The 57,671-nt window shown below is 71.3% G+C and carries 44 protein-coding genes and 2 tRNA genes (1 of these 46 cut by a window edge); 32 read left to right on the top strand and 14 right to left on the bottom strand.

Translation table 11 applies throughout. The features are described from left to right. The 5 genes from ACFRFC_RS16415 to ACFRFC_RS16395 all read left to right on the top strand — a co-directional run. Positions 1–170 carry the end of a GNAT family N-acetyltransferase gene (locus ACFRFC_RS16415; protein ID WP_382685362.1) on the top strand. 406 nt of this gene lie to the left of the window's left edge, so only the last 170 of its 576 coding nucleotides appear in the window; the start codon falls outside the window, past its left edge; the stop codon is at positions 168–170. Between the two features lie 35 nt (positions 171–205). Continuing rightward, positions 206–859, top strand: a complete 654-nt coding sequence (locus tag ACFRFC_RS16410; protein WP_382685360.1) for a hypothetical protein — start codon at positions 206–208, stop codon at positions 857–859. Positions 860–1,096: 237 nt separating this feature from the next. After that, positions 1,097–1,294, top strand: a complete 198-nt coding sequence (locus ACFRFC_RS16405) for a hypothetical protein (protein WP_382685358.1) — start codon at positions 1,097–1,099, stop codon at positions 1,292–1,294. A 554-nt stretch (positions 1,295–1,848) separates the two neighbouring features. Next, entirely contained in the window at positions 1,849–5,049 is a 3,201-nt protein-coding gene (locus ACFRFC_RS16400) for an AAA family ATPase (protein WP_382685355.1), read from the top strand. Between the two features lie 55 nt (positions 5,050–5,104). Continuing rightward, the gene (locus ACFRFC_RS16395) at positions 5,105–5,434 is read left to right on the top strand and encodes a DUF6191 domain-containing protein (protein ID WP_382685353.1); all 330 of its coding nucleotides are present in this window, start codon (positions 5,105–5,107) and stop codon (positions 5,432–5,434) included. A gap of 58 nt (positions 5,435–5,492) precedes the next feature. Here ACFRFC_RS16395 and ACFRFC_RS16390 read toward each other — a convergent pair whose 3' ends face one another. Both ACFRFC_RS16390 and ACFRFC_RS16385 read right to left on the bottom strand, forming a co-directional pair. Further along, positions 5,493–6,668, bottom strand: a complete 1,176-nt coding sequence (locus ACFRFC_RS16390; RefSeq protein WP_382685351.1) for a PQQ-dependent sugar dehydrogenase — start codon at positions 6,666–6,668, stop codon at positions 5,493–5,495. A gap of 147 nt (positions 6,669–6,815) precedes the next feature. Then, on the bottom strand, positions 6,816–7,814 hold the full coding sequence (locus ACFRFC_RS16385) for an aldo/keto reductase (protein ID WP_382685349.1): 999 nt from the start codon (positions 7,812–7,814) through the stop codon (positions 6,816–6,818). Between the two features lie 129 nt (positions 7,815–7,943). Between ACFRFC_RS16385 and ACFRFC_RS16380 the strand changes: the two genes are divergently transcribed. The 6 genes from ACFRFC_RS16380 to serA all read left to right on the top strand — a co-directional run bounded on the left by ACFRFC_RS16380 (position 7,944) and on the right by serA (position 18,027). Then, positions 7,944–8,897, top strand: coding sequence for a 2-hydroxyacid dehydrogenase (locus ACFRFC_RS16380; protein ID WP_382685347.1), 954 nt, complete (start codon positions 7,944–7,946; stop codon positions 8,895–8,897). A 475-nt stretch (positions 8,898–9,372) separates the two neighbouring features. Continuing rightward, complete coding sequence (locus ACFRFC_RS16375; protein WP_382685345.1) at positions 9,373–12,363, top strand: putative bifunctional diguanylate cyclase/phosphodiesterase; 2,991 nt, start codon at positions 9,373–9,375, stop codon at positions 12,361–12,363. A gap of 243 nt (positions 12,364–12,606) precedes the next feature. Next, the gene (locus ACFRFC_RS16370) at positions 12,607–14,454 is read left to right on the top strand and encodes an acetolactate synthase large subunit (RefSeq protein ID WP_382685342.1); all 1,848 of its coding nucleotides are present in this window, start codon (positions 12,607–12,609) and stop codon (positions 14,452–14,454) included. A gap of 49 nt (positions 14,455–14,503) precedes the next feature. Further along, positions 14,504–15,028, top strand: a complete 525-nt coding sequence (ilvN, locus tag ACFRFC_RS16365; RefSeq protein WP_382685339.1) for an acetolactate synthase small subunit — start codon at positions 14,504–14,506, stop codon at positions 15,026–15,028. A 121-nt stretch (positions 15,029–15,149) separates the two neighbouring features. Next, positions 15,150–16,148: a ketol-acid reductoisomerase gene (gene ilvC, locus ACFRFC_RS16360; RefSeq protein ID WP_382685337.1), complete on the top strand. Its 999-nt coding sequence runs from the start codon at positions 15,150–15,152 to the stop codon at positions 16,146–16,148. A 289-nt stretch (positions 16,149–16,437) separates the two neighbouring features. Continuing rightward, complete coding sequence (serA, locus tag ACFRFC_RS16355) at positions 16,438–18,027, top strand: phosphoglycerate dehydrogenase (protein ID WP_382685334.1); 1,590 nt, start codon at positions 16,438–16,440, stop codon at positions 18,025–18,027. 78 nt (positions 18,028–18,105) lie between these two features. Here the strand turns inward: serA and ACFRFC_RS16350 are convergent, their stop codons facing one another. Next, positions 18,106–19,683, bottom strand: a complete 1,578-nt coding sequence (locus ACFRFC_RS16350) for an MFS transporter (RefSeq protein WP_382685332.1) — start codon at positions 19,681–19,683, stop codon at positions 18,106–18,108. 110 nt (positions 19,684–19,793) lie between these two features. Here ACFRFC_RS16350 and ACFRFC_RS16345 point away from each other — a divergent pair, with 110 nt between their 5' ends. After that, complete coding sequence (locus ACFRFC_RS16345; protein ID WP_382685329.1) at positions 19,794–20,381, top strand: TetR/AcrR family transcriptional regulator; 588 nt, start codon at positions 19,794–19,796, stop codon at positions 20,379–20,381. Between the two features lie 79 nt (positions 20,382–20,460). Here the strand turns inward: ACFRFC_RS16345 and ACFRFC_RS16340 are convergent, their stop codons facing one another. After that, entirely contained in the window at positions 20,461–21,663 is a 1,203-nt protein-coding gene (locus ACFRFC_RS16340; RefSeq protein ID WP_382685326.1) for a PucR family transcriptional regulator, read from the bottom strand. Between the two features lie 172 nt (positions 21,664–21,835). On the opposite strand from ACFRFC_RS16340, the gene ACFRFC_RS16335 reads away from it, so the two are divergent. From ACFRFC_RS16335 to cimA, 9 genes are all read left to right on the top strand, one after another. Next, positions 21,836–22,762, top strand: coding sequence for a proline dehydrogenase family protein (locus tag ACFRFC_RS16335; protein ID WP_382685324.1), 927 nt, complete (start codon positions 21,836–21,838; stop codon positions 22,760–22,762). 78 nt (positions 22,763–22,840) lie between these two features. Then, positions 22,841–24,472, top strand: coding sequence for an L-glutamate gamma-semialdehyde dehydrogenase (pruA, locus tag ACFRFC_RS16330; RefSeq protein WP_382685321.1), 1,632 nt, complete (start codon positions 22,841–22,843; stop codon positions 24,470–24,472). A 184-nt stretch (positions 24,473–24,656) separates the two neighbouring features. Continuing rightward, positions 24,657–25,553 carry an alpha/beta fold hydrolase gene (locus ACFRFC_RS16325; RefSeq protein WP_382685319.1) on the top strand — a complete coding sequence of 299 codons (897 nt, stop codon included), beginning with the start codon at positions 24,657–24,659 and terminating at the stop codon, positions 25,551–25,553. A gap of 18 nt (positions 25,554–25,571) precedes the next feature. Beyond that, positions 25,572–26,108 carry a GNAT family N-acetyltransferase gene (locus tag ACFRFC_RS16320; protein ID WP_382685316.1) on the top strand — a complete coding sequence of 179 codons (537 nt, stop codon included), beginning with the start codon at positions 25,572–25,574 and terminating at the stop codon, positions 26,106–26,108. A gap of 276 nt (positions 26,109–26,384) precedes the next feature. Further along, a complete protein-coding gene (locus ACFRFC_RS16315) occupies positions 26,385–26,531 on the top strand; it encodes a hypothetical protein (RefSeq protein WP_382685314.1) in 147 nt (48 codons plus the stop codon). Between the two features lie 92 nt (positions 26,532–26,623). After that, a complete protein-coding gene (locus ACFRFC_RS16310; protein WP_382685311.1) occupies positions 26,624–27,667 on the top strand; it encodes a 3-isopropylmalate dehydrogenase in 1,044 nt (347 codons plus the stop codon). A gap of 312 nt (positions 27,668–27,979) precedes the next feature. After that, a complete protein-coding gene (locus ACFRFC_RS16305; RefSeq protein WP_382685308.1) occupies positions 27,980–29,068 on the top strand; it encodes a branched-chain amino acid aminotransferase in 1,089 nt (362 codons plus the stop codon). A gap of 334 nt (positions 29,069–29,402) precedes the next feature. Continuing rightward, positions 29,403–30,674, top strand: coding sequence for a TolB family protein (locus tag ACFRFC_RS16300; RefSeq protein ID WP_382685306.1), 1,272 nt, complete (start codon positions 29,403–29,405; stop codon positions 30,672–30,674). Between the two features lie 321 nt (positions 30,675–30,995). After that, positions 30,996–32,600, top strand: coding sequence for a citramalate synthase (gene cimA / locus ACFRFC_RS16295; protein WP_382685304.1), 1,605 nt, complete (start codon positions 30,996–30,998; stop codon positions 32,598–32,600). A gap of 168 nt (positions 32,601–32,768) precedes the next feature. Here cimA and ACFRFC_RS16290 read toward each other — a convergent pair whose 3' ends face one another. Further along, entirely contained in the window at positions 32,769–33,422 is a 654-nt protein-coding gene (locus ACFRFC_RS16290) for an SLATT domain-containing protein (RefSeq protein ID WP_382685301.1), read from the bottom strand. Positions 33,423–33,647: 225 nt separating this feature from the next. Between ACFRFC_RS16290 and ACFRFC_RS16285 the strand changes: the two genes are divergently transcribed. From ACFRFC_RS16285 to ACFRFC_RS16275, 3 genes are all read left to right on the top strand, one after another. After that, positions 33,648–36,998, top strand: coding sequence for a metallophosphoesterase (locus tag ACFRFC_RS16285; RefSeq protein WP_382685298.1), 3,351 nt, complete (start codon positions 33,648–33,650; stop codon positions 36,996–36,998). Between the two features lie 136 nt (positions 36,999–37,134). After that, on the top strand, positions 37,135–38,496 hold the full coding sequence (locus tag ACFRFC_RS16280) for a hypothetical protein (RefSeq protein ID WP_382685295.1): 1,362 nt from the start codon (positions 37,135–37,137) through the stop codon (positions 38,494–38,496). An 85-nt stretch (positions 38,497–38,581) separates the two neighbouring features. Beyond that, positions 38,582–39,193 carry a YdeI family protein gene (locus ACFRFC_RS16275; protein ID WP_382685292.1) on the top strand — a complete coding sequence of 204 codons (612 nt, stop codon included), beginning with the start codon at positions 38,582–38,584 and terminating at the stop codon, positions 39,191–39,193. Positions 39,194–39,262: 69 nt separating this feature from the next. On the opposite strand, the gene ACFRFC_RS16270 is transcribed toward ACFRFC_RS16275, so the two are convergent. After that, positions 39,263–39,811, bottom strand: a complete 549-nt coding sequence (locus ACFRFC_RS16270) for a YceI family protein (protein ID WP_382685289.1) — start codon at positions 39,809–39,811, stop codon at positions 39,263–39,265. Between the two features lie 485 nt (positions 39,812–40,296). Here ACFRFC_RS16270 and ACFRFC_RS16265 point away from each other — a divergent pair, with 485 nt between their 5' ends. Next, positions 40,297–41,892 (top strand): acyl-CoA carboxylase subunit beta, encoded by a 1,596-nt coding sequence (locus ACFRFC_RS16265; RefSeq protein WP_382685286.1) that lies wholly within the window; start codon positions 40,297–40,299, stop codon positions 41,890–41,892. Between the two features lie 56 nt (positions 41,893–41,948). Then, complete coding sequence (locus ACFRFC_RS16260) at positions 41,949–42,146, top strand: acyl-CoA carboxylase subunit epsilon (RefSeq protein ID WP_382685283.1); 198 nt, start codon at positions 41,949–41,951, stop codon at positions 42,144–42,146. A 162-nt stretch (positions 42,147–42,308) separates the two neighbouring features. Here ACFRFC_RS16260 and ACFRFC_RS16255 read toward each other — a convergent pair whose 3' ends face one another. From ACFRFC_RS16255 to ACFRFC_RS16220, 8 genes are all read right to left on the bottom strand, one after another. Then, on the bottom strand, positions 42,309–42,899 hold the full coding sequence (locus ACFRFC_RS16255; RefSeq protein ID WP_382685280.1) for an ATP/GTP-binding protein: 591 nt from the start codon (positions 42,897–42,899) through the stop codon (positions 42,309–42,311). Beyond that, the gene (locus ACFRFC_RS16250) at positions 42,880–43,452 is read right to left on the bottom strand and encodes a DUF742 domain-containing protein (protein WP_382685277.1); all 573 of its coding nucleotides are present in this window, start codon (positions 43,450–43,452) and stop codon (positions 42,880–42,882) included. The genes ACFRFC_RS16255 and ACFRFC_RS16250 overlap by 20 nt, the downstream gene beginning before the upstream one ends. A gap of 103 nt (positions 43,453–43,555) precedes the next feature. Beyond that, the gene (locus tag ACFRFC_RS16245; RefSeq protein ID WP_004983065.1) at positions 43,556–43,969 is read right to left on the bottom strand and encodes a roadblock/LC7 domain-containing protein; all 414 of its coding nucleotides are present in this window, start codon (positions 43,967–43,969) and stop codon (positions 43,556–43,558) included. A 10-nt stretch (positions 43,970–43,979) separates the two neighbouring features. After that, on the bottom strand, positions 43,980–47,387 hold the full coding sequence (locus ACFRFC_RS16240) for a nitrate- and nitrite sensing domain-containing protein (RefSeq protein ID WP_382685273.1): 3,408 nt from the start codon (positions 47,385–47,387) through the stop codon (positions 43,980–43,982). 375 nt (positions 47,388–47,762) lie between these two features. Further along, positions 47,763–48,353 carry an ATP/GTP-binding protein gene (locus ACFRFC_RS16235; protein ID WP_382685270.1) on the bottom strand — a complete coding sequence of 197 codons (591 nt, stop codon included), beginning with the start codon at positions 48,351–48,353 and terminating at the stop codon, positions 47,763–47,765. Further along, entirely contained in the window at positions 48,334–48,729 is a 396-nt protein-coding gene (locus tag ACFRFC_RS16230; protein ID WP_355744051.1) for a DUF742 domain-containing protein, read from the bottom strand. Before ACFRFC_RS16230 ends, ACFRFC_RS16235 begins: the two co-directional genes overlap by 20 nt. A gap of 111 nt (positions 48,730–48,840) precedes the next feature. Further along, positions 48,841–49,254 carry a roadblock/LC7 domain-containing protein gene (locus ACFRFC_RS16225; RefSeq protein ID WP_020128762.1) on the bottom strand — a complete coding sequence of 138 codons (414 nt, stop codon included), beginning with the start codon at positions 49,252–49,254 and terminating at the stop codon, positions 48,841–48,843. Positions 49,255–49,263: 9 nt separating this feature from the next. Then, complete coding sequence (locus tag ACFRFC_RS16220; RefSeq protein ID WP_382685267.1) at positions 49,264–53,244, bottom strand: nitrate- and nitrite sensing domain-containing protein; 3,981 nt, start codon at positions 53,242–53,244, stop codon at positions 49,264–49,266. 606 nt (positions 53,245–53,850) lie between these two features. On the opposite strand from ACFRFC_RS16220, the gene ACFRFC_RS16215 reads away from it, so the two are divergent. The 6 genes from ACFRFC_RS16215 (at position 53,851) to ACFRFC_RS16190 (ending at position 57,555) form a co-directional block, all read left to right on the top strand. Continuing rightward, positions 53,851–54,036 carry a hypothetical protein gene (locus ACFRFC_RS16215; protein ID WP_382685264.1) on the top strand — a complete coding sequence of 62 codons (186 nt, stop codon included), beginning with the start codon at positions 53,851–53,853 and terminating at the stop codon, positions 54,034–54,036. A gap of 156 nt (positions 54,037–54,192) precedes the next feature. After that, on the top strand, positions 54,193–54,978 hold the full coding sequence (locus tag ACFRFC_RS16210; RefSeq protein WP_382685261.1) for a fumarylacetoacetate hydrolase family protein: 786 nt from the start codon (positions 54,193–54,195) through the stop codon (positions 54,976–54,978). Then, the gene (gene gltX / locus ACFRFC_RS16205; RefSeq protein WP_382685258.1) at positions 54,971–56,452 is read left to right on the top strand and encodes a glutamate--tRNA ligase; all 1,482 of its coding nucleotides are present in this window, start codon (positions 54,971–54,973) and stop codon (positions 56,450–56,452) included. Before ACFRFC_RS16210 ends, gltX begins: the two co-directional genes overlap by 8 nt. A gap of 94 nt (positions 56,453–56,546) precedes the next feature. Beyond that, positions 56,547–57,278, top strand: coding sequence for an HAD family hydrolase (locus ACFRFC_RS16200; protein ID WP_382685255.1), 732 nt, complete (start codon positions 56,547–56,549; stop codon positions 57,276–57,278). Between the two features lie 90 nt (positions 57,279–57,368). Next, a tRNA-Gln gene (locus tag ACFRFC_RS16195) sits at positions 57,369–57,440 on the top strand. Positions 57,441–57,482: 42 nt separating this feature from the next. Next, positions 57,483–57,555, top strand: a tRNA-Glu gene (locus ACFRFC_RS16190). The last annotated feature ends 116 nt before the right edge of the window (positions 57,556–57,671 follow it).

Below are 57,671 nucleotides of genomic sequence, written 5' to 3'. Positions count from 1 at the left end.
CCATCAACACCGCGAGCGTCAAGGTCGCCCAGCGCCTCGGCTTCACCCGCGAGGGCGTGCTGCGCGAGTCCTTCCCCTGGAAGGGGATCCGCCAGGACTACGAGATCTGGGCGGTCCTGGCCCCCGACTGGCGCGCGGCCCGGGAACGGAACGCCCACAGCGATCATTAAGGGACCTCTCAGACTCGGTCCGTACGGTGCCCGGCATGGGAACCAAGACTGAAGACGCTGCGGAGACCGGCGCGACGGCCGCTGTGGCCGGGAACGACCAGGTGACGGGCGCCGCCGCGGAGGCGGAAGGCACGCCCGCGGATCTCACCAAGAAGGACGCGGCCGACCCCGGCCAGGACGGCCGGGACGACACCTCGGCCGACGGCGAAGAGGCCCCCGAGGCCGCCGGGACCGACGACGAGGACCCTGACGACACCGAGATCGCCGAGATCCCCGAGGCAGCGCCGGAGGAGCCCTCCTTCGTCGGGCAGGGTGCCGCCGCGATCGTCGCCGCCGTGCTCGGCCTGGTCTCGCTCACCGGCGGCTGGATCGGCACCGTCGCCTCCGCGCGCGAGTCGCTGATCGGCCAGCTGGAAAGCTCCACGTCCTCGGACGTGGCCGTCCTGGTCAAGGAGGGCTACGGCGACGCCTGGAACGCCACCGCCCTCTACGCGGGTGCCTTCGCGCTCGTCGCGCTGCTCGTCGCGGTCGTGATCCTGGCCCGGCCCGCCTTCGGGGCGCCGGGCGCGGTGCAGCCCGCATGGATCAAGTCGGTCGCCTGGGCCGCCGTGGCGCTCGGTGTCATCGGCCTGGTCCTGGCCGTCCTCAAGTACACCGAACTCGTACTCGGCCTCCCTCCCGTCAGCTGAATCACCCCAGCTCACCAGGGGTCTTAGAACCCACCCCCGGGGGCCTCAGGGCATACGTACGGCATTCCCGTACGCCCTGAGGCCCCTTACGCGTGTCTAAGGCCCCGCCCGCCGCCGAAGATGCGGAACTCTCCCGATGTGGCGGCACCCCCTGGGAGACGAAGGTGGAGACATCGCGGAGAACGGTCCGCGAACCGGCCCCGCCCGGGCCGGAGCCACCTGCCCCGGGGAGCAGAGATGTTCGAGTACGAGTTGCAGCGCCTGCGGTCCGACGACCTGATCCGCAGGGCCGAGCACGCGCGGCTGGTCCGGGAGACCGTCCGCAAGGGCCGCGAGGCCCGCCGTGAAGCGGCGGAACGCTCCACGGGGAGCGGGGTGCCGGGCGAGGACCATACCCACCGCCCACGCCGCCCCCGTTTCCCACGCGCCGCGTGACCACCGCGCAGAACAGGGCCGGCGCCGGGACGGGGGTCCACGGCGTCGGCCCTGTGGTGTCCGGGGGGCCGCCGCGGGGTGGCCGGGGAGGTCTCGCTGGCGGTCTTGCGGGCGGCCGGGCCGGGGTGGATTCCGGTACGTGGGGGTCTGGGCCGGGAGTCCCGGCGGGGGTGGGGTCGGCTGGCGCGGGGGTGGGTGTCCCGGCCCGGATGGTCCCGGCCGGTGTGGAGGCGGGGGAGGGGGTCCCGTCGGGGACGGAGCCTGGTGGGCGGGTGTCGGGGGCGGGCGGTCTGTCCGGGACGGGACCCGGTGCCTGGGCGTCTGGTCGGTCTGGTCGGTCTGGTCCGGGTGGTCCGTCGGGGACTCCGGGTGGTCCGTCGGGGACGGAGTCTGGTGGGCGGGGGTCGGGTGAGGGTGTCCCGGCCGGTGCGATGCCCGCCGTTCCGGCAGTCGTGCCCGCCGTTCCGGCAGCCGTGCCGGCGGTTCCGCCCAGGGCCGGCCTCGCGCTTCCGGCGCCCGCCCCCGGCGTACCGGCACGGAAAACCGGTGCCTCGATGTCAGACCTCCGTGCGATGCTCGGGTCCGTGGAGAACAGGTCCGTCAGTCCGGTGTTCGTCGGGCGTGCCGACGAATTGGGCGCGCTGGAGGAGGCGCTGACCCGTGCCGCCGGCCGGCGGGGCGAGCCGCAGGTGCTGCTGCTCGGCGGGGAGGCGGGGGTCGGCAAGACCCGGCTCGTCGAGGAGTTCGCCGGTGCCGCCGGACGCAAGGGGGCCGTCGTCGCCCTGGGCGGCTGTGTGGAGATCGGCGCCGACGGGCTGCCCTTCGCCCCCTTCTCCGCCGCCCTGCGCGCACTGCGCCGGGAGCTGCCGCGCGAGCTGGCCGACGCCGCGTCCGGCCAGGAGGAGGAGCTGGCCCGGCTGCTGCCCGAGCTGGGCGAGACCGGCGCCGGACGCCATGACGAGGAGGGCATGGCCCGCCTCTTCGAACTCACCGCCCGTCTGCTGGAGCGCATCGCCGCCGACCGCACGGTCGTCATCGCCCTGGAGGACCTGCACTGGGCCGACGCCTCCACCCGCCACCTCCTCGCCTACCTCTGCCGCACCCTGCGCACCGGCCGCCTCGTCGTCCTCGCCACCTACCGCGCCGACGACATCCACCGCCGCCACCCGCTGCGCCCCCTGCTCGCCGAACTCGACCGGCTGCGCACCGTCCGCCGGATCGAGCTGGGCCGCTTCAACCGCGAGGAGGTCGGCCGCCAGATCGCCGGCATCCTCGCCGCCGAACCCGCCCCCGCCCAGGTCGACGCCATCTTCGAACGCTCCGACGGCAACGCCTTCTTCGTCGAGGAACTCGCCGTCGCCGCCTTCGAGGGCTGCCGGGCCGGGCTCACCGACTCCCTGCGCGATCTCCTCCTGGTCCGGGTCGAGGCACTGCCCGACAGCGCCCAGCGGGTCGCCCGGATGGTCGCCGAGGGCGGCTCCACCGTCGAATACCCGCTGCTCGCCGCCGTCGCCCGGCTCACCGAGGACGATCTGATCGAGGCGCTGCGCGCCGCCGTCGGCGCCAACATCCTGCTCACCACCCCCGAGGCCGACGGCTACCGCTTCCGCCACTCCCTGGTCCGCGAGGCCGTCAGTGACGACCTCCTGCCCGGCGAGCGCTCCCGCATCAACCGCCGCTACGCCGAGGCCCTGGAGGCGGACCCGGCGCTCGTCGCCGCGGGCGAGCGCATCCCCCGCCTGGCCACCTACTGGTACCACGCGCACGACAGCGCCAAGGCCCTCCCCGCCGTCCTCGACGCCTCCGTGGCCGCCCGCCGCCGCCACGCCTACGCGGAACAGCTCCGGCTGCTGGAGCGCGCGATGGAGCTGTGGGACACCGCCCCCGAGCCCGTCCGCGCCGCCCTGCGTCCCGTCGACTACGCCGACATCTACCGGACCCCCGACCCCGGTGACCCCGCCGGCACCCCGCTGCGCTATCTCGACCTGATGGCCGCCGCCACCGACGCGGGCCGCTTCTGCGGGGAACGCGACCGCGCCCTGAAGATCACCAAACGGGCCCTGCGGCTCCTGGAGGACGAGGACGACCCGCTGTTCGCCGCCTGGTTCTGGGTCCAGCGCTCCCGGCTGGTGCAGTCCAGCGGCCGCGGCGACGGCTGGAAGGAACTGGCGACCGCCCAGGACCTGGTCCGCGGCCTGCCCCCGTCCGAGGTGCACGCGGAAGTGCTCACCACCGTCGCCGGCTGGTCCATGCTGCACACCCCCGGCGCCGAAGCCCTCGCCGCCGCCGAGCGCGCCGTCGCCTATGCCCGCATGGTCGACGCCCGCGAGATCGAACTCGACGCCCGCGTCACCCGAGGCGTGCTCCTCGTCGACTCGGGCGGGATGGACGACGGACTCGGCGAGCTGCGCGAGACCAAGGAACTGGCTCTGGCCGAGGGTTTCGCCCGGGTCGCCGGACGTGCCTACGTCAATCTCTCCCACGGACTCGAAATCGTCAGCCGCTCCGGGGAAGCCGCCGAACTCCTCCAGGAAGGCGCCGGTTTCGCCCGCACCTACGGTCTGCTGGGATCCGAGACCTGGATCTGGGGCAATCTCTCCGACTCCCTGTTCTCCCTCGGCCGCTGGGGAGAGGCCGCGGACGCCGCCACCACGGCCCGGCAGCGCGGCCCCGGCGCCAAACCCCAGGGCACGGCCGCCCTCTGCCTCGCCCAGATCGCCCTCGCCCGCGGCGACCTCGCCGAGGCCGCCCGCCAACTGGCCGCCGCCCGCACCCACTTCGGCACCCACGACCCCATGCCCCAGCAGTGGATACCGCTCGCCCACATCGGCATCGGCGTCGCCGCCGCCGAGAGCCGCATCGCCGACGCCCGCACCGAACTGGACCACGCCCTGGCCGCGGGACTCCCGCCCGGTACGCAGGTGTACGGCTGGAAGCTCCTCGTCGCCGCCGCCACCGCCGAGGCCGACCACCGCACCCTCCCCACCGCCCGGCCCGGCCGCCGGCAGGCCCTGGACCGCATCCTCGACACCGCCAAGCGCCTCACCACCGGCGCCCCCATCTGGGAAGCCCACGAGAAATGGGTCCGCGCCGAACTCCAGCGCGCCGACGGCACCGCCACCCCCGACACCTGGTCCGAGGTCGTCACCGCCTTCGAACACCTGGAACGCCCCTACGACCTCGCCCGCGTCCGCCACCGCCTCGCCGAGGCGCTGCTGACCGCGGGCCCGGACCGCCCGGAGACGGCCGCCACCCCGGACGACGCTCCCGCCACCGAGGGCACCCCCACCCCCGCCCAGGACGCACCCGGCCGGGGCGCCCCCGCCCAGGACGACCCCGCCGCCACCGCCGAGGACAACCGCGCCCGCGCCACCGAGCTGCTCCGCCTCGCCCACGCCGTCGCCGACCACCTCGGCGCCCGCCCGCTCGCCGAGGCCACCGGTCTGCTCGCCCAGCGCGCCCGCCTCACCCTCCGCCAGGGCCCGCGCCGCGCCCTCACCCCGGCCGACCCGGCCGACCCGGCCGAGGCCCTGGGCCTGACCAGCCGCGAGCGCGATGTCCTGCGCCTGGTCTCGGCCGGTCGCACCAACCGCCAGATCGCCGAGGAACTCTTCATCTCCCCGAAGACCGCGAGCGTGCATGTCTCCAACATCCTCGGCAAGCTCGGCGTCTCCGGCCGGGGCGAGGCCGCCGCGGTCGCCCACCGGCTGGGCCTGTTCCCCGGCCCGGCCGACGAACGGCTCGCCGCGGGATGATGCCACCGGGCGCGGACGTTGTCCCTCCCAAGGTGCCGTGCGACCAGGGAGACGCGTGTTCAACTTCTTCGAGGAACTCTTCGCCCCCGGCCGCAAACACACCCGCGACGAACAGAACCGCCTGGAACTGACCCGCGAGGACGTGGGCGACGCCGACCCCGGCCGGGGCCCGATAGACCTGGAATCGGGCAAGGTCGTCGTGGTCCGCCCCACCTCGGACGAAGCCGGCCCGACGGAACCGCAGGCCCAAGAATCAACGGCACCGCAAGCCGAAGAACCAACGGAACCACAAGCCGAAGACCCAACGGAACCTCAGGGCACCGGACCAGCAGATCCGGACGAAGACCCACCGACCGCATCCGGCCGACCGCCCCGAGAGCAGTAGCGGCACCTCGCAAGGCCCCCACCACCAGGCCCCACCCACCAGGCCACCGCCCCCCCCGCTAACTCACCTCCAGCTCCAGAATCCGGTCGTCCCCGTCGCCGGGAGAACCGCGTCCGTCCGTCTCGCTGGTCACCAGCCAGAGTTTGTCGCCGCCCGCCGCCACGACCGTGCGCAGCCGGCCGTACTCCTCCGTCAGGAAGGACTGGGGATCCGCCGAAGCCTCCGTGCCGTCCAGCGGGACGCGCCACAGGCGCTCGCCGCCCAGGCCCGCCATCCAGAGAGAGCCCTCGGCGTAGGCGATCCCGCTGGGGGAGGCGTCATCGGTGCTCCACTGGGCCAGCGGGTCGATGAACCGGTCGTCGTCCGTATCGCCCTCCGCCTCCGGCCAGCCGTAATTGCCGCCCGGCTCGATCGCGTTCAGCTCGTCCCAGGTGTCCTGGCCGAACTCCGCCGCGAACAACCGCTGTTCGGAGTCCCAGGCCAGACCCTGCACATTGCGGTGACCCAGCGAGTACACGGGGGAGTCGGGGAAGGGGTTGCCCGGGGCCGGTTCGCCCTCCGGCGTCAGGCGCAGGATCTTGCCGCCCAGGGAGTCCTGGTCCTGGGAGAGGCCGGTGTCACCCGCTTCGCCCGTGCCCGCGTACAGCATCTTGTCGGGGCCGAAGGCGATCCGGCCGCCGTTGTGGACGAAGCCCTTGGGTATGCCGCGCAAGACGGTGTCGGGAGCGCCGAGCTGGCCGCCCGCGGGCTCCCCGGCGTCGTAGAGCATCCGCACGATGCGGTTGTCCCCGGCGGAGGTGAAGTACGCGTACACCAGGTGGTCCGTGGCGTAGTCGGGGGAGAGCGCCAGGCCCAGCAGACCGCCCTCGCCCTCCGGGGACACCCCCGGCACCTCACCCAGCTCGGTCAGCTTCCCGGTCTCCGTGTCGACCCGGGTGATCGTCGCCTCGTCGCGCGAGGAGACCAGCAGATCGCCGTCGGGCAGCGGGGCGACGCCCCACGGGCTGTCCAGGCCCTCCGCGACCGTACGCACCACGTCCACCGAGCCCTGGGCGGGCGGGGGCTCGTCGGTGGCCCGGCCGGACGGCGACGGCGAACCCGTCCCCGGGCTCTGCGCCGGCGTACTCCCCGCCGCACTCGGTGGTGACCCGCCGCCTCCGTCGCCGGAGGAGCAGCCGGCCGTCAGCAGCAGGGCGGTCGCGGCCAGCACGGCCGTCACAGCACGACGTCGCACGATCAAGGTCCCTTCGACGCGAGGTCTTCCCTCCCGGTTCCGTTCCTACTTGTCATACACCGCTCGCGCCCCACAGGTTCCCGATCAAGAGAACCCGATCCACCGCACCCCACTCCCTCCCCACTCTCCTCACCGCCCACGCTCCCGCTACTCCCAGGACCCCCGAGCCCCCGGCAGCCCCCGCAGCTCCGCCAGCTCCTGCGCGGTCAGCCGTACCTCCGCCGCCCCGGCGTTCTCCGCGACCCATCGCTCCCGCTTCGCGCCCGGCACCGGGACCACGTGGCGGCCCTGGGACAGGGTCCAGGCCAGGGCCACCTGGGCCGGGGTCACCTCGGGGCCACGGCGGGCGGCGACCCGGCGCAGGCCCGCCACGATCGGCTGGTTGGCGGCCATCATCTCCGCGGTGAAACGCGGATGCCGGGCCCGCATGTCGTCCGGCTCGAAGCCCCCGCCGGGCGTCAGCGTCCCGGTGAGGAAACCGTTGCCCAGCGGCATCGCCGCCAGAATGCCGATCCCGCGGGACTCGCACCACGGCAGCAGCACGTCCAGCGCCTCCGGGGACCACACCGACAGCTCCGCCTCGACCGCGCTCACCGGGAAGACCTGCTGTATCCGCCGCAACTGGCGGACCGTGGCGTCGTACAGCCCCGTCCCGGTCCGCCGCCCGCCCCGCACGCCCACCGCGCAGAAGCCCAGCGCCCGTACCTTCCCCGCCCGCACCAGGTCCGCCATCGCGCCCCAGGTCTCCTCGACCGGGACCTCGGGGTCGGGGCGGTGCAACTGGTACAGATCGATGACATCGGTCTGGAGCCGCCGCAGCGAGGCGTCGCACGCACGCCGGACATAACCGGGCCGGCCGTTGGCCACGACATGCTGCTCACCCACCAGCAGCCCCACCTTGGTCGACACGAACGCCTCCGCGCGGCGCTCCTTGAGCACCCGCCCCAGCAGCAGCTCATTGGTGAACGGGCCGTACATGTCCGCCGTGTCCAGCAGGGTCGAGCCCAGATCCAGGGCCCGGTGCACGGCCCGCAGTGATTCGTTTCCCCGCTGCCGGGACGAGCTGTACGCCCAGCTCATCGGCATGCACCCGAGTCCGACGGCCCCCACCGCGAGCGCCGCCGCGCCGATCGTCCTGCGCTCCACCTGGCCGTAACCCTCCCTCTCTGGGCACCCCAACCTAACCTCTGCCCGCGCGCGTACCCGACGGAGGTCCGGCAGGGCGCGCTCTTTGCCCTCCGCTCGGGCCCCGGGGCCTGTCGTAGCCTCCTGACCATGACTGCTGACGTATGGCTCCCCATTCCGCCGGACGACATCGAGGGGCTCCCGGACGGGCTCGGCTACCGCTTCTGGGACGGTGGCGAGGAGTACCCGGCGGACCCGGCCGACTGCCGGTTCTACGTCGTGCCCTACATGAAGCCGGGCGCCCTCTGCATACGACCGCTGCCCGAGATGCGCTCCCTGGAGGTGGTCCAGACGCTGTCGGCCGGGATCGACCATGTGGAACCCGGCCTGAAGCTGCTGCGCCCCGGGGTCCGGCTGTGCAACGCGCGCGGGGTGCACGAGGCGAGCACCTCGGAGCTGACACTGGCGCTGATCCTGGCCTCCCTGCGCGGCATCCCGGACTTCGTGCGCGCCCAGGACCGGGGCGAGTGGCGCGGCGGCGGTTGGCCCGCGCTCGCCGACAGATCGGTGCTGATCGTCGGGTACGGCTCCATCGGCGCCGCCATCGAGGACCGGCTCGCGCCGTTCGAACTCGCGCGGGTCGTGCGCGTCGCACGCTCCGGGCGCACAACAGAACGCGGTCCCGTGCATCCGTTCACCGAACTGCCCGCCCTGCTCCCGGAAGCGGACGTCGTGATCCTCTCCACCCCCCTGAACGACACCACCCGCGGCCTGGTGGACGAGACGTTCCTGGGGCGGATGAAGGACGGGGCGCTGCTGGTCAACATCGCCCGGGGCGCGGTGGTCGACACCAAGGCCCTGCTCGCCGAGCTGGAGACGGGCCGGATCACCGCCGCCCTCGATGTCACGGACCCCGAACCGCTGCCCCGTGAACACCCCTTGTGGGGGGCGCCCGGTGTGCTCATCAGCCCTCATGTCGGCGGCCCCACCTCCGCGTTCCTGCCCCGCGCCAAGCGGCTGCTGGTCGGCCAGTTGAACCGGTTCGTGCAGCGCGAGCCCCTCGCCAACCTGATCCTCACGACGGAGGACGCCGGGGGCCGATGACCGGCGGGACGGCGGATCCGTACCAACACGGCCGCCGCACAGGCCCGTTCGCCGGGCCCGGCGCCGCCCTGCGCGGGCCCGGACTCCGCTTCGCGCACCCTCCGCAGTCCCCCGGAAGCGGTCCGTGCCCGCATCACTGCTGGTCGTCACGGAGCGTAGAGGAACTATGTCCCTGAGTGACGAGACTGGTGTATCGTCCCGGACAGGGGCTGCGCCGTGAGCCGTTCGGCGCCGGGGACGGACATTTCAGACTGCGAGGGGGGCGACGGGCGATGCACGGCCTATGGACGAACGATCCGACGCGGCGAGGCCGCCGGCGACGGCCCTGGCGCACGGCCGCGCACAGACGCGGTCACCACACCGGGCACAGCGGCCCCCACTGCCATCACTGCCACCACCGCAGGCATGGCGACCGCCGCGGGCCCGCCCACCGGGATCCGCGCGACCCGGCGACGGCACGGACCGGGAGGGCCCGGTGAACTCGCCGTCGCCCCCTGTGGCCGCCCTCGAGACCGGACTCCGCCCCCAGCCCGTGCCCCGGCCCCGCCCCGCCCCGCCGGTCTCCGGCGGCGGCTGGACCATGTTCCACCAGCTCGCGATGGCCGTGGTCTGCGCGGGCTACGGCGTGGGCTCCGCGCTCGGCTGGGGCTCGGAGAAACTCGCCCTGATCATGGGGGACTTCGGGCTGAGCGCCGCGGCCGGTGCCGCGGCCGTGTCCTGCTTCCTCTACGCCCGCACCCGCCGGGTCCGCTTCCGGGCCGCCTGGCTGCTGTTCGCCCTCTCCTCGGCGATGGCCGCCATGGGTAACCTGGTCTGGGGGTGGTACGAGGTCGTCCTCGACCGCCCGGTACCCAGCCCCAGTTCGGCGGACGTGTTCTTCCTGTGCTTCGCGCCGCCCGCCATCATCGGCCTGCTCGTGCTCGCCAAACGGCCCGTGACCCGGGCCGGCTGGGTCTGTCTCGGGCTGGACGCCTGGCTGATCGGCGGCTCCCTGCTGACGCTGTCCTGGAGCCTCGCGCTCGCCCAGGCCGCCACCTCGGGCGGCCGGGGCGTGGCGAGCACCGCGCTGTCGCTGGCCTACCCGCTGCTGGACATCGCGCTGGTCAGCATGGTGCTCGCGCTGCACTTCCGGCGCTCCGGCGCCAACCGCTCCGCCGTCAACACCGCCATCGGCGCCCTCGCACTGACCGTGATGTGCGACGCCCTGTTCACCTCACCGCTGCTGCACAGCAACTACCGCTCGGGCCAGCTGCTCGACGCGGGCTGGTTCGCCGGCTCGGTGCTGCTGGCCTACGCCCCCTGGGCCACCGTCCGCTGCGCCCGGCGTGCCGCCGCCGACGCACACGCGCGCGCGATGCGCGCCCAACTGCCCGGGCAGCGCCCGCAGGCCCCGGCCCCCGCCCCCTCCATGGATCGCAGCCGCTACCCCGCCACCCGCCCGATCACCGGCTCCCTCGCCGCCCTCACGCCGTACCTGGCAGCGGCCGTGTGCACCCTCGGAATCCTCTACAACGTCCTCAACGGCCGCAGCGTCGACCGCGTGGTGCTCTTCACCGGTGGCACGGTCGTGCTCGCGCTGGTGGTCCGCCAGGGGATCATGCTGCTCGACAACATCACCCTCACCCAGGAACTGGCCCAGAAGGAGAACCACTTCCGCTCCCTGGTCCAGGGCTCCAGCGACGTCATCATGATCGCCGCACCCACCGGAGTGCTCCGGTACGTCTCCCCGGCCGCCGCCGGGGTCTACGGCCGCCCCGCGGAAGACCTGGTCGGCAGCGAGCTGGCCGAACTCATCCACCCGGAGGACCTGAACCGCGTGGTGCACGAGGTGCGCCGCTTCCTCACCGCCAACCCGCTCGACGAACCCACCACCCGTATCGAATGCCGGTTCCGCTCCGGCGGCGGTGACTGGCTCAACGTCGAGTCCACCGTCAACCGGCACCACGGCGGACTGATCTTCAACAGCCGGGACGTCACCGAACGGGTCCGCCTTCAGGCCCAGTTGCAGCACAACGCCGAGCACGACCCGCTCACCGACCTGCCCAACCGCGCCCTGTTCACCCGGCGCGTCCAGCAGGCCCTGTCCGGCCGCCGCAGCTCCGACCGGGGCCTGGCCCTGCGCAACACGGCGGTCCTCTTCATCGACCTCGACGGCTTCAAGGCCGTCAACGACACCATCGGGCACCAGGCCGGCGACGAACTGCTCGTCCAGGCCGCCCGCAGACTCCAGGACGCGGTCCGCCAGTCGGACACCGCCTCCCGGCTGGGCGGCGACGAGTTCGCGGCCCTGATCGTCGGCGACACCACCCGCGACCGCGCCGCCCGCGAGCGGCACATCCTGGACCTGGCCGACCGGCTGAGAGTGACCCTCTCGCAGCCGTACGACATCGATGGCAACGAGGTCCGGGTGGCCGCCTCCATCGGCGTCGCCTTCGCCGAGGGCGGCCTCGGCGCGGGCGAGCTGCTGCGCAACGCCGACCTCGCGATGTACCGCGCGAAATCGGCAGGCAAGGGCCGCGTCGAGCTGTACAAGCCACAGATGCAGCAGGACGTCGTACGCAAGGCGGAGCTGGCCACCAGGCTGCGGGCCGCGCTGCACGACGGGGAGTTCACGCTGCTGCATCAGCCGGTGGTGCGGCTGGAGGACGGGCGGATCACCGCGGTCGCGGCGCACGCGCGCTGGCGGTCCTCGCAAGGGGTGCTGTTCACGCCCGCGGAGTTCCTGCGGGTGGCCGAGGAGGGCGACCGGACGGCCGAGCTGGGCCGGTGGCTGCTCCAGGAGGCGGTCGAGCAGGCCGCCGAGCGCACCGCCACCGGGCTCGCGGTGCCGGTGGCGGTCCGGCTCAGCGCCCGCCGGCTGCTGGACCGCTCGCTGCCGCTCGGCTCGGTCGAGGCGCTGCTGACCCGGCACGGACTGCCGCCCGCGGCGCTGCTGATCGAGCTGTGCGACACCGACCCCGGCGTCGCGCTGGACGAGCTGGAGCGCCGCCTGGCCGCCCTCAGACGCCTCGGCGTCCGGATCGCCCTCGACGGGTACGGCACCGGCCGCGCGCCCGCCACCGCCCTCGGACGGCTCCCGCTGGACATGGTCAAGCTCGACCGCACCCTGGTCGGAAGCGTCGTGGAGTCCGCGCGGCTGCACAAGATCACCGGAGGTCTGCTGCGGATCGCCGGCGACCTGGGGCTCCAGTCCGTGGCCGACGGGGTGGATCTGCCCGAGCAGGTGGTGGCCCTGCGCGCGATGGGCTGCACCCATGGACAGGGCATGGCGTTCTCGGGGCCGCTGGACGAGTACCGGCTGCGCCGGGCGCTCGCCGCAGGCCAGTGCCCGCTCCCGCACGCCCCGGCCGAGCCCGCCTACGCGGGCGGCGGAGCAGGGGTGTACGGCGGGACCGGGGTCGCCACCGTGTTCGGCGGCGGCTCGGCGCTACGCTCACATAATGAGACTCCCGTCCCACCCGCTTGACAGTGAGTGGGGGGCAGGGGGAGGGTCTGTGCCATGCGCACCCGAATTCTCGTACTTGGCCAGCGCGTCGGCTGAGCTGGGAACCACCGGAAATCGATCCGGAAACCCAGCGACCACACCCGGCGCGCTCCCCTCGCTTGCCTTACGGCACGAGGGGTTTTTTGTTGCACCAGCACCTGTCGCACAACAGTCGTACATCGTACAAACCTCGCAAAAACCCTCAGCATCGAGAAGAGAATGCCGATGACCGAGCAGGCCACCGGGGCCCATCACCCGCAGCCGCGGCCCCGATCCGGAGGACACTCGTCCGCTCCCGAGCACGTCACGGGTGCGCAGTCCCTCATCCGCTCGCTTGAGGAGGTCGGGGCCGACACCGTATTCGGTATTCCCGGAGGTGCGATCCTTCCCGCGTACGACCCGCTGATGGACTCCACCCGGGTCCGCCATGTGCTGGTCCGGCACGAGCAGGGCGCCGGTCACGCCGCCACCGGCTACGCGCAGGCCACCGGAAAGGTCGGCGTCTGCATGGCGACCTCCGGGCCCGGCGCCACCAACCTGGTCACACCGATCGCCGACGCCCACATGGACTCGGTGCCGCTGGTGGCGATCACCGGGCAGGTCGCCTCCAAGGCGATCGGCACGGACGCCTTCCAGGAGGCGGACATCGTCGGCATCACCATGCCGATCACCAAGCACAACTTCCTGGTCACCAAGGCCGAGGACATCCCCCGGGTCATCGCCCAGGCGTTCCACATCGCCGCCACCGGCCGCCCCGGCCCGGTCCTGGTCGACATCGCCAAGGACGCCCTCCAGGCGCGGACCACCTTCTCCTGGCCGCCGGTCATGGACCTGCCCGGCTACCGGCCGGTCACCAAGCCGCACGCCAAGCAGATCCGCGAGGCCGCCCGGCTGATCACCACCGCCAAGCGGCCCGTCCTCTATGTCGGCGGCGGCGTCATCAAGGCCCATGCCACCGCCGAGCTGAAGGTCCTCGCCGAACTCACCGGAGCGCCCGTCACCACCACCCTGATGGCGCTCGGCGCATTCCCCGACGGCCACCCGCTGCACGTGGGAATGCCGGGCATGCACGGTGCGGTCACCGCCGTCACCGCGCTCCAGAAGGCCGACCTGATCGTCGCCCTCGGCGCCCGCTTCGACGACCGGGTCACCGGCAAGCTGGACAGCTTCGCCCCGTACGCCAAGATCGTGCACGCCGATATCGACCCGGCGGAGATCGGCAAGAACCGCGCCGCCGACGTGCCGATCGTCGGTGACGCCCGCGAGGTGATCGCCGATCTGGTCCAGGCCGTGCAGAAGGAGCACGCCGACGGCCACCAGGGCGACTACACCGCCTGGTGGACCGACCTCAACCGCTGGCGCGACACCTACCCGCTCGGCTACGACCAGCCGGACGACGGCTCGCTCTCCCCGCAGCAGGTCATCGAGCGGATCGGGCAGCTCGCCCCCGAGAACACGATCTTCGCCGCGGGCGTCGGCCAGCACCAGATGTGGGCCGCCCACTTCATCCAGTACGACAAGCCCGCGACCTGGCTCAACTCCGGCGGCGCCGGGACCATGGGCTACGCCGTCCCCGCCGCGATGGGCGCCAAGGCCGGGGCCCCGGGCCAGACGGTCTGGGCGATCGACGGCGACGGCTGCTTCCAGATGACCAACCAGGAACTGACCACCTGCGCCCTGAACAACATCCCGATCAAGGTCGCCATCATCAACAACGGCGCCCTCGGGATGGTCCGCCAGTGGCAGACCCTGTTCTACAACCAGCGCTACTCCAACACCGTCCTGCACTCCGGCCCCGACGACGTCAACCCGGAGGCCAAGGGCACCCGTGTGCCGGACTTCGTGAAGCTGTCCGAGGCGATGGGCTGTGTGGGCCTGCGCTGCGAGTCCCCCGACGACCTGGACAAGGTCATCGAGGAGGCCAACGCGATCAACGACCGCCCGGTCGTCGTCGACTTCATCGTCCACCAGGACGCGATGGTCTGGCCGATGGTCGCCGCCGGCACCTCCAACGACGAGATCCTGGCCGCCCGGGACGTCCGTCCCGACTTCGGCGACAACGCGGACGACTGAGCGAGCGACACAGAGAGACGCAGAGAGACAGAGAGAGACGTAAACGACCATGTCCAAGCACACGCTCTCCGTTCTGGTGGAGAACACGCCCGGCATCCTCGCCCGGATCGCCGCCCTGTTCTCCCGCCGCGGCTTCAACATCGACTCGCTCGCCGTCGGCGTCACCGAACACCCCGACATCTCGCGCATCACCATCGTGGTGGGCGTCGAGGACCTGCCCCTCGAGCAGGTCACCAAGCAGCTCAACAAGCTCGTGAACGTGCTGAAGATCGTCGAACTGGAACCCGGCTCGGCCGTGCAGCGCGAACTCGTTCTGGTGAAGGTGCGCGCCGACAACGAGACGCGCTCCCAGATCGTCGAGATCGTCCAGCTCTTCCGCGCCAAGACCGTGGACGTCTCCCCGGAGGCCGTGACCATCGAGGCCACCGGATCCAGCGACAAGCTGGAGGCCATGCTGAAGATGCTGGAACCGTTCGGCATCAAGGAACTGGTCCAGTCCGGCACGATCGCGATCGGCCGCGGTTCCCGTTCCATCACCGACCGGTCACTGCGCGCCCTGGACCGGTCGGCGTAACAGCAGGGGACGGGCGGCGGGCCCCGGCCGCGCCGCCCGTATTCCGAGACCCGAAAACCTCCCTCACCCCCGCCGTCATACGGTGGGACGCAACACCCGCACTCCAAGGAGAGAACCCAAAGTGGCCGAGCTGTTCTACGACGCCGACGCCGACCTGTCCATCATCCAGGGCCGCAAGGTCGCGGTCATCGGCTACGGCAGCCAGGGCCACGCCCACGCGCTGTCGCTGCGTGACTCGGGTGTCGACGTCCGCGTCGGTCTGCACGAGGGCTCCAAGTCCAAGGCCAAGGCCGAGGAGCAGGGCCTGCGCGTGGTCACCCCGGCGGAGGCCACCGCCGAGGCCGACGTCATCATGATCCTGGTCCCGGACCCCCTCCAGGGCCAGGTCTACGAGGAGTCCATCGCCCCGCACCTGAAGGACGGCGACGCGCTGTTCTTCGGCCATGGCTTCAACATCCGCTTCGGCTTCATCAAGGCCCCGGCCGGCGTCGACGTCTGCATGGTCGCCCCCAAGGGCCCCGGCCACCTCGTGCGCCGCCAGTACGAGGAGGGTCGCGGCGTTCCCTGTATCGCCGCCGTCGAGCAGGACGCCACGGGCAACGCCTTCGCGCTGGCCCTGTCGTACGCCAAGGGCATCGGTGGCACCCGGGCCGGTGTCATCAAGACCACCTTCACCGAGGAGACCGAGACCGACCTGTTCGGTGAGCAGGCGGTGCTCTGTGGCGGTACGTCCGCCCTGGTCAAGGCCGGTTTCGAGACCCTGGTCGAGGCCGGCTACCAGCCGGAGATCGCCTACTTCGAGTGCCTGCACGAGCTGAAGCTGATCGTCGACCTGATGTACGAGGGCGGCCTGGAGAAGATGCGCTGGTCGGTCTCCGAGACCGCCGAGTGGGGCGACTACGTCACCGGCCCGCGGATCATCACCGACGCCACCAAGGCCGAGATGAAGAAGATCCTCGCCGAGATCCAGGACGGCACCTTCGCCCAGAACTGGATGGACGAGTACCACGGCGGTCTGAAGAAGTACAACGAGTACAAGCAGCAGGACGCCGAGCACCTGCTGGAGACCACGGGCAAGGAGCTGCGCAAGCTGATGTCCTGGGTGAACGAGGACGCCTGACCTGTCTGATCCGTGGCGGTGCCCCGAGGACGGGGGCACCGCCACAGGCCGTTTGCCAGGACCGCCCGTGACTCATACACAATGGAGTTCCCCGTCCGGGTGATCCTTCCGCAGAGGCGCAAGACGCCCTTCGCCGCGCCGATACACTGCCGTATTACATACGCGTCAGGCCCACAGCGTCGTGCGTCTTCCACGCGGCCCAGCGACCCCGGACCTCTCCGGCGCCGCACTCCCTCCATCGCCTGCGGCCGTCGGGACGGCCGTCCGCATCGGACATGTGAGGACTCACGTGAGCTCGAAACCCGTCGTACTCATTGCTGAAGAGCTGTCGCCCGCCACCGTCGACGCGTTGGGCCCGGACTTCGAGATCCGGCACTGCAACGGAGCGGATCGGGCCGAACTGCTCCCCGCCATCGCCGACGTCGACGCGATCCTGATCCGCTCCGCGACCAAGGTCGACGCCGAGGCGATCGCCGCCGCCAAGAAACTCAAGGTCGTCGCACGAGCCGGCGTCGGCCTGGACAACGTCGACGTCTCCGCCGCCACCAAGGCCGGCGTGATGGTCGTCAACGCCCCCACCTCCAACATCGTGACCGCCGCCGAGCTGGCCTGCGGTCTGATCCTCGCCACCGCCCGCAACATCCCGCAGGCCAACGCCGCGCTGAAGCAGGGCGAGTGGAAGCGCAGCAAGTACACCGGGGTCGAGCTGGCCGAGAAGACCCTCGGTGTGGTGGGCCTGGGCCGGATCGGCGCGCTCGTCGCGCAGCGCATGTCCGCCTTCGGTATGAAGGTCGTCGCCTACGACCCGTATGTGCAGCCCGCGCGAGCCGCGCAGATGGGCGTCAAGGTGCTCTCCCTGGACGAGCTGCTCGAAGTCTCCGACTTCATCACCGTCCATCTCCCGAAGACCCCCGAGACCGCCGGTCTGATCGGCGACGAGGCGCTGCGCAAGGTCAAGCCGACCGTGCGGATCGTCAACGCCGCGCGTGGCGGGATCGTCGACGAGGAGGCGCTGTACTCCGCCCTCAAGGAGGGCCGGGTCGCCGGCGCCGGGCTCGACGTGTACGCCAAGGAGCCCTGCACGGACTCGCCGCTGTTCGAGTTCGACCAGGTCGTCGCCACCCCGCACCTCGGTGCCTCCACCGACGAGGCCCAGGAGAAGGCCGGTATCGCCGTCGCCCGCTCGGTGCGGCTCGCGCTCGCCGGAGAGCTGGTCCCCGACGCGGTGAACGTCCAGGGCGGGGTCATCGCCCAGGACGTCAAGCCGGGGCTGCCGCTCGCCGAGCGGCTCGGCCGGATCTTCACCGCGCTCGCCGGTGAGGTCGCGGTCCGCCTCGATGTCGAGGTGTACGGCGAGATCACCCAGCACGATGTGAAGGTGCTGGAGCTGTCCGCCCTCAAGGGTGTCTTCGAGGACGTCGTCGACGAGACCGTCTCCTACGTCAACGCCCCGCTGTTCGCCCAGGAGCGCGGCGTCGAGGTGCGGCTGACCACCAGCTCCGAATCCCCGGACCACCGCAATGTCGTCACCGTGCGCGGCACGCTCGGCAGCGGCGAGGAGGTCTCCGTCTCCGGCACGCTCGCCGGTCCCAAGCACCTCCAGAAGATCGTCGCGGTCGGTGAGTACGACGTCGATCTCGCCCTCGCCGACCACATGGTCGTGCTGCGCTACGAGGACCGTCCCGGTGTCGTCGGCACGGTCGGGCGCATCCTCGGCGAGGCGGGTATCAACATCGCCGGTATGCAGGTCGCCCGCGCGGCGGTGGGCGGGGAGGCGCTGGCGGTGCTGACCGTGGATGACACGGTGGCCTCCGGCGTGCTCGCGGAGTTGTCGGCGGAGATCGGGGCGACTGCCGCCCGCTCGGTGAACCTGGTCTGACCCTGGCCGTCGGCCGAAGTGGACGTCGCCGGGGGCTGCCGCCCCCGGCCCCCCGCTTCGGCCTGAACGGCCTCGTCCTCAATCGCCGGACAGGCTGAGGTTACTCAGCTCGTCCGGCGTTCTCATGTCCTCCCGCTCCTCCCGCTCCTCCCTCAGCCGCACCTTCCGCAGTGCCGTCAGTGCCAGGCCCGCCGCCGCGAGGAGCAGGACCGTCGCCGCCAGGGCCGCCGCGCGCATGCCGTCGGTGAAGGCGGCGCGGGCCACCGTCGCCAGGGCGGTGGCCGCCTCGTCGGGGAGGTGGGCCGTGACCGCGAGGGCGCCGCCGAGGGTCTCGTGCGCCTCGGGCGGGGCCGAGGCCGGGATCCCGTCCCGGTAGACCGCCGTACCGATCGAGCCGAGGACCGCCATGCCGAGTGCGCCGCCGAACTCCGCGGCGGTCTCCAGCAGGGAGGAGGCGGAACCCGCGCGTTCCGCCGGGGCGGTGCCGAGGGCCAGGTCGACCATCTGGGAGATCGCGATCGTGATGCCGGAGGCGAGGACCCCGCACGCGGCGAGCACCAGCCACAGGGCGTCCGTGTCGGCGAGGGCGAGCAGGGCGTACCCGGCGGCGGCGATCACGAAGCCGCCCGCGACGACGTACGCGCGGTTCGTGCCCCGCTGGACCAGATGGGTCGCCGTCGGGGCGGCGATGCCGATCGGCACCGAGGGGAGCAGCGCCCACAGGGCGGCTTCCAGGGCGCTCTTGTCGAGCACCGACTGGAGGTACTGGGTGGTGAAGTAGGCCGAACCCATCATCCCGAAGATGGCGATCAGGTTGAGGGTGATCGCGGGGGTGAAGCCGCGGCCCTTGAACAGCGCGGGGGAGATCATCGGGGATGCCGCGGTGCGCTGGCGGTGCACGAACAGGGTGGCGAAGAGCAGACCGACGGTGATCGCCATGACGTACCGGACGTTCCAGCCCTCGGCCGCGATCTCCTTCAGGCCGTAGACCACCGGCAGTACGGCGGCCATGGACAGCGGGATGCTCGGCCAGTCGAAGCGGCCGGGGGCGGGGTCGCGGGCCTCCGGGAGGAGCAGCGGGCCGAGGACGAGCAGCAGGGCCATCGCGGGCAGGTTGACCAGGAAGACCGAGCCCCACCAGAAGTACTCGATCAGCACCCCGCTCATCACCGAGCCGAGCGCCACGCCTCCTGTCATCACCGTGGACCACAGGGCGATGGCCTTCGCGCGCTGGCCGGGGTCGGTGAACAGCGTGCGCACCAGGGCCATCGTGGACGGCATCAGGGTCGCGCCGCCGATGCCGAGCACCGCGCGGGCGGCGATCAGCATCTCGGCGCTGTTCGCGTAGGCCGCGGCGAGCGAAGCCAGGCCGAAGGCCCCGGCGCCGAACAGCAGCAGCTTGCGGCGGCCGATGCGGTCGCCGAGCGAGCCCATCGTCATCAGCAGGCCCGCCAGGACGAACGCGTAGATGTCGAAGATCCACAGCTGCTGGGTGCCGCTCGGCCCCAGATCGGCGCTCATCGCCGGGATCGCGAAGTACAGCACCGAGACGTCCATCGAGACCAGCAGCAGCGGCAGCATCAGCACGCCCAGCGCGGTCCACTCGCGGCGACCGGCGCGCGGGGAGGGGGAGGGAGTGTCCCTGGGGTTGGTCATGACAGGGACTGTACGAGCGTCTTAAACAGTTGTCTAGTACGAGCGTATAGGACGGGCGTGTGGGACGGTTGTTTAAGACGGTCGTATATGGATCCCGTTACGATGGGCGCATGGGTCACCGTGAGGATCTGCTCGAAGGCGCCAAGCGCTGTCTGCTGGAGAAGGGGTTCGTGCGCACCACCGCGCGCGACATCGTCAAGGAGTCCGGCACCAATCTGGCCTCCATCGGCTACCACTACGGCTCGAAGGACGCGTTGCTGGCGCAGGCGTATCTGTCGCTGGTGGCGCGGAAGGGCGATGAATTCGGGCCGGAGGGCGGGGAGTTCACCACCCCTCCCGGCTCGCTCGAACGGTTCGGCGAGGTCTGGTCCAGCATCATCGCCACCATGGGACCCGGTTCGATCTGGCGGCTCAGCATGGAGATGCTGTCCCTGGGCGACCGGATGCCCGAGGTCCGGGACCGGCTCGCGCAGGCGCAGGGCGAGGCCGGGCGCGGGCTGATCGGCATGCTGATGGGTACCGCCGAGGAGGACATCCCGGACGCGGAGGTCGAAACCCTCGGCAAGCTCTACTCGACCCTGATGACGGGGGTCATCGCCCAGTGGATCTTCGATCCGAAGTCTGCCCCCACGGCCGATGAGCTGACGGAGGGGCTGCGGCGGCTGATCGCGGCGGCGGGGGTGGACGGCGTGAAGTGAGCGCCGCCCGGGGCCGCGCGTCGGCTCAGGTGAGCCCGGGGGGCCTCGGGTCAGGCCAGGTGAGCCCGGGGGCCTCGGGTCAGGTCAGGCGGTGGCCCTTGAGGGCCATGTGCAGCAGCAGGCGGTCCTCGCCGTCGTCCAGGTCCAGGCCGGTCAGCTGCTCCACGCGGGACAGGCGGTAGTACAGGGTCTGGCGGTGGATGCCCAGCTCGGCGGCGGTGCGGGCGGCCTGTCCCGCGCGGTCGAGGTAGGTCTCGGCGGTGCGGGCGAGGTCGCGGTGGGCGGGCGAGAGGAGGGCGGTGACCGCCGGGTCGTGGGCGGCGTCGGGCGGGAGCGCGGTCAGCAGCCGGTACGGGCCGATCGACGCCCAGTCCGCCACCGGGCCCAGACGGGGCTCGGCCAGGGCGGCGCGGGCGGCGGCCGTCGCCTCGCGCCAGGCCGTGCCCAGTTCGGCGAGCCCGGTGTGACCCGCCGCGATCCCGGCGGCCACCGGCCCGTCCGAGGCGCTCTCCAGCAGCCGCGTCGCCGCCGACACCGCCGGGGTCAGCTGGTCCTGCGCGCGCAGCCGGATCAGTACCGCCAGGGACTGGGACGCCGTGCCCCAGGGGATCGTGCAGCGGGCGGTCGCGCCGGGCAGGGTGCGCACCGAGGGGGCGTCGTCGGGGTCGGCGGACGGCCACGGGGCCACACAGAGCAGGGTGTGCGGGCCGGCGACCCGGGTGCCGAGGGCCGTACGCAGTTCGGCCACCGCCATGTCGCGCTGCCAGTCGCGCTCGGCGGTCAGCACCGCCCGTAGCTCCCGGGTGAGGTCGGCGCCGTGCTGGGCCTCGTCCGCGAGCAGGGCGCCGATGCGTGCGGCCACCTCCATGGCGGCGGCGAGCCGGGCGTCGGACGGGCCGGGGTCGGTGTCCAGGAGCCAGACGTAACCGAGGACGACACCCCGATGGCGTACCGGGAGGCAGATGCGTCCCCGGTAGACGCCCGCGTCGGGGGTGGGCGGGATGCGGACCGGGGCGGTCGCCCGGGTGATGCCGAAGCCCTCGAACCACTTGCGCACGGCGGCCGTGGAACGACGGGTCACGATCGAGCGGGTACGGACCGGGTCCAGCGCGGAGGCGTCGAGGTCCTCCTCGCTGTCGTAGGCGCCGAAGGCGATCAGCTCGAAGTCGCGGTTCTCCAGGGTGGCCGGGGCGCCGAGCAGCTCCGACAGCTCGTCCACCAGCTCCTGGTAGTCGCCGCGATGGTCCGCGTACTCCGATGTCACCCGGGCATTCTCCCGCATTTCCGGTGGCCTTCATACATCTGTCTGAGATCTGCGGCACGGATGCGTGACAGCTGTCGATGGCCCACGATCGGAGGGATCCCTAGGTTTCACGGTGGTTCTCCGTGCCGTACCCGGCAGTTCGCTCCCGGGGTCCTGCGGCCGTCTGCTGCTTGTGTTCTGGAGGTGCCCCGTGCTGGGTCCCGTGATTCTCGCCGCGTCACGCAGCGACCGGATGCGACGCCTGATCTCGGCGGCCCCGGTCACCAAGCAGGTGGTGGACCGGTTCATCCCGGGCGAGACCGTGGACGACATCGTGCCGATCGTCGGGCGGCTGACCGGGCAGGGCCTGGCGCTGACCATGGACGTGGTCGGCGAGGACATCACCACCCCCGCGCAGGCCGGCGCCGCCCGTGACGCCTATCTGGAGCTGATCGACCGGCTCACCCCGCTGGGCCTCGGCGAGCGCGTCGAGATGTCCGTGAAGCTGTCGATGTTCGGGCAGGCGCTGCCCGGCGGCCATGAACTGGCCCTCGCCAATGTCCGGCCCGTGGTCGAGGGGGCCGCCGCCATCGGGACGACGGTCACTCTGGACGCCGAGGACCACACCACCCTCGACTCGATGTTCACCGTCCACGACGAGCTTCGGCGGGACTTCCCGCAGACCGGCTGTGTCATCCAGGCGTACCTCTTCCGCACCGAGGCCGACGCCCGCCGCCTCGCGGAGAACGGCAGCCGGGTGCGGCTGGTCAAGGGCGCCTACAAGGAGCCCGCCGAGGTCGCCTACCAGCAGAAACACGAGATCGACAAGGCGTACGTCCGGGTCCTGCGGACGCTCATGGACGGCTCGGGGTACCCGATGATCGGGTCCCACGACCCGCGCCTGATCTCCATCGCCCAGGAACTGGCCCACAAGGCCGGACGCAAGCCCGACGAGTACGAGTTCCAGATGCTGTACGGCATCCGCGGCGAGGAACACCTCCGGCTGGCCGCCGAGGGCCACCGGATGCGGGTGTACACGGCGTACGGCACCGATTGGTACGGCTACTTCATGCGGCGGCTGGCGGAGAAGCCGGCGAACTTGCGCTTTTTCGCCCGCAGCATGCTGACCAAGGGCTGATCCCCCTCTACCCACGCTCGGCAAAGGCTGACCCCGGACCCCGGCTCACCCGCTCACGTACAAGGAGTTACGGAAACCATGGACGCTGTGACCCAGGTCCCCACCCCCGTCAACGAGCCGGTGCACGGCTATGCCCCCGGCTCTCCCGAGCGCGCCCGTCTGGAGGTCAAGCTCAAGGAGCTGGCCGAGAATCCGATCGAGCTGACGATGACCATCGGCGGCGAGCGGCGGATGGGCGGCGGTGACGCCTTCCAGGTGGTCCAGCCGCACCACCACAAGTCCGTGCTGGGCACCTACCGCAACGCCACCCGGCAGGACGCCCAGGACGCCATCGACGCGGCCCTGGCCGCCGCGCCGGGCTGGCGGGCGATGTCCTTCGACGATCGCGCGGCGATCATCCTGCGCGCGGCCGAGCTGCTGTCCGGGCCGTGGCGCGAGACGCTCGCCGCGTCCACCATGCTCGGCCAGTCCAAGACCGCCCAGCAGGCCGAGATCGACACGCCCTGTGAGCTGATCGACTTCTGGCGGTTCAATGTCGCCTACGCCCGCCAGATCCTGGCCGAGCAGCCCCCGGCCAACTCCCCGGGCGTGTGGAACCGGCTCGACCACCGTCCGCTGGAGGGCTTCGTCTACGCGATCACGCCGTTCAACTTCACGGCCATCGCCGGCAACCTGCCCACCGCGCCCGCCCTCATGGGCAATGTCGTGGTGTGGAAGCCGTCCCCGACGCAGACCCACGCCGCCGTGCTGCTGATGCGGCTGCTGGAGGAGGCGGGCCTGCCCAAGGGCGTCATCAACCTCGTCACCGGCGACGGTATCGAGGTCTCCGAGGTCGCCCTCGAACACCGGGACCTGGCCGGTATCCACTTCACCGGGTCCACCAAGACCTTCCAGTACCTGTGGAAGACGGTCGGCGCCAACATCGAGAAGTACCGCTCCTACCCGAGGATCGTCGGCGAGACCGGCGGCAAGGACTTCGTGGTCGCCCACCCGAGCGCCGACCGTGCCGTCCTGAAGACCGCGCTGACCCGCGGCGCGTTCGAGTACCAGGGCCAGAAGTGCAGCGCCACATCCCGCGCCTATGTCCCGGCCTCCCTCTGGAACTCCGGCTTCAAGGAGGAGTTCGCCGCCGAGGTCGACTACCTCACCATGGGCGATGTCACCGACCTCGCCAACTTCCTCGGCGCCCTCATCGACGACCGCGCCTTCGCCAAGAACAAGGCCGCCATCGACCGCGCCCGGCAGGACCCCACCTGCACGATCGTCGCGGGCGGCTCCTACGACGACTCGGTGGGCTACTTCGTCCGGCCGACCGTCATCGAGTGCTCCGACCCGGACAACGAGATCTTCCGCACCGAGTACTTCGGCCCGATCCTCGCCGTGCACGTCTACGAGGACGAGCGGTACGAGGAGATGCTGGAGCAGATGGAGGCGGTCTCCGACTACGCCCTCACCGGCTCGGTCATCTCCGCCGACCGCGCGGCCACCGCGTACACCATGGACAAGCTGCGCTACGCGGCAGGCAACTTCTACATCAACGACAAGTCGACCGGCGCCGTCGTCGGCCAGCAGCCCTTCGGCGGCGGCCGGGCCTCCGGCACCGACGACAAGGCCGGCGCCCCGCAGAACCTGATGCGCTGGACCCTGACCCGCGCCATCAAGGAGACGCTGGTCGCGCCGACCGACTACACCTACCCCCACATGGGCTGACTTCCCCTCGGCCCCTCCCCGAGGCCCGTTCGGGCCTGGCCGGGCCGTCGCTCCCCACCCCCCGGGGAGCGGCGGCCCGGTCCCCTTTCCGGGGCCGTCGGTGACCTCTTCCGGGGCCGTCGGTGACCTCTTCGGGGGCCGTTGGCGACCTCCGACCCACGAGGCGATCCGCGAGACTCTCACCGTGACCTCGACAACCATCCCGGCGGGATCCGAGTGGGTGCCGGCCGATGACGGTGTGCGGCTGTGGGCGGCCCGGTCGGGCCGGGACGGCGGTGTGCCGCTGGTGCTCTGCCATGGCGGGCCCGGCCTGTGGGACATGTTCGGTGACCTGGCCGGGGCCCTCGGCGGCCTCGCCACCGTCGTCCGCTGGGACCAGCGCGGCTGCGGGCGGTCCGAGCGGTGCGCCGGACCCTGGACCACCGAGCGATTCGTCGCCGACCTGGACGCCGTACGGCAGCACTTCGGGCCGGCGCGGATGGCCCTGCTCGGGCACTCCTGGGGCGCGCAACTCGCGCTGAGCTACGCGCTGGCGCACCCGGAGCGGGTGAGCGCGCTGGTGTATGTCGCCGGGACCGGCATCGGCCCGGTGACCGGCTGGCGGGCCGGATACGAGGCGAACCTCGCGGCCCGGCTCGCCGCGGACCCCGCCCGCGCGGAGCGCTGGGAACAGCTGAACAACCGCGACGACCTGACCGGCGAGGAGCAGCGCGAGTTCGCGGTGCTGCACTGGGCGGCCGACTTCGCGGACCCCGAGCGGGCCCTGGAGCAGGCGTCGGCGCTGGCCGACCCGTGGTTCGGCATCAACGACGCCTGCAACCAGGCCCTCAACGCCGAGACCCGGCGCACCTGGGGCACCCCCGGGCTGCGTGCCGCCTGCGCCCGGCTCGACGTCCCGGTGCTGATCCTCGACGGGGCCCGGGACATCCGCCCGCGTACCGCCGTCGACTCGCTCGAAGCCGCCTTGCCGCGGGTGCGCCGCGTGATCTTCGCGGACGCCGGGCATCTGCCGTGGGTCGAGGAGCCGGAGGGGTTCCTGGCGGCGGTGGCCGGGCTGAAGGTGTGGCAGCGGCCTGTCTGAGGTGCGAATACTGGGCGGATGACCGTGCGCCTCACCCATACCTCCGGGCTCACCCCCGCCGCGCTCTTCGCTGTCCGGGACCTGCTGACCGACGCCTTCGACGGTGACTTCGGCGACGAGGACTGGGACCACACGCTCGGCGGCGTGCACGCCGTGATCGAGGACGAGCGGGGGCCGGTCGCGCACGGGGCGGTCGTCATGCGCCGGGTGCTCGCGGGCGGGCGGTGGCGCCGGGTGGGGTACGTCGAGGGGGTCGCGGTACGGGCCGACGCGCGCCGCCGGGGGCTCGGCGGGCAGGTCATGGGGGCGCTGGAGGGCGTGATCGACCGGGCGTACGACTTCGGGGCGCTCTCCGCGAGCGACGAGGGCGCCCGGCTGTACGCCGCCCGGGGCTGGCGAGTGTGGGGCGGGCGGATCAGCGCGGCCGGTCCGGGCGGGGTGGTCCGGCTGGCGGAGGAGGAGGGCACCACGTATGTGTGGGCGGCGACGGGGGCGCTGCCCGGCGACTCGGCCGGTGAACTGGTCTTCGATTGGCGGGACGGGGACGTGCTGTAGCCCACATTTGGGTAAAAGGCCAGGTCAGCGAGGGATGATCGATCAGGTCGTCTCAGATAGTAGGAAGTCCGAGTAATTGTGGAGACAGACACGGTCGGCTCGCTTAGCTTTGTAGGAGCCGAACGTCTCGCTCGATCCAGCGAATGCGGTCGTGAGCCGGGCCCCGTGCAGGCAATCCCTGCGGCACCGCTCCCCGCCCCTCCGGCCCCCACATGGCTACAGCGCTCTTTTCACAGCGCCCAAGTGCTCTTCGCTCATCGAAGGAGTCGATCTCCCATGGCCGAGACGACCACCCGCCGCCGTGTCCGTCACCGCCGGACGACCGAGTCCAACCAGTCCGACCAGTCCGACCGCAAGAACGCCGCCGCGGCCCTCCAGCGCGCCCTCGACCGCCGCGACAACGGCGGCTCGACCGGGCACTGAGCCCACGGCCCACAGCCCACACCCCAGTGCCGGCGCGTCCGTATCGCGGACGTCGTGTGTCATCCCATGGGACGAGGGGTAGGGTGCCCGGCATGTCTCGCAGCATCAATCTCGCAGTGATCCCCGGTGACGGCATCGGCCAGGAGGTCGTGACCGAAGGTCTCAAGGTCCTCTCCGCCGTCCTTCCGCAGGATGTGAAGCTGGAGACCAAGGAGTACGACTTCGGCGCCCGGCGCTACCACGCCACGGGCGACACCCTCACCGACGCCGACCTCGACGCCCTCAAGCAGCACGACGTGATCCTGCTCGGCGCGATCGGCGACCCGTCCGTGCCGTCCGGCGTCCTGGAGCGCGGCTTCCTGCTCAAGCTCCGCTTCGCCTTCGACCACCACGTCAACCTGCGGCCGTCGAAGCTGCTCCCGGGCGTGGCCACCCCGCTCGCCGGTGAGCCCAGCATCGACTTCGTGGTCGTCCGCGAGGGCACCGAGGGCCCGTACACCGGCAACGGCGGCACCATCCGCAAGGGCACCGAGCACGAGGTCGCCACCGAGGTCTCGGTGAACACGGCCTACGGTGTCGAGCGCGTCGTCCGGGACGCCTTCGTGCGCGCCCAGGCCCGCCCGCGCAAGAAGCTCGCCCTGATCCACAAGAACAACGTGCTGACCTTCGCCGGTCATCTGTGGACCGATGTCTTCAACAAGGTGGCCGCCGAGTACCCCGAGGTCACCACCGAGTACATGCACGTCGACGCGGCCACCATCTATCTGGTCACCCAGCCCGAGCGCTTCGACGTCATCGTCACCGACAATCTCTTCGGCGACATCATCACCGACCTCGCCGCGGCCGTCTCCGGCGGCATCGGCGTCGCCGCCAGTGGGAACATCAACCCGACCCGCGAGTTCCCGTCCATGTTCGAGCCGGTGCACGGCTCCGCCCCGGACATCGCGGGCCAGGGCAAGGCCGACCCCAGCGCCACGGTCCTGTCCGTCGCCCTGCTGCTGCGCCACCTCGGGTACGAGGCCGAGGCCGCCCGCATCGAGGAGGCGGTCGCCGCCGACCTCGCCGACCGGGTCGGCAAGCCCGCCCGCTCCACCTCCGAGATCGGCGACGCGCTCGCCGTACAGGTAGCCGGCTGACCCGCCGGTCACCACGGCTACCACGGTTGTCCAACCGAGCCGCCGGGTCGCGTCAGCGCCCGGCGGCTTTCGTGTGCCACAGCGCCGCTCACCCCGTTTCATCCGCCACCCCGGCCAGGCGATAATCGGACAAGGGGACCGCGTCTCCACCCGATCCTCGGACGTCCTACTATCGATGACCGGGCGTACGCGGGCTAGCGCGACCCGTCACCCCGACTGAACAGGTGCTGCACCCTCCGGGCCCGCCCCGGACCCCCGGCCGCCGACCGGAGCCGCCCCGCCCCGATGCCAGGAAGCAAAGGACCCTGACCCATGACGACGTCCACGATCGAGCTGAAGCCCTCCGCGAGCCCGCTGTCCGCGGCGGAGCGCGAGGCGATCCTGGCCAGCCCCGGCTTCGGCCGCCACTTCACCGACCACATGGTCACCATCAAGTGGACCGAGGGCCGCGGCTGGCACGACGGACAGCTCGTTCCGTACGCGCCGATCTCCCTCGATCCGGCCACCGCGGTGCTGCACTACGCGCAGGAGATCTTCGAGGGCCTGAAGGCGTACCGCCGTCCCGACGGCTCGGTCGCCACCTTCCGGCCCGACCAGAACGCGCTGCGCTTCCAGCGCTCCGCCCGCCGCCTCGCCATGCCCGAACTGCCGGTCGAGACCTTCGTCGAGGCGTGTGACGCCCTGGTCCGGCAGGACAAGGACTGGGTGCCGGCGCACGGCGGCGAGGAGTCCCTGTATCTGCGCCCGTTCATGATCGCGACCGAGGTCGGGCTCGGGGTGCGCCCGGCGAGCGAGTATCTGTTCCTGGTCATCGCCTCCCCGGCCGGCGCCTACTTCCCCGGCGGGGTCAAGCCCGTCTCCATCTGGGTCTCCGAGGACCGGGTCCGCGCGGTGCCCGGCGGCATGGGCGACGCCAAGACCGGCGGCAACTACGCGGCCTCCCTGCTCGCCCAGGCCGAGGCCGCCGCCAAGGGCTGCGACCAGGTCTGCTACCTCGACGCGGTCGAGCACACCTGGGTCGAGGAACTCGGCGGCATGAACCTGTACTTCGTCTACGGGGACCGGATCGTCACCCCCACCCTCACCGGCTCCATCCTGGAGGGTGTCACCCGCGACTCGCTGCTCGCCGTCGCCCGTGACCTCGGCTACACCGCCGAGGAGGGCAGGATCTCCGTCGAGCAGTGGCGGCGCGACTCCGCGGACGGCACCCTCACCGAGGTCTTCGCCTGCGGCACGGCCGCCGTCATCACCCCGGTCGGGACCGTCAAGCGGGCGGGCGGCGAGTGGCGGCAGAGCGGCGGCGAGCCCGGCGAGGTGACGACCCGGCTGCGCCGGGCGCTGCTCGACATCCAGCGCGGCACGGCCGCCGACGCGCACGGCTGGATGCATCCGCTGGGCTGAGACGCCCGTGGCGTCGGATGCGTCGAACGGCGCGCAGGGTGCGTGGAACGAGGCCCGTCCCGTTTTCGTCTGCGGGGCGGGCCTTTCGTATGTCTCGTGAGCTGTTTGAGCAGTGATCTATATCGGGGCCGTCGACGCCGACACGTGCAGGGGGCGCGTGCCGGACGCGGGAACGGGGGCGTGCGCCCGGCACATGAACGGGTGTCCAGGTTGTACGCGTTCCGGCGGATTGACCGTATGACCTGCGGTGCGGTTGCCTCGGTGTCGACCACGAACAGGGCGCGGGGGGACCACGCGCCGCACGGGGAACAACGGGGAACACAGGGGGATCAACATGCGCACAGGCATGCGCGGAACGCCGGTCGCGGTCGTCGCGGCGACCGTGGTGGCACTGACGGCCACAACAGCTTCACCGGCACAGGCACAGGCACCGGCGCCGGCCGTCGAGCGGGTCACGCTCTCGGCGGCCGGGCAGCAGCTGTCGGGGGCGTCCGACGGACCGCGGCTCAGCGAGAACGGGCGCTACGCCGCCTTCTCCTCGTACGCCGCCGACGTGGTGCCCGGCGACACCAATGGACAGCCCGACGTCTTCGTCCGGGATCTGCGCCGGGGCACCGTCGAGCGGATCACCGTGGCGCCCGACGGCACCGAGGCGGACGGGGCCGGCCAGTACGTGCGGATCAGCGGCGACGGCCGGTACGTCGCCTTCGTCTCCCGGGCCACCAACCTCGTCACCTGGCCGGCCCCGCAGTCGTCGTACAGCGATGTGTACGTCCACGACCGGCGTACCGGGACCACCGAGCGGGTCAGCGTGGCCGCGGACGGCGGCTCCGGCGGGGCCGCCGAGAGCGTGGGCGTCTCCGACGACGGCCGCTATGTGGGCTTCACCGCCGACGCGGCCCGGATCGAGGGCGGCGGCACACCCCAGCAGATCCGCGCGTATGTGCACGACCGACGGACCGGCGAGACCCGCGAGGTCAGCGACCGGCTGCCGGGCGACTGGTATGTGCAGAGCCTGCTGCTCAGCGCGGACGGTACCCACGCGGCCTACATCCAGCGCCACCCGCGCGGCGGCCGGGGTGAGCTGTGGCTGGCCGATCTGCGCACCGGCGAGCAGCGCCGGCTGAACGTCACACCCGAGGGGGAGCCCGGCGACGGCTCACCCGCGGGCCTCACCCTCGCCGCGGACGGCGGCACCGTCGCGTACACGTCCTTCGACGAAGCGGTGGTGCCCGGGGCCCCCGCGTACACCTGGGAGTCGTACCTGTACGACGCCCGCACCGGCACCACCGGGTGGATCACCCACGAGGGCGCGGGCGGCCTCGGCGCGCCCCTGCTCAGCGCCGACGGGCGCCGGCTGGCCTACACCCACGGGACCCGGCTGCCCGGCGGGGAGACGGCCGAGAACGTGTACGTCCGTGAGCTGGACAGCGGGCACACGGTCCGGGCCACCGAGTCCGTCGCCGGTGGGCCGCTGACCGAGGGCTACACCGCCGCCTCCGGCTTCGCCCGCGACGGGCGGGTGCTCGCCCTGTTCTCCTCCTCGTCCCAGTTGGTGGACGGCGACACCAACGGGGAGGGCGACGGCTTCGTCGCCCGGCCATGACCCCCGGGTGACCACCACGCGCTGACCGCATCCTGAGACACACGGTGAGCACGGGGACGGTCTGTGCCAGACTTCCCCCGTGCTCTCGTTCGCCACGATTATTGGCAGCAGGCGCGCCGGTCCGCAGTGACCGCCCGGTACGACCACGTACAGGCGGCCACCGTCGTCTCGACCCGCGCGCAGACCTCTCGCACCCGCGAGAGGTTTTTCGCATTTCTGGCCCACCTGCAGCCGGGAAACGGAGCGCGAGGGATCATAGGGGGACGGTGGAACCGGTCATTCCGGTACAGACCGCGATCATCACCTCAGGAGCCTTGAACCATGACGGAAACCAGCGAGCGCGACGACTCGTTCCATGTCTTCGACACCACCCTGCGCGACGGTGCGCAGCGGGAGGGCATCAACCTCACCGTCGCCGACAAGCTGGCCATCGCACGGCACCTGGACGACTTCGGCGTGACCTTCATCGAGGGCGGCTGGCCCGGCGCCAACCCCCGCGACACCGAGTTCTTCGCCCGCGCCCAGCAGGAGATCGGCTTCCGCCACGCCCAGCTCGTCGCGTTCGGCGCCACCCGCCGGGCCGGCGCCAAAGCCGCCGAGGACCCGCAGGTCAGGGCCCTGCTGGAGTCCGGCGCCCCGGTGATCACCCTGGTCGCCAAGGCACATGACCGGCATGTCGAGCTGGCCCTGCGCACCACCCTCGACGAGAACCTGGAGATGGTCCGGGACACCGTCTCCTTCCTCAAGGACCAGGGCCGCCGGGTCTTCGTCGACTGCGAGCACTTCTTCGACGGCTACCGCGCCAACCCGGAGTACGCGAAGGCGGTCGTACGGTCCGCCGCCGAGGCCGGCGCCGATGTCGTCGTGCTGTGCGACACCAACGGCGGGATGCTCCCCGCCCAGGTCCAGGCCGTCGTCGCCACCGTCCTCGCCGACACCGGCGCCCGGCTCGGCATGCACGCCCAGGACGACACCGGCTGCGCGGTCGCCAACACCCTCGCCGCCGTCGACGCGGGCGCCACCCACGTCCAGTGCACGGCCAACGGCTACGGCGAGCGCGTCGGCAACGCCAACCTCTTCCCGGTGGTCGCCGCCCTGGAGCTGAAGTACGGCAAGCGGGTGCTGCCCGAGGGCAAGCTCCGCGAGATGACCCGGATCTCGCACGCCATCGCCGAGGTGGTGAACCTCACCCCCTCCACCCACCAGCCCTACGTCGGGGTGTCCGCCTTCGCCCACAAGGCCGGGCTGCACGCCTCCGCGATCAAGGTCGACCCGGACCTCTACCAGCACATCGACCCCGAGCAGGTCGGCAACACCATGCGGATGCTGGTCTCCGACATGGCCGGCCGCGCCTCCGTCGAGCTGAAGGGCAAGGAGCTGGGCATCGACCTCGGCGGCGACCGTGAACTCGTCGGCCGGGTGGTCGAGCGGGTCAAGGCCCGCGAACTGAAGGGCTACACGTACGAAGCGGCCGACGCGTCCTTCGAGCTGCTGCTGCGCGCCGAGGTCGAGGGCGGCCCGCTGTCCTACTTCCGGGTCGAGTCATGGCGGGCGATCGTGGAGGACCGGCCCGACGGAACCCACGCCAACGAGGCCACGGTGAAGCTGTGGGCCAAGGGGGAGCGGATCGTCGCCACGGCCGAGGGCAACGGGCCGGTCAACGCCCTGGACCGGACCCTGCGCGTGGCCCTGGAGAAGATCTATCCCCAGCTCGCCAAGCTGGAGCTGGTCGACTACAAGGTCCGCATCCTGGAGGGCGTGCACGGCACCCAGTCCACCACCCGGGTCCTGATCTCCACGACGGACGGCTCCGGCGAGTGGTCGACGGTCGGCGTCGCGGAGAACGTCATCGCCGCGTCCTGGCAGGCGCTGGAGGACGCGTACACGTACGGGCTGCTGCGGGCGGGGGTCGCGCCGGCCGAGTGACGGTACGGCCCGCCTTGTGGGGGCGCGGGGGACTGGCCATGGCCGGTGGTCGGGTGCGGGTGGTCGTCGGCCGGTCGCGCAGTTCCCCGCGCCCCTGGAAGACGCGGCCGGCCCCGGCCCTGGAAGACGTGGCCCTCCGTGCCCCCAAAGACCAAAGACAGGGCGTTGTCACATCGCCGAGTCGCGGGAGCGGGGTACCTCCGGGCCCCGGTCGCGGCCCGCTACGCGGTCCAGGCGGAACAGGCCCGCGCCGCCGGGGCGCTGGCCGGAGTTGGCGGAGGTGGAGCGGGTCAGCTCCTCCATGCTGTCGGCGAGGTAGCCGATCCAGGTCGCGCTCTCCTCCTCCATGATCCGCTGGGCGTCGGCGCGCAGCCGCTCGATGACGGCGAGCAGCGCCGCCTGCTCCTTGTCGCTGGGGGAGTCGGTGGTCCGCAGATACGTCAGGGCCCAGTCCGTCTGCGCCTTCTTCAGGACCTGCTGGAGGGCTATCTCGGTACGGATGTAGCGGGTCCAGGACGCGGAGAAGCCGAAGATACGGTCGAACAGGACCGCGCCCGCCGCCCCCGCCAGGAAGACGAAGCCCCACTCCGGCTGGAGCAGCGTCGGGTCCGCCGCGTGCACCAGCGGGGTGAGCGTGCCGACGATGCCGAGCAGCCCGGCCAGGGCACGCAGCGAACGCGACCAGCGCGAGGGGCCCCGGCGGCGGCCGAGGTACCAGTTGATCGCCGTGACGACCTCGGCCTCCGCCTGCTTGAACAGGTCCCACAGCACCTCGGACCGGCTGCGCGCGCGGTCCAGCTCGGTGAGTTCGGACACCGTCATGTCCGCGACCCTGCGTCTCCTCGGCATGTCCGTCCCTGCCCCTTCTTGCTGATCCTTGCGGCACGAGGCATGGTATGCGCCACTCGGCCCGGTGTCTCACGTGCCGTCAAGAAGGGCGTCCGGCATAGGCAGTTGAGGGCCTCAAGGGTGCTTGACTGCCTCCCTGAGGGGCAAGGGCCCGCTTAAGCTGTTCCGACGCGTCACCAGGCAAGCCGGGGGTGTTCCGTGCGCATCGTCCACATCAGTGATCTGCACGCCAGAGACGAGTGGGGAGCCGACCAGAACAAAGTTCTGCGGGCATTCCTGAAGGACGTGGCCGAAAGGCATCGGCAGACGCCCGTCGACTGTGTGGTCTTCAGCGGCGATCTCGCCTTCGCCGGCAAACCCGGACAGTTCGCCCTGGCCCGGAAACTGCTCCTGGACCCGCTCCAGGAACTGCTCGGCCTCGACCGGGACCGGATGATCCTGGCGCCCGGCAACCACGACGTCGACATATCCCGCATCGAGGAGTTCCAGGAGGCCGGACTGCGGGCCATGCTCACCGACCGGGACAAGGTCAACCGGTTCCTCGACCGCGGGAACCTGATGTCCCACCTGGACCGGCTGGCCGCCTGGGTGGAGTTCACCGACGCCTACTACGCCGGCACCTCCGTCGAGCGCCTCTCCCCGCTGCTCACCCTGCACCGCTTCACCGCCGCCGGCACCGAGGTCGCCGCCGCCTGTCTGACCTCCTGCTGGCGGGCGACCGGCGCCGGTGACGACGCCGACCGGGCCCATCTCATCGTCGGCGACCGGCAGATGACCCACGCCGCCGACGCCCTCGGCGACGCGGGGCTCAAGCTCGCCGTGATGCACCACCCGGTGGACTGGCTCGCCGAGTTCGACCGCGGCGACGTACGCCGCGAGCTGGGCCGCTTCGACGTGCTGTGCACCGGACATGTCCATGTGGTCGACCCGGCGGGCATCGCCGGGAAGACCGGCACCCTCATGCACAGCGCCGCCGGGTCCCTCTTCCAGTGGCGGGACTATCTCAACGCCTACAGCGTCATCGACGTACGCAGCGCCCAGGACCCGCGCGCCTACACCGTGCACGTGCGCAGCTACTACGACGGCCGCGACGCCTTCGACGAGGGCCGCAACGCGGTCGCGGAGGGCCGCCTCGACATCGACTTCACCCCGCTCGCGCGCCCGGCCGACCCCACCACCTCCACCACCGGGTCGGCCACGGCCCCCACCACGGCCCCCACGGCGACGCAGGCCGCCGCACCCGCCGGGCCCGGAGCGGAGCCCGCCGCCGGTGAGACCCCGGTCGCCGAAGCCCCCGTCGGAGGGACCCCCGATGCCCCCGAGGGAGAGGCCCCGGCCGCCGATCCCCCCGTCGCCCTCACCGCCGCCGACCTCGCCGCCGAGTCCCTGGTGGACGCCGTACGCGAACGCTCGCTGATCCTCGGCCCGGAGCGGGAGCAGCTGCCGATGGAGGGGCTGCTGGTCCCGCCGGTGCTGCTGCGGGTGAGCGTCGACCAGTGGATGGCGTTGCAGGACCTGGAGGAGGGCCGGGTCAGCGCCGACGAGATGATCGAGAGCCTCGGCGAACACCGCCACTTCCTGATCGTCGGCGACGAGTACACCGGCCTGACCAGCGCCCTCCAGTGGCTCGCCCACGCCGCCTACCGGCGCGAGCCGCAGTATGTCCCGGTCGTCGTCGACTTCACCGCCGTCGAGAACGGGCCGAGCGGCGTCGAGAAGGAGATCCGCAGACAGCTCGCGGGCGCGGGCATCGCGCTCGGCCGGCGCGACGAACTGCCCCTGCTCGCCCTCGTCGTCGACAACATCGACCCCCGCTCCGAGAAACGCCTGCGGCACCTGCTGAAGTTCCTCGCCCTGCACCCGCGCGACCTCGCCTTCCTCGGCTGCCGTACCACCGCCTCGCACCGCGTCGCCGACGCCATGACCGCCGAGGGCCTCCCCGCCCGCACCCGGCACATCGGCCCCTTCGGCCGCCGTGAGCTGCGCGCCCTGGTCCGGCTGCTGCGCCCCGACGAGTCCGAGGCCGACGTCAACGCGATGCTCGACCTGCTGACCCGCGGCGGACTGCCCCGCACCCCGGTGATGCTGGCCGCGCTGCTGTCCACCGCCGGACAGCAGGACTGGACGACCGGGGCCAACAGCACCGCCATCCTGGAGTCCTACCTGGGCCTGCTGCTGGGCCGGGACGACCCGCGCGTCGACCGCCGCTTCGAACTCGACTTCCTGGCCCTGCGCGACATCGTGGCCTGTGTCAACGAGCACCTCATGCTCACCGGCAAGGACTCACTGCCCCGGATGGAGGCCGAGCAGTATCTGCTGGACTACTTCAAGGGGCTCGGCTGGTCCGAGCCGTCCGGTGTCGTCCTCGACGCCCTCATACACAAGCGGATCCTCACCGAGCGCGACGGCGTCATCCACTTCTGCCAGCCCATGATCCGGCCCCTGCTCGCCGCCTACCGGATGGACGAGTCCACCGAGCTGAAGGAACGGGTGCTGGCCGCCCCGCTGCGGCACGCCCAGGTCATCCGGCACACCGCCGCCCTGCGCCGCAACGACGCCGATCTGCTGAGCACCACCGCCGAGGGCTTCCGGGCGCTGCGCGAACGCCTCGGCGACGGCGGCAACGACCCGTTCTCCGTGCTGGCGACCAAGGAGGGCTGGCTGGAGGACGCCGAAGCCGTCCTCGACGACTTCTTCCCCGCCGACCTCGCCTACGAGTCCGGCAGCCCGCCTCCCGAGGTCCCCGGCGAGTTCCGGGTGATGATGGACGACCTCCAGGACCAGGCCGACGCCATGCAGACCCTTGCCCAGGACCAGCGCCAGGGCGCCGGCTTCAGCCCCACCGAGTTCGAGGCGTACGTCGAGGCGCTGGACCTGCTCGCCGATGTGCTGCGCAGCAGCGAACTGGTCCGCAACCTCGACCTCAAGCGCCAGACACTGCGGCTGTGCCTGAACGGCTACGGGGTGCGCGCCGCGCTGATGGCCGCCGAGTGGAGCAACCGCGACGGCCGCAGCGTCTTCCGTGAGTCCCTCGCCGAGGTCCTGGAGCGCCAGGAGATCTCCGAGGAGGAGTTCGAGAGCTTCATGGGCCGGGTGGAGCTGTATTCGCCGGTCCTGTCCTCCTACTGGGCGCTCTCCCAGGTGCTGGCCAGCGGCAAGCTGTCCCGGCTGACCGGCGAGGCGCTCGGCGAGGGCGAGTTCGTCGAGCAGCCGGGACAGGCGCTGATGGCGGTGCTCCTGATGCGGCACATGGGCGACCGGGACTGGGTCCGGCACGCCTCGGCCGTCGTCAAACGGCACGGCGAGCGGGAGGTGATCGGCGAGATCCTGCGGCTGTTCGCGTTCACCAGCTATCTCCAGCCCGACCTCGGCAAGGACGAACTCGGCCTGCTGGAGACCCTGTTGTGCGACATCGCCGTGCACCGCAAGGAGTTCCCGACCGGCCCCGCCCGCAACTACTCCCGCAACCAGATGGTCCAGGGCATGCGCCAGCGCCGCCTCCAGTCCCTGCAACGCGGCGAGGAGTTCGCCATCGCGCAGGGGATGTGACCCGTGTGGGCTCCGCCCAGCGGGCCCGCACGCTCAATCAAGGCATTTAAACCCAGACATTTAAATCAAGGCGTGATCTAAGGTGTGAGGGTGCGAAAGGTACCTGTTTCCTGGCCATTCGGGTACTTTCGAACGTATGAAGGGCACGCGGGTACGGGATGTCGTCCGTCTGCTGATCGTGCCGGTCGCCGCCGTGCTGGCGGTCCTGGTGGGCGCGCCGGGCGCCCACGCCGCCACCGATCTCTCCAAGGTCGCCGAGTCGCTGCGCGAGGGGCCGGTGTACGTCGACCCCGCAGCGACGGGCATCCTCTCCGACTCCGACGCGCGGGCGCTCGCCGACAAGATCGAGGCGGCGGACAAACCGGTCTTCGTGGCCGTCCTGCCGGCCGGTTACCCCACCCAGAACCTCTTCGAGAACCTTCGCACCCAGACCGGCATCACCGGCCTCTACGGCATCCGGCTCGGTGACCGGTTCGACGCCCGCGCGGACAGCAGCGTGATGAGCCAGCGGGGCGTCACCAACCTGGTCACCGCCGTGCAGAGCGCGGGCGACGCCAAGGCCCAGCTGAACGACTTCGTGGACGACGCCCTGCGCAACGTCGGCGGCACCGCCCCCAGCAGCTGGAGCCAGGGCGGTGGCGGCGACGGCGTGTCGGCCACCGGCCTGATCACCCTCGGCGGCGTCCTCGCGGCCGGCGGGGTGACCGCGTACGCCCTGGTCCGGCGTAACCGCACCCGCCATGAGCAGGAGCAGCGGGCCGCCCTTGAGAAGCTGGCGGTCGTCGTGGACGAGGACATCACCGCCTTCGGCGAGGAACTCGACCGGCTCGATTTCCACCCCGCCGAGCCCCGCGCCGACGACGCCATGCGCGCCGACTACGAGCGTGCCCTGGACGCCTACGAACAGGCCAAGTCCCTGATGTCCGCCGCGACCCGCCCCGAGGACGTGCGCGCGGTGACCCAGGCCCTGGAGGACGGCCGCTTCTCGCTCGCCCTGCTCGCCGCCCGCCGCGAGGGCACCCCGCTGCCCGAACGCCGCCCGCCCTGCTTCTTCGACCCGCGCCACGGCCCGTCCGTCGCCGACGTCACCTGGACCCCGCCCGGCGGCGCCACCCGCGAGGTGCCGGTCTGCGCGGCCGACCGCACCCGGCTGGAGGAGGGCGAGCCACCGCAGATCCGTGAGGTCGAGACGGCGGGCGGACGCCGCCCGTACTGGGACGCCGGACCCGCCTACGGCCCCTGGGCCGGCGGCTACTTCGGCGGCGGCCTCCTGCCCGGCCTGCTCCTCGGCACCCTCCTCGGCAGCGCCATGGCCACCCCGTCCTACGCCGCCGACTACGGCTCCGGCTACGGCGACTTCGGCGCCGCCGGCCACCAGGGCGGCGAGGTCTCGGGCGCGGACTTCGACCCCGGCGACTTCGACGGCGGCTTCGGCGGGGGAGGCGACTTCGGGGGTGGCGGGGGGTTCGGCGGGGGTGACTTCGGCGGAGGGTTCTGAAGCACCGAGGTGCCGAAGCACCGAGGTGCCGAAGGAGCCCCGTATAGGACCGCTTCTGTCCTACTCCCGCCCTACGGTGGCGTCCATGACGACTCCGGACGGCACCACCCCGCTCCCCTTCGCCTCCGTCGACGCGTTGGACTCCTGGCTCGCCGGGCATCCGGCGCCGTATCCAGGGCTGTGGGTGAAGGTCGCGAAGAAGGACTCCGGCGTGCCCTCGGTCAGCTGGGAGGACGTCAATGACGTGGCCCTGTGCCATGGCTGGATCACCGGTCAGCGGCGGTCGCTGGACGAGACGTACTACCTCCAGCGCATCACCCCACGCCGGCGCGGCAGCCAGTGGTCGATGGTCAATGTGCGCCGGGTGGCCGAACTGGAGGCGGCGGGCCGGATGCGGTCCGCCGGTCGTGCCGAGGTGGCGGCGGCCCGGGCGGACGGCCGCTGGGCGGTGGCGTACGAGTCACAGCGCAACGCGACCGTGCCGGACGACCTGGCGGCGGCGCTGGAGCGCAGTCCCGGGGCCCGGGCGGCCTTCGACCGGCTCGGCAAGACCGACCGGTTTCTCGTCGGCCTGAGGCTGCAACGGACCCGTACCGCGCGCGGGCGGGCGTCGCGGCTGGCGGCGGAGGTGGCGCGACTGGAGGCCCAGGGGACCACGGAAGCCATGGAGGCCGAGGAGACCACGGAGGCCGAGTAGGGGGGGACACGCGAAGGCCGCCCCGGAGGGCGGCCCGCGACCGGCGGTCGAGCGGCGGTGAGTTGGCGGTCAGGCGCTCTTGATCGCCGAGATGTCGAAGTTCAGCTTGATCTTGTCGGAGACCAGGAAGCCGCCGGTCTCCAGCGCCGCGTTCCAGGTCAGGCCCCACTCCGAGCGCTTGATCTCGGTCTTGCCCTCGAACCCGACGCGCTCGTTGCCGAACGGGTCCTTGGCGGCGCCGTTGAACTCCAGGTCGATGGTGATCGGCTTGGTGACACCGAGGACGGAGAGATCGCCGGTGATCCGGTAGTCGTCGTCACCGACGGCCTCGGCCCTGGTGGAACGGAAGGTCATCGTCGGGAACTCGTCGATCTTGAAGAAGTCCGAACTCTTCAGGTGGCCGTCACGGTCGGCGTTGCCCGTGTCCACGCTCTCCATCTTCACGTCGATGGCCGCAGTGGACTTGGCCGGGTCGTCGCCGTCGAGGTGCAGCGTGCCGGTGAAGTCGAGGAACTTCCCCTTGACGTTGGTCACCATGGCGTGCCGGGCGGTGAAGCCGATGGTGGTGTGGGCGGGGTCGAGGGTGTACTCGCCGCTCACTGTGCTGAGGTCGGTCATGGCGTGCTCCCTGGGACAAGGCGGCCGAAGCCGTTCGGTCGAATCGGTGGAACCGGTTGAATCGATCGGGTCGATCGGGTCGATCGGTCGAATCAGTTGAATGTTCAAGGATTCCTGTGATGCTGACCCTAGACCCATTCGGTTCAAGTTTCAACATCGAGGGGGGTGTGTTGCGCATCCTTGTCTTCTGCTTGCCTGTGCGTGCCCTGTTGTGTGCTCGTCGGGGGTTCGCTGTCTGCTGGAAGCGTGCCGCACAAACCGCCCCCGGACGCCCCGCATCACTCCGGCGACGGCATGCCGCCGACCGGAATGCGGGTCGGCACTCGGGTGACCCCTTTGTGCGACCCCCACAAGGCCCACGCCGTCTGAGCAGTCGGAACGCCTGCATAACGGTGAGGTTCTGTTCAGTGGTACCAGGAAAACGGGCCGGAGACTGTACGGAGTCGACGGCTCGCTTTCCTTGGCGGAGTTCGTAAGGTCGCTACATGACCGTTTTGGAAGAGACGACGGGTGATCCCACCGGCGAGCCGACGGACGCGCGCGGGCGCGTCGCCGAGCTGCACGAGATCCGTGCGCAGGCGGTCGCCGGGCCCAGCGAGAAGGCGACCGCGGCACAGCACGCCAAGGGCAAGCTGACCGCCCGGGAGCGCATCGAGCTGCTGCTGGACGCCGGGTCCTTCCAGGAGGTCGAGCAACTGCGCCGGCACCGCGCGTCCGGCTTCGGCCTGGAGGCGAAGAAGCCGTACACGGACGGTGTGATCACCGGCTGGGGCACGGTCGAGGGCCGTACGGTCTTCGTCTACGCGCATGACTTCCGGATCTTCGGCGGCGCGCTGGGCGAGGCCCACGCCACCAAGATCCACAAGATCATGGACATGGCCATCGCGGCCGGTGCCCCGCTGGTCTCCCTCAACGACGGCGCGGGCGCCCGTATCCAGGAGGGCGTGAGCGCGCTCGCCGGCTACGGCGGCATCTTCCAGCGCAACACCAAGGCGTCCGGCGTCATCCCGCAGATCTCGGTGATGCTCGGCCCGTGCGCGGGCGGCGCGGCCTACAGCCCCGCCCTCACCGACTTCGTGTTCATGGTCCGCGAGACCTCGCAGATGTTCATCACCGGCCCGGACGTCGTCAAGGCGGTCACCGGCGAGGAGATCACCCAGAACGGCCTCGGCGGCGCGGACGTGCACGCCGAGACCTCCGGCGTCTGCCACTTCGCGTACGACGACGAGGAGACCTGCATCGCCGAGGTGCGCTACCTCCTGTCGCTGCTGCCGCAGAACAACCGCGAGAACCCGCCCCGGGTCGAGGCCACCGACCCCGTGGACCGCCGCAGCGAGGTGCTGCTGGACCTGGTCCCGGCGGACGGCAACCGGCCCTACGACATGGCGAAGGTGATCGAGGAGATCGTCGACGACGGCGACTTCCTGGAGGTCCACGAGCGCTGGGCGCGGAACATCATCTGCGCCCTGGGCCGGATCGACGGACAGGCCGTCGGCATCGTCGCCAACCAGCCGCAGGTCCTCGCGGGCGTCCTGGACATCGAGGCGTCGGAAAAAGCTGCGCGCTTTGTGCAGATGTGTGACGCTTTCAATGTCCCGATCATCACGTTCCTGGATGTCCCCGGCTTTCTGCCCGGGGTTGACCAGGAGCACGGCGGAATCATCCGCCACGGAGCGAAGTTGCTGTACGCGTACTGCAACGCCACCGTGCCGAGGATCTCCCTGATCCTGCGTAAGGCGTACGGAGGTGCGTACATCGTCATGGACAGCCAGTCCATCGGCGCCGACCTCACCTACGCCTGGCCGACCAACGAGATCGCCGTGATGGGCGCCGAAGGTGCCGCCAACGTCATCTTCCGCCGGCAGATCGCCGGTGCCGAGGACCCCGAGGCCATGCGGGCCCGCATGGTCAAGGAGTACAAGTCGGAACTGATGCACCCGTACTACGCGGCCGAGCGCGGTCTGGTCGACGACGTCATCGACCCCGCCGAGACCCGTGAGGTGCTGGCCAGGTCCCTGGCGATGCTGCACACCAAGCACGCCGACCTGCCGTCCCGCAAGCACGGCAATCCCCCGCAGTAACCAAGCGGACCCTCCGCGGCAACCCCGCGGACCCCTCTCCCACGGAGACTGAAGCCATGAACTCCCCTGACATCCGCGTCGAGAAGGGCCATGCCGAGCCCGAGGAGGTCGCCGCCATCACGGCGATCCTGCTGGCCCGTGCCGCCGTCCACTCCGCCACCCCGGCGGCGCCGGCCCACAACGGCCCCGCCCGCGCGGCCTGGCGCCGCCTGGAGCGCGAGCCCGGCTTCCGAGCCCCCCACAGCTGGCGCTGACCCACCCGCCCAACGCAAGGGCCCCTCTCCACCAGGAGAGGGGCCCTTCCGTTCTTGCTTCTGTCTTTGGTCTTTTAGGGGCGCGGGGAACTGCGCGACCAACCACGAAGTACCCGCACCCGGCACACAACCGAGCGCGGCACCCCATCGGCCGAGTCACACCTACCTCAGCCGAGCCATCAACGCATGCTCGACCAACGTGATGAGCGTCGACTTCGCATCGGCCCGATGCCGCGCATCCGTGATGATGATCGGCGTATCCGGCCCGATCTGAAGAGCCTCCCGCACCTCGTCCGGCGAATACGGCTGATTCCCGTCAAACCCGTTCAGCGCGATGACAAAAGGCAGCCCGCTGTTCTCGAAGTAGTCGACAGCCGGGAAGCAGTCGGCGAGCCTCCGGGTGTCGACCAGCACGACCGCGCCGATCGCACCGCGCACGAGGTCGTCCCACATGAACCAGAAACGGTCCTGTCCGGGCGTACCGAACAGGTACAGGATCAGATCCTGGTCGAGCGTGATCCGGCCGAAGTCCATTGCGACCGTGGTGGTCGTCTTGTCCCCGGTGTGGGTGAGGTCGTCGATGCCCGCTGACGCGGACGTCATGACGGCCTCGGTGCGCAGCGGGTTGATCTCCGAGACGGCGCCGACGAACGTGGTCTTGCCCACGCCGAAGCCGCCCGCCACCACGATCTTCGCGGAGGTGGTGGAGCGACTCTGAGCAACCTGCCCTCCGCTAGAGCTTGCGAAGTCCACTGAGCACCCTTTCGAGCAGTGTCACGTCTGGCTGGCCGCCGGCGTTCTCGTCGCCGCCGGGCTGATGGATGGCTACCAGTCCCGCCTCCGCCAAGTCGGCGACGAGGATCCTGGCCACGCCGAGGGGGATCGAGAGCAGCGCCGATACCTCGGCCACCGACTTGATCTCCCGGCACAGGTTGCAGATCCGCTGATGCTCGGGCAACTGCCCGTGCAACTGGTGCGGAGCCGCGGTGGTGTGCACCAGCGCCTCGATGGCGAGCTGGTACCGCGGCCTGGTGCGACCGCCCGTCATGGCGTACGGGCGCACCAGGGGGTTGTTCATCGACCCGGCGGGCGCCGGCTCAGGGTGACGGCGCTGCGGCTGCACGGGCTGGATGCGCGGGGCACCCGGCTGACCGTACGGCGAGTGACCTGGGCCCTGGGGTGCGTACGGCTGCCGGTGGCTGGGGGTGGAGGGAAAGTTGTACGGGTTCGCGGAACCGTCGCCATGCCCCTGGCCGGGGCCGTACGACCAATTGTCCGAGAACGAACCGCCTGGGGATGTTGCCACTTTCTCCTCCTCCGACTGTGCCTCTGTGCCGGGGCACCCATCGCTGTGGAGCCGCGTCCCGAAACCTTACGGCCACGGGACCCGAAAACGCACCGTCTGTCTGTTAGTTGAGCAGGCTCCCCTGGAGTTCCGCCCGGAGATCCGGCGTCAGCACCGTGCCCGCCCGGTCGACCAGCAGCGCCATCTCGTATCCGATGAGACCGATGTCCGCCTCCGGGTGGGCCAGCACCGCGAGCGAGGATCCGTCGGAGATGGACATGATGAAGAGAAAGCCCCGCTCCATCTCCACGACCGTCTGATTCACGCTGCCGCCCTCGAAGATGCGCGAGGCACCAGCGGTCAGCGAGGTCAGACCGGAGGCGACGGCCGCGAGCTGGTCGGCGCGGTCGCGGGGAAAGCCTTCGGACATCGCCAGAAGGAGTCCGTCGGCGGAGACCACCACCGTGTGCGACACCCCGGGGGTGTTGTCCACGAAGTTGGTGATCAACCAGTTCAGGTTCTGTGCCGCCTGGCTCATCGGGCTCACACTAACGCTCCTGGTTGTAGGTGCTGTCAGGACCACCGTGCTGCTCGCTGGTGGCCTGGCCGTTCTTGTCGCTTCCTGCACTGCGTCCCCGCTGGACCCCCCGGCGCAGGTTGCTCAACCTGCCCCGGACGTCCTCGGGGGCGCGGGAGACCTGTGCGCCGCCCTGCGGGGTGGTCTCCGCGGCGCCCTCGACCAGATTGGCCTTGGGCACCCGCCGCGGCAGACCGGAGGAGGTGACTCCACCCGCCTTGGGCTTGCGGAGCTGCGCGGCCTGCTGCCAGCGCTCGTCGTTCGCCGAGCGCCAGCTGTCCTGGGCCGTGCCGTTCGCCGCGGGAGCCGTCGCCTCCCGGTTCATGGGACGACCCGCGCCCGCGCCGCCGGCGGAGGAGCCGCGGCGCGGAAGTCCGGCGTCGGTCAGCTCATGCCCGGGGGAAGGGGCCGGTCCCGGACGTTCGAAGCCTACGCTTTCCCGTTCGGCCGCGTCAGCGACCTGCACGGATTCCGCTTCCGGAGCGTACTGGTCCGGATAGCCGTTCCGGTAGCCGCTCGGCTGGGGCCAGTCGTCCTGGTAGGACCGCTCCTCCTGGTAGGGCTGCTCCTCGTGGGCGTAGGACTGCTCTTCCTGGGCGGGGTAGCCGTTCTGCCCGGTGGGCTGCGGCCCGCTCTGCGGCTGCTCCGGGTAGGCGGTGTCCGGGTAGGCGGTGTCCGGGTAGCCGCCGGACGCCGGGTAGCCCTCGCCGCGCGGCAGGTCACCGTTCGGCGCGAAGTACTGCTCGTCGTACGCAGGCTGCTGCGGTACGAAGGTGTCCTGCTGTCCGGTGTGGTCGAGCTGCCCGGTGCCGTTGCCGTCGTAACCGGCGGCCGTGATGCTGTACCCCGGGGTGCCGGTGGCGTCTCCGTTGCCGTAGGACTGCGGCCGCGGCTGCTGCGCGCCGAGTTCGTCGTACGCCGGAGTGTTCTGTCCGGGCTGCTGGGACTGCGTCTCCGGGGCCGGGCGGCGCTCGTCGCCCACCGGGGAGCGGCCGGCCGGGTCGAGGTCGCGTGGATCGTCGGGGGTCTCGGTGTAACGGCTGTCGTCGAAGCCGAGGTCGGCGGCGGTGAGCTGCGGTTGCGGCTGCGCCTGCTGCGGCCGGCCGAAGCCCTCGCCGCCGGGGAAGCCCTGCCCCGGTTGACTCTGCCCCGGGAGGTTCTGCCCGGGGACGCTCTGCCCACGGAAGCCCTGCTCCGTGAAGCCCTGCTCCGGCGTGTTCTGCGCCGCGAAGTTCTGCTCGGGGATGATCTGCGGGACCGTGAACTCCTCGCGCCCCAGCGGGACCTCGCCGCCACCGCCATGGGTGATGGCGTCCGGGAGCATGACCAGCGAGGTGGTGCCGGCCTGCTCGCCGGAGGGGCGCAGCTGGACCCGGATGCCGTGCCGGTCGGACAGCCGGCCGACCACGAACAGGCCCATGCGCTGCGAGATCGCGGCGTCCACGGTCGGCGGGTTGGCCAGCTTGTGGTTGATGTCCGCGAAGTCCTCGGCGGTCAGGCCGATGCCCTTGTCATGGATCTCGATCATCACGCGGCCGTCGGGCAGCCGGGTCGCGGTGACCTTGACCTTGGTCTGCGGGGAGGAGAACGTGGTGGCGTTCTCCAGCAGCTCGGCCAGCAGATGCACCAGGTCGGTCACGGCCCGGCCGTGGATCTCGGCCTCGGGGACGCCCTGGAGTTCGATGCGCTCGTACTGCTCCACCTCGGAGGCGGCGGCGCGCAGCACGTCCACCAGCGGGACCGGCTGGTCCCAGCGGCGGCCGGGTTCCTCGCCCGCGAGGACCAGGAGGTTCTCGCCGTTGCGGCGCATCCGGGTGGCCAGATGGTCCAGCCGGAAGAGATTCTCCAGCTGGTCCGGGTCGGCCTCGTTGTTCTCCAGGTCGGTGATCAGGGTCAGCTGGCCCTCGATCAGCGACTGGTTGCGGCGCGAGAGGTTGGTGAAGATCGCGTTGATGTTGCCCCGCAGCAGGGCCTGCTCGGCGGCCAGCCGGACGGCCTCGCGGTGCACCTGGTCGAACGCGCGGGCGACCTCGCCGATCTCGTCGGTCGAGGTGATCGGGATCGGCGCGACCCGGGTGTCCACCCGGCCGGGGTCGGTGCGCGAGAGCTGGTCGACCAGCATCGGCAGCCGCTGCTCGGCGATGCCGAACGCGGCGTTGCGCAGCCGGCGCATGGAGCGGCTCATCTGGCGGGCCACCATGCCGGCCAGGATGAACGCGGCGAGCAGCGCGACGACAACGATGGCGCCGGTGACGATGGCGTCCCGTCGCGCGTTGTCGGCCACGGTCGCGGCCTCGGTGACCGCCTTGTCGACGAGTTCCTTCTCGATCTGGTCGTAGCCCTCGAACTTGGCGGTGGCCACGCCCAGCCAGGTGGTGGCGGTGACCCCGCGCTCGTCCAGCGCGTCGGTGTCCAGACCGCCCGCGATGCCCTGGAGCATGGTGTCCGCGAGCGGCATCGGGGTGTAGACCCCGCCCTGCGTGGACGTCCCGGCGTCGACGGCCTCTCCCTGGTCGCCGACCTCCTCGCGCTTCTCGGCCATGACGGCGTTCAGCCGCTCGACGTCCACGTCGTCGGCACCGGAGACGAACTCGTTGACCGCGATGCCTTCGAGGTAGCGGTAGGAGGCGAGGGAGATCTGCTGCTGGGCGGCGACGGTCTCCTCCTCGGCCGGGCGCACCAGCAGATGCATGCCGATCGCGCGCTCCAGCGAGGCGGCGGCCTTCGCGAGCGAGATGGCGTAGACATTACGGCCGTAGACGGTGACGTTTCCGGTGCCGAGGCCGAGTTCGTTGGCGAACTCCATCAGCGAGTGCTGGACCGCGACGTAGCCCTCTTCGGTGGCCGTCGGGTCCATGGCGGGGGTGTAGGCGCGCTCCCGCAGATCGGCGAGCTTGGTCTCGTTGGAGCGGAACAGTTCCATCCGGCGGTCGAGGCGGGCGGTGCTCGGCAGATCCTGGGCGACCTGGTCGAAGTTCTGCTTGGCGGCGTCGGTGTCGGCGCGGAGCTTCTTGACCGCGTCCGTCTCGCCCTTGCCGGTGAGCAGATCGGCGGCGGACAGATCACGCTCGTTGAGCAGCGCCTGGCCGTACTCGTCGGCGGCGCGGACCAGGAGCGCCACCTTGTGCGCGTCCTCGGCCTCCTGCCAGGTGCCGATCGAGCTGTTCACCTGGAAGCCGCCCATGACGAGCCCGACCAGCACGGGTATGAGCAGGATCGCGTTCAGTCGGGTGGGCACCCGCCAGTTGCGCGGCGAGAGCCGGCCGCCGGTCCGGACAGGCGTGGCCGCTGCGGACACCGCGCCCGGCGCCGCTCCGCGCGGCGGCGGGGTGAAGTTGCCCCGGGCCGGTGGCTCGGGGCCCTTGTTGCTTCGCCTCACTCGACCAACAACCTCTCGGCGGTCGGCACCGTTGTCGTGCCGCAGTGTCTCAGAGCCCGTTCGCCATCGACGGGGAGTACGTCATTGACCGATGGGCAGTCCAGGCATTCCAGCACGTCATCCAGGACTCCTCCAAACATGGGGAACCCTGGATTCCAGGTGATGTAAGTCCCAGATAAAACGGTCATAAAGAGCGAGCCCCGTCAAAAGACGGGGCTGTTGTGCGCATAGCGACACCGCTCGGCAACGACGCGTTGCCGTACCACCCGATTCCTCTGCCGAAACGTTATGAACACCGAAGCCGACCGTGTCAAAGGCCACAGTCGGCTCCGAAATGTCTACGACAACTGCCCTGTGCGCCTGCGGACTTGAGGACTACCTCAGCCGCGCCATCAGGGCGTGCTCCACCAGCGTGATCAGCGCGGACTTCGCGTCGGCCCGATGCCGCGCATCCGTGATGATGATCGGGGTGTCCGGCCCGATCTGCAAGGCTTCCCGCACTTCATCGGGGCTGTAGGGCTGCTGTCCGTCGAATCCGTTGAGCGCCACGACGAACGGCAGCCCGCTGTTCTCGAAGTAGTCGACAGCCGGGAAGCAGTCGGCGAGCCTCCGGGTGTCGACCAGCACGACCGCGCCGATCGCGCCGCGCACGAGGTCGTCCCACATGAACCAGAAACGGTCCTGTCCGGGCGTACCGAACAAGTAGAGGATCAGATCCTGGTCCAGGGTGATCCGGCCGAAGTCCATGGCCACGGTGGTCGTGGTCTTGTCCCCGGTGTGGGTGAGGTCGTCGATGCCCGCTGACGCGGACGTCATGACGGCCTCGGTGCGCAGCGGGTTGATCTCCGAGACGGCGCCGACGAACGTGGTCTTGCCCACGCCGAAGCCGCCCGCCACCACGATCTTCGCGGAGGTGGTGGAGCGGCCCGGTGCCGCCGGCCCGGCACTAGAGCTTGCGAAGTCCACTGAGCACCCTTTCGAGCAGTGTCACATCGGGCGCACCGGTGGTCTCGTCGCCGCCCGGCTGATGGATGGCGACCAGCCCGGCCTCGGCGAGGTCGGCGACAAGGATCCGGGCGACGCCCAGCGGCATGGTGAGCAGCGCCGAGACCTCGGCCACCGACTTCACCTCACGGCACAGATGGCAGATGCGCTGGTGCTCCGGAAGGAGCCCCATGAGCGCTGCCGGGTCGGCCGTGGTGCTGATCAGCGCCTCGATGGCGAGCTGGTAGCGCGGCCGGGTCCGGCCGCCGGTCATGGCGTACGGACGTACCAGCGGCTCGTTGCCCTCGTCCCCGTACGCCTCTGTGTACGGATCGTGAGGAGCGGTGGGCGGGGTCATGAATCCTCCGGGCGGGACAGCATGTGGGTCAGTCGTGCTATCTGACGAGGCCGGTGGGGGGAGTGTGACGGCCGGATGTCGATGTGGTGTGACGGGTGGATCCAGAGCCGGTCAGTGAAGCAGACTTCCCTGCAGTTCGGCACGCAGGTCGGGGGTGAGGACGGCACCCGCGCGGTCGACCAGGAGAGTCATCTCGTAGCCGACCAGGCCGATGTCGCACTCGGGGTGCGCGAGCACGGCGAGGGACGAGCCGTCCGAGACGGACATGAGGAAGAGGAAACCTCGCTCCATCTCCACCACGGTCTGCGCCACACTGCCGCCCTCGAAGATCCGGGACGCGCCGGCCGTCAGCGAGGTGAGTCCCGACGCGACCGCCGCCAGCTGGTCCGCGCGGTCGCGTGGAAAGCCCTCCGACATCGCCAGGAGGAGGCCGTCGGCGGACACGACGACGGTGTGGGACACCCCGGGGGTGTTGTCCACGAAGTTGGTGATCAACCAGTTCAGGTTCTGTGCCGCCTGGCTCATCGGGCTCAACTAACGCTCCTGCTGGTGAGTGGGGCTCGGGAAGCTGCCCGTCTGACCGGTGGTGCCACCGGCCTGACGGCCTTGCGCGATGCCCCTACGGAGGTTGGTCAGCCGGCCGCGCACGTCCTGGGGGGCGCGCGAGACCTGCGGACCGCTCTGCTGCGGCTGCTGCTGAGCCGTGCCCGGGACCAGGTTGGCCCGGGGCACCCGGCGTGGGAGGCCGGACGTCGTCACACCGCCCGCGGCGGGCTGCCGCACCCGCTCGGCACGGCGGACCAGCTCGTCATTGGGCGAGCTGCGCCAGGAGCCGCTGGCGGCGGGACGCTGCGGGGGAGCGGCCGGCGGCTCCTGCGGGGCGGGAGCGCCACCACCGTCACCGGCGGCGCGCTGCTCCTGCTGGCCGCGGAACCAGTCCGTCTCCAGCGTGTCGAACAGCGGCGTACGCCCGTCACCGGGCCCGGAGGCCGGGGGCAGCGCCTCCGGTTCACGGACCGGCCGCTGCGGGATCTGCGGGCGCTCGAACTGACCGGTGTGCTGCGGGCTCTGCGGTCCGCCCTGCGGTCCGCCCTGCGGTCCGCTCGGCCGGCCACGGTACTGCCCCGGCACGGCGTGCCGCCCCGTGTCCTCACGACCCGGCACCGGGAACTGACCCGAGGAGCCGCTGTCGTACCCCTGAGGTACGGGCGTCTGACCGGTGGAGCCGTTGTCGTACCCCTGCTCCCTGGCGAACTGCCCGGTGGAGCCGCTGTCATAGCCCTGCGGTACGGGCGGAGTCTGACCGGTGGAGCCGTTGTCGTACCCCTGGGGTACGGGCGTCTGACCCGTGGAGCCGCTGTCGTACCCCTGCGGCACCGGGGTCCGGCCGTCGTGGCTTTGCGGCGCCGGGGTCTGTCCGGGCGTACCGAAGACATCGGAGCGGACGAACGGCCCGCCCCCCGGACGCCCGCCACCCGCACCCGGCTGGGCGAACGGGTCGGCCTCGCGCGGGACGCTCCCACCGGGCCGCGAGAGGTGGCCGCTGTCCTGCGGGTCGCTCCCACCGGGCCGCGGGAACTGCCCGGTGTCCTGCGGGGCATCCGTACCGGGCCGCGGGAACCGGCCCGTGTCCTGCGGGGCGTCGGTGCCGGGCGCGGCGAACCGGCCCGCGTCCGGACCCGGGTACTGCGCGGTCGGCTGCGGCGTCCCCGCCTCGACGCGCGGCATCTCGGTGGTCGCGCCGGGACCCTGCCGGTCGTCCACCCGCGGCATCCGCGAGGTGCGCGCGCTGTCCGGCTCGTCATGGCCGCGCGGGGCGTCCAGCGAGGCCGGTGTCAGCGGGGGCTGCGCGTTCTCGTCGCTCCAGCCGGGCCGCTGCGCCGGGTTGCCACCGGGCAGCTCGGCCCGCGGCCCGCCGCGCGGCGGCAACTGCGGCTGACGCCCGCGCGATCCCTGACCGTCCCCGGCCCCACCCCGCTGCGGCAGTACGGGACCCCGCCCGCCGCCGAACATGTCCTGGCCCGGCGTGCCCGTACCGGCCGCCTGAAGTCCCTGCGGGGCCCCCTGCGCCTGACCGCCGAAACCGGCACCCGCCCCGGCGGGCTGCGGCCGGCCCTGCGGCCCCCGCGCTCCACCCGGCGCGGCGGATCCGCCCGGCCGCCCGCCCGGGTCACCGGGCAGCGCGGCGCGCGGCCCCTGACCGGGAGCGAGCCGGCCCGCGGTCGCGCCCGCACCGGCACCCACGGCCCCCGGCCGGCGGGCCGCGGCCACCCCGGCGGCGGCCTGCGCGGCGCCCGGACCACCGGGACCGCCCGGACCACCCGGGGCCCCGGGCTGACCGGGCTTGCCCTGCGGCCTCTTGCCGCCCTGGGCGACATCGACGGGCAGCATGACCAGCGCGGTCGTACCACCGGAGTCGGACGGGCGCAGCTGGATGCGGATGCCGTGGCGCTGGGACAGCCGGCCGACCACGAACAGACCCATGCGGCGGGAGACGGAGACATCCACGGTGGGCGGCGAGGCGAGCCGTTCGTTGATCGCCGCGAGGTCCTCGGGGGACAGGCCGATACCGGTGTCGTGGATCTCGATCAGCACCCGCCCGTCGGGCAGCGCGTGACCGGTGACCTTGACCTTGGTCTGCGGGGAGGAGAACGAGGTGGCGTTCTCCAGCAGTTCGGCGAGCAGGTGCACGAGGTCGTTGACGACCCGCCCGGCCACCTCGGTGGTGGGCACGGACGACAGCTCGATCCGCTCGTACTGCTCCACCTCGGACGCGGCGGCACGCAGCACGTCGACCAGCGGCACCGGGCGGGTCCAGCGCCGCCCCGGCTCCTCACCGGCGAGGACGAGGAGGTTCTCGCCGTTACGGCGCATACGGGTGGCGAGGTGGTCCAGCTTGAACAGCGAGGCCAGCTGGTCCGGGTCCGCCTCGCGCGACTCCAGCTCGGAGATCAGCGACAGCTGGCGCTGGATCAGGCCCTGGGAGCGGCGCGAGAGGTTGGTGAACATCGCGTTGACGTTGCCCCGCAGCAGGGCCTGCTCGGCCGCCAGCCGGACCGCCTCGCGGTGCACGTCGTCGAAGGCCGCGGCGACCTGGCCGATCTCGTCGCGCGAATGCACACCGACCGACTCCACGGACGTGTCGACGTCCTGCGGGTCGGTCTCGGAGAGCTGCTTGACCAGCTCGGGCAGCCGGTCCTGGGCCACCTTGGTGGCGGTCTCCTGGAGCCGGCGCAGCGAACGGATCATGGACCGGGCGACGACGAACGCGCCGACCAGCGAGACACCGAGGACGAGCAGGATCAGCGCACCGGAGATGTACGCCTCGCGCTCGGAGTCGCTGCGCAGCGTACGGGCGGTCTGCTCCAGGTCCTCCAGCAGGCCCCGCTCGATGTTGCTCATCTGCTGGATCTTGGTGGAGCTGTCGTCCAGCCAGTCCTGGTACGAGCGATTGGGCCGGTCGGCGAGACCTTCCGTACTGCTCAGCGCGCGCGAGGCGTAGGTGTCGGTCGCATCGATGATCGCGTTGCCCTCTTCGATGGGCTTGAGCAGTTCGGCGGCCGACTCGTCGCCGTAGATGCTGCGGAAGCTGCTCAGCTCCGAGGACTCGCTCTCCAGCGCGGACTCGGCGTAGAGCCGGTCGTTCTCGGAGAGGTCACCGGCGGTGGCCGTGTTCGCGGGCAGGGCCGCCGCGATCACCGCGCGCTGGATGGAGGCGTACTCCTTGGCCGAGGAGAAGGCCGCGAGGGTACGGGTGCGCGCGATCATCTCCGGGTTGCTGGTGGCCTCGGCCATGTCCTGGGAGAGGTCCAGCAGATGGCTGATCAGCCGGTGGTAGGCGTCGACCGTCTGGGTCGAGTTGTCCTCCGCCTCGTACGCGGTGTTGCGGATCCGGGCGAGGGTGCCGAGTTCGCCGACCAGGCCGACCAGGGTGTCGCGGACGCCTTCGAGGTTGCCCTCGCGGGCGGCGGTGTCGATGTCCTCCGAGGCGTTGACGAAGTTCTCGACGGCCCGGTCGGTCCTGTCCTGGAGTCCCTTGACCGTGACGGCGGCGGAGGTCGAGTCGTTCGCCAGCGGGCCGGCGGACTTGTCGCGCTCCTCCTGGAGCGCGGTGGCCAGCTCCGTGGCCTGCTTGGTCATGTCCGTCAGCAGCTGCATGTTGTCGAGCTGCTGCATGTCGTCCATCGACTGGTCGATACGCAGGGCGCCGAGGGAGGTGGCGGCGACCACGGGGAGGGTCAGCAGGGCCACCAGGCGGGTGGAGATGCGCCAGTTGCGCAGCGCTATTCGCGGGCCGGGGCCGGACGCCCCCTTGGGGGGCTTCGCCGGCGGGGCGGGCGCGGCGGGCGGGGTCGCGGTCGCGCGTCCGGGGCGTTCACCACCGTCCGCTGCGGGTGCGGTCCGGCCTGGGTTCTGGGCGTGCTGGGGCGAGGAGCTGACGGCCATCGGGCCAGTCCCGCCATGCGGCTCCGGCTTCGCCGAAGCGCTGCCATCCCTCTTGAAACGTCCCTGCACTAGCGTCGCAACCTCTGGACCAGGCGCCCTTCCGGGTGAGCGGACGGACGGTGTCGGCGTGGTCGGGAACGCCCTGAATACGTCCCCGCGTGGTCGTCAGTGACCGGCGCTGGCTCCCCCTCATCTCGCCGCCACTCGGCGCGCGTTCTGCGCCCCCTGCGCGCCGGCTCGATCCTGCGGCGGTCCGTGGAATTCCAGCACAGTGCCGCATCTCCAACAAGGCCAGTTGGTCAGGCTGTGACATCTGTGACTGCATGTGAGGGGCGGGTCACCGGGCGTGGGTCAATGTATCCCGTATATCGGGCATACCCGAGCGAGTCGCCTGTGGGCTCCGGGTGTCCCAGACGCCATGATCAGGAGCGGAATGCTCGCTTCGGTAAGTCAATGTCCGATTCATTACTGTGCGGTAGTAGGTGGGAATGTGTGGTTTTGGGGGTGACGTCGTGAGCAAACTCACATGTCGATCAGGAGGTCTTCGCCCCGTCGGAGGGGAATTGGATGTTTAGCCTGACGCTTTACAAGAGGTGACACTCTGACAACCCGGCGTACCCGAGGCGGCCCCGGCGGCCTCCGGCCGCCCGAAGACGACAAGGTCCCGGTACAACGGTGAAGACGACGATGATGTTCCGCCCGATAGCCAATCCGCGGCGCACGACGCTGGTGCACCTGGAGGACGCCGACGCCTTGCAGCCCCCGGAGCCGGAGCACCCCGTGGACCTCCCCACCCAGACCGCCAACCCCCGCCGCACGATCCTCATGGAGGCCCCGCCCTCCAGGACCCCGGCCATCTGAGCACACCCGAGGGCCGCCCCGGTTTCCGGGGCGGCCCTCGCGTTTCCCCCGGACCCCCTCACCTCGTCCAAATCGCCGCGCGAAGCCCGCCCCCCGTACCGGGATAGCCTGGGGTGTCAGACTTCGGACAGGTCAGGTGAGGGGCGCGAGGATCCCGTGCGTATCGCAAGGTTTTCCATCGACGGGAATGTCGCCTTCGGCGCGGTCGAGGGCGATCGGCCCGACCAGCTCGTCCTGGACATCATCAAGGGCATCCCGTTCGCGGACCACGAGCTGTCCGGCACGAAGGTCCCGCTGAACAAGGTGCGGCTGCTGCCGCCGGTGCTGCCCAGCAAGGTCATCGCCTTCGGGCGCAACTACGCCGAGCACGCACGGGAACTCGGCAACGAGGTGCCCGACGAGCCGTTCGCCTTCCTCAAGCCCTCCACCTCCGTCATCGGCTCCGGCGACGACATCCAGTACCCCTCCTTCTCCCAGGAGGTGCACTACGAGGCCGAGCTGGCCGTCGTGATCGGCCGGCTGTGCCGGGAGGTCCCGCGCGAACGCGTCCAGGACGTCATCCTCGGCTACACCTGCGCCAACGACGTCACCGCCCGGGACGTGCAGAAGCGCGAGAAGCAGTGGGCGCGCGCGAAGGGCTTCGACACCGCCTGCCCGCTCGGCCCCTGGGTCGAGACCGGCCTCGACCTGGCCACCGCGTCCGATCTGACCCTCCAGCTCACGGTCAACGGCGCCCAGCGCCAGCTCGGCCGCACCAGCGAGATGATCCACTCCATCGAGGATCTGATCGTCAACATCACCGAGGCCATGACGCTGCTGCCCGGCGACGTCATCCTCACCGGCACCCCCGCTGGGGTCGGCCCGCTCAACGTCGGCGACGAGGTCGCCGTCAGCATCGAAGGCATCGGCACTCTCACCAACAAGGTTGTCAAGCGTGGCTAGCGCACCCGCCCCCGTACGCGTCCGTTTCTGCCCCTCACCCACCGGAAACCCCCATGTGGGCCTGGTGCGCACCGCCCTGTTCAACTGGGCGTTCGCCCGGCACCACCAGGGCACGCTGGTCTTCCGCATCGAGGACACCGACGCCGCCCGCGACTCCGAGGAGTCCTACGCCCAGCTGCTCGACGCGATGCGCTGGCTCGGCTTCGACTGGGACGAGGGCCCCGAGGCCGGCGGCCCGCACGCGCCCTACCGCCAGTCGCAGCGCATGGACATCTACGCCGATGTCGCCCGGAAACTGCTCGACGCCGGCCACGCCTACCGCTGCTACTGCTCCCAGGAGGAGCTGGACTCCCGCCGCGACGCCGCCCGCGCCGCGGGCAAGCCGTCCGGCTACGACGGCCACTGCCGCGACCTCACCGCCGCCCAGGTCGAGGAGTACGAGGCCCAGGGCCGCACCCCGATCGTCCGCTTCCGCATGCCGGACGAGACGATCACCTTCACCGACCTGGTCCGCGGCGAACTGACCTTCACCCCGGAGAACGTCCCGGACTACGGGATCGTACGAGCCAATGGCGCCCCCCTCTACACGCTCGTGAACCCGGTCGACGACGCCCTCATGGAGATCACCCACGTCCTGCGCGGCGAGGACCTGCTCTCCTCCACCCCACGCCAGATCGCCCTGTACAAGGCGCTGATCGAGCTGGGCATCGCCAAGGGCATCCCCGCCTTCGGCCACCTGCCGTACGTCATGGGCGAGGGCAACAAGAAGCTCTCCAAGCGCGACCCCCAGTCCTCCCTCAACCTCTACCGCGAGCGCGGCTTCCTGCCCGAGGGGCTGCTCAACTACCTCTCCCTGCTGGGCTGGTCGTTCTCCGCCGACCGGGATGTCTTCTCCACCGAGGAGATGATCGCGGCCTTCGACATCGCCGATGTGAACCCCAACCCGGCCCGCTTCGACCTCAAGAAGTGCGAGGCGATCAACGCCGACCACATCCGCCTGCTGGATGTGAAGGACTTCACCGAGCGCTGCGCCCCCTGGCTGCGGGCCCCCTTCGCCCCCTGGTCCCCTGAGGACTTCGATGAGTCCCGCTGGCAGGCCATCGCCCCGCACGCCCAGACCCGCCTCAAGGTCCTCTCGGAGATCACCGACAACGTCGACTTCCTCTTCCTGGCCGAGCCGGTCTTCGACGAGGCGAGCTGGACCAAGGCCATGAAGGACGGCTCGGACGCGTTGCTGCGCACGGCCCGCGAGCAGCTGGACGCCGCCGACTGGACCTCCGCCGAGTCCCTCAAGGAGGCCGTCCTGGCCGCCGGTGAGGCCCATGGCCTCAAGCTCGGCAAGGCCCAGGCCCCGGTCCGCGTCGCTGTCACCGGCCGCACGGTCGGCCTCCCGCTCTTCGAGTCCCTGGAGATCCTGGGCCGGGAGAAGACCCTGACCCGGATCGACGCGGCCCTGACCAGGCTCGCCGCCTAGCACCCGTATCCCATGAGGGGCGGTACCCGGCGACGGGCGCCGCCCCTTCGCCGTTCGGGCCCCGGTCCCGGCCCCCGCGCGTTACCGTCGGATCATGAGCATCCGAGCCGTGGTCTGGGACGTGGACGACACCCTCTTCGACTACACCACCGCGGACCGGGCGGGCATGGCGAACCACCTGGCGGCCGAGGGGCTGCTCGACGCCTACGGCGGCACGGAGGCGGCACTCGTGCACTGGCGCGAGATCACCGACCGGCAGTGGGCCCGCTTCTCCGCCGGGGAGACGACCTTCGAGGCGCAGCGGCGCGACCGGGTGCGGGTGTTCCTGGACCGCGACCTCACCGACACCGAGGCGGAGACCTGGTTCACCCGCTATCTCGCCCACTACGAGGCCGCCTGGGCCCTCTTCCCCGATGTGCTGCCCGTCCTCGACGCCCTCGCCGCCAGCCACCGCCACGCGGTGCTCTCCAACTCCAGCCTCCACGTCCAGGACCACAAGCTGCGCGTCCTCGGCGTGCGCGACCGCTTCGAGGCCGTGCTGTGCGCCGCCGACCTGGGCGTCTCCAAACCCGAGTCCGCCGCCTTCTTCGCGGCCTGCGAGGCCCTCGCGCTGCCGCCGCACGAAGTCGCCTACGTCGGCGACCATCCGGAGATCGACGGACGCGGCGCGTTCGAGGCCGGGTTGCTGTCGGTGTGGATCGACCGGGCCGGAGCGCACCACGCCGGCGAGGTGCCCACGGGCGGCCATCGGATCGCCTCGCTCGCCGAACTCCCCGCGCTGCTCGGCGCGGATACCCGTTTTGGAGCCCCGTCCACCTTCGGGTAATGTTCTTCCTGCGCCGCCGGGGAGCGGGCCGAGAGGCCGGATCCAGCGGGGCGAACTAGAACAAGATCCCCGCAAGGGCTTGCGTTCCAGTGGCCTATGGTGTAATTGGCAGCACGACTGATTCTGGTTCAGTTAGTCTTGGTTCGAGTCCAGGTAGGCCAGCTCGCAGAGCTTATCTGCAACCCGCGGATCAGATCCGCACAAGCCCCCGTTGTGTAGCGGCCTAGCACGCTGCCCTCTCACGGCAGTAGCGCCGGTTCGAATCCGGTCGGGGGTACAGATCCTTCCCGCGATGACAGCAGGGTCGCTCCCGCTGATGTCGATGCAGGATCGCTAGGGCCCCCGTTGTGTAGCGGCCTAGCACGCCGCCCTCTCAAGGCGGTAGCGCCGGTT

The organism is Streptomyces sp. NPDC056734 (assembly GCF_042790455.1).
Taxonomy (GTDB): Bacteria; Actinomycetota; Actinomycetes; order Streptomycetales; family Streptomycetaceae; genus Streptomyces.
The sequence above is the reverse complement of the archived record's forward strand: the minus strand, read 5'-3'. Positions and strand labels throughout refer to the sequence as shown.

Coding starts and splice junctions, on each gene's coding strand:
- ACFRFC_RS16410 (WP_382685360.1), top strand. CDS start 206: ATGGGAACCAAGACTGAAGACGCTGCGGAGACCGGCGCGACGGCCGCT.
- ACFRFC_RS16405 (WP_382685358.1), top strand. CDS start 1,097: ATGTTCGAGTACGAGTTGCAGCGCCTGCGGTCCGACGACCTGATCCGC.
- ACFRFC_RS16400 (WP_382685355.1), top strand. CDS start 1,849: ATGTCAGACCTCCGTGCGATGCTCGGGTCCGTGGAGAACAGGTCCGTC.
- ACFRFC_RS16380 (WP_382685347.1), top strand. CDS start 7,944: ATGACTGCTGACGTATGGCTCCCCATTCCGCCGGACGACATCGAGGGG.
- ACFRFC_RS16370 (WP_382685342.1), top strand. CDS start 12,607: ATGACCGAGCAGGCCACCGGGGCCCATCACCCGCAGCCGCGGCCCCGA.
- ilvN (WP_382685339.1), top strand. CDS start 14,504: ATGTCCAAGCACACGCTCTCCGTTCTGGTGGAGAACACGCCCGGCATC.
- ACFRFC_RS16350 (WP_382685332.1), bottom strand. CDS start 19,683: ATGACCAACCCCAGGGACACTCCCTCCCCCTCCCCGCGCGCCGGTCGC.
- ACFRFC_RS16345 (WP_382685329.1), top strand. CDS start 19,794: ATGGGTCACCGTGAGGATCTGCTCGAAGGCGCCAAGCGCTGTCTGCTG.
- ACFRFC_RS16340 (WP_382685326.1), bottom strand. CDS start 21,663: ATGCGGGAGAATGCCCGGGTGACATCGGAGTACGCGGACCATCGCGGC.
- pruA (WP_382685321.1), top strand. CDS start 22,841: ATGGACGCTGTGACCCAGGTCCCCACCCCCGTCAACGAGCCGGTGCAC.
- ACFRFC_RS16320 (WP_382685316.1), top strand. CDS start 25,572: ATGACCGTGCGCCTCACCCATACCTCCGGGCTCACCCCCGCCGCGCTC.
- ACFRFC_RS16315 (WP_382685314.1), top strand. CDS start 26,385: ATGGCCGAGACGACCACCCGCCGCCGTGTCCGTCACCGCCGGACGACC.
- ACFRFC_RS16310 (WP_382685311.1), top strand. CDS start 26,624: ATGTCTCGCAGCATCAATCTCGCAGTGATCCCCGGTGACGGCATCGGC.
- ACFRFC_RS16305 (WP_382685308.1), top strand. CDS start 27,980: ATGACGACGTCCACGATCGAGCTGAAGCCCTCCGCGAGCCCGCTGTCC.
- ACFRFC_RS16300 (WP_382685306.1), top strand. CDS start 29,403: ATGCGCACAGGCATGCGCGGAACGCCGGTCGCGGTCGTCGCGGCGACC.
- cimA (WP_382685304.1), top strand. CDS start 30,996: ATGACGGAAACCAGCGAGCGCGACGACTCGTTCCATGTCTTCGACACC.
- ACFRFC_RS16290 (WP_382685301.1), bottom strand. CDS start 33,422: ATGACGGTGTCCGAACTCACCGAGCTGGACCGCGCGCGCAGCCGGTCC.
- ACFRFC_RS16280 (WP_382685295.1), top strand. CDS start 37,135: ATGAAGGGCACGCGGGTACGGGATGTCGTCCGTCTGCTGATCGTGCCG.
- ACFRFC_RS16275 (WP_382685292.1), top strand. CDS start 38,582: ATGACGACTCCGGACGGCACCACCCCGCTCCCCTTCGCCTCCGTCGAC.
- ACFRFC_RS16270 (WP_382685289.1), bottom strand. CDS start 39,811: ATGACCGACCTCAGCACAGTGAGCGGCGAGTACACCCTCGACCCCGCC.
- ACFRFC_RS16265 (WP_382685286.1), top strand. CDS start 40,297: ATGACCGTTTTGGAAGAGACGACGGGTGATCCCACCGGCGAGCCGACG.
- ACFRFC_RS16260 (WP_382685283.1), top strand. CDS start 41,949: ATGAACTCCCCTGACATCCGCGTCGAGAAGGGCCATGCCGAGCCCGAG.
- ACFRFC_RS16245 (WP_004983065.1), bottom strand. CDS start 43,969: ATGAGCCAGGCGGCACAGAACCTGAACTGGTTGATCACCAACTTCGTG.
- ACFRFC_RS16230 (WP_355744051.1), bottom strand. CDS start 48,729: ATGACCCCGCCCACCGCTCCTCACGATCCGTACACAGAGGCGTACGGG.
- ACFRFC_RS16225 (WP_020128762.1), bottom strand. CDS start 49,254: ATGAGCCAGGCGGCACAGAACCTGAACTGGTTGATCACCAACTTCGTG.
- ACFRFC_RS16200 (WP_382685255.1), top strand. CDS start 56,547: ATGAGCATCCGAGCCGTGGTCTGGGACGTGGACGACACCCTCTTCGAC.